This is a genomic window from Nocardia sp. alder85J (assembly GCF_020176955.2).
In the GTDB taxonomy this organism is placed as follows: domain Bacteria; phylum Actinomycetota; class Actinomycetes; order Mycobacteriales; family Mycobacteriaceae; genus Nocardia.
On the sequence record NZ_JAIUCZ020000003.1, the window covers coordinates 689740 to 747163 of the forward strand.

Annotated in this window: 52 protein-coding genes, 1 tRNA gene, 2 pseudogenes and 1 riboswitch (2 of these 56 running past the window's edge); of the genes and pseudogenes, 26 read left to right on the plus strand and 29 right to left on the minus strand. The window is 68.2% G+C overall.

Annotation, left to right across the window (positions count from 1 at the left end; all coding sequences use genetic code 11):
- Positions 1–200: the 5' end (the start) of an ATP-dependent zinc metalloprotease FtsH gene (ftsH, locus tag LBW94_RS14375; protein ID WP_225053885.1), read on the minus strand. 2179 nt of this gene lie to the left of the window's left edge; the window shows 200 of its 2379 coding nt (coding positions 1–200); the start codon lies at positions 198–200; its stop codon lies beyond the left edge, outside the window.
- A gap of 346 nt (positions 201–546) precedes the next feature.
- Here ftsH and LBW94_RS14380 point away from each other — a divergent pair, with 346 nt between their 5' ends.
- Positions 547–1479 (plus strand): hypothetical protein, encoded by a 933-nt coding sequence (locus LBW94_RS14380; protein WP_225053883.1) that lies wholly within the window; start codon positions 547–549, stop codon positions 1477–1479.
- A 28-nt stretch (positions 1480–1507) separates the two neighbouring features.
- Here LBW94_RS14380 and LBW94_RS14385 read toward each other — a convergent pair whose 3' ends face one another.
- Positions 1508–2350 carry a DUF1266 domain-containing protein gene (locus tag LBW94_RS14385; RefSeq protein WP_225053882.1) on the minus strand — a complete coding sequence of 281 codons (843 nt, stop codon included), beginning with the start codon at positions 2348–2350 and terminating at the stop codon, positions 1508–1510.
- A gap of 140 nt (positions 2351–2490) precedes the next feature.
- On the opposite strand from LBW94_RS14385, the gene LBW94_RS14390 reads away from it, so the two are divergent.
- Both LBW94_RS14390 and LBW94_RS14395 read left to right on the plus strand, forming a co-directional pair.
- Positions 2491–2742 carry a DUF2277 domain-containing protein gene (locus LBW94_RS14390; protein ID WP_225053881.1) on the plus strand — a complete coding sequence of 84 codons (252 nt, stop codon included), beginning with the start codon at positions 2491–2493 and terminating at the stop codon, positions 2740–2742.
- A 12-nt stretch (positions 2743–2754) separates the two neighbouring features.
- A complete protein-coding gene (locus LBW94_RS14395) occupies positions 2755–3639 on the plus strand; it encodes a PfkB family carbohydrate kinase (protein WP_225053879.1) in 885 nt (294 codons plus the stop codon).
- Here LBW94_RS14395 and LBW94_RS14400 read toward each other — a convergent pair.
- Complete coding sequence (locus tag LBW94_RS14400) at positions 3624–4322, minus strand: nucleoside/nucleotide kinase family protein (protein ID WP_225053878.1); 699 nt, start codon at positions 4320–4322, stop codon at positions 3624–3626. The genes LBW94_RS14395 and LBW94_RS14400 overlap by 16 nt on opposite strands.
- Positions 4323–4738: 416 nt before the next feature.
- Between LBW94_RS14400 and LBW94_RS14405 the strand changes: the two genes are divergently transcribed.
- A complete protein-coding gene (locus LBW94_RS14405) occupies positions 4739–7126 on the plus strand; it encodes a phosphoketolase (RefSeq protein ID WP_225054406.1) in 2388 nt (795 codons plus the stop codon).
- Here the strand turns inward: LBW94_RS14405 and LBW94_RS14410 are convergent.
- The gene (locus LBW94_RS14410) at positions 7104–7817 is read right to left on the minus strand and encodes a cyclase family protein (protein ID WP_225053876.1); all 714 of its coding nucleotides are present in this window, start codon (positions 7815–7817) and stop codon (positions 7104–7106) included. The genes LBW94_RS14405 and LBW94_RS14410 overlap by 23 nt on opposite strands.
- 56 nt (positions 7818–7873) lie before the next feature.
- Entirely contained in the window at positions 7874–10240 is a 2367-nt protein-coding gene (locus tag LBW94_RS14415) for a serine/threonine-protein kinase (protein WP_225054404.1), read from the minus strand.
- A 452-nt stretch (positions 10241–10692) separates the two neighbouring features.
- On the opposite strand from LBW94_RS14415, the gene LBW94_RS14420 reads away from it, so the two are divergent.
- On the plus strand, positions 10693–12039 hold the full coding sequence (locus tag LBW94_RS14420) for an amidase family protein (RefSeq protein WP_225062420.1): 1347 nt from the start codon (positions 10693–10695) through the stop codon (positions 12037–12039).
- A gap of 15 nt (positions 12040–12054) precedes the next feature.
- Here LBW94_RS14420 and LBW94_RS14425 read toward each other — a convergent pair whose 3' ends face one another.
- The 5 genes from LBW94_RS14425 to dacB all read right to left on the minus strand — a co-directional run bounded on the left by LBW94_RS14425 (position 12055) and on the right by dacB (position 17700).
- Positions 12055–12939, minus strand: a complete 885-nt coding sequence (locus LBW94_RS14425) for a LysR family transcriptional regulator (RefSeq protein ID WP_225062416.1) — start codon at positions 12937–12939, stop codon at positions 12055–12057.
- Between the two features lie 526 nt (positions 12940–13465).
- On the minus strand, positions 13466–14020 hold the full coding sequence (gene hpt, locus LBW94_RS14430) for a hypoxanthine phosphoribosyltransferase (RefSeq protein WP_225062415.1): 555 nt from the start codon (positions 14018–14020) through the stop codon (positions 13466–13468).
- Positions 14021–14071: 51 nt separating this feature from the next.
- Complete coding sequence (gene tilS / locus LBW94_RS14435) at positions 14072–15052, minus strand: tRNA lysidine(34) synthetase TilS (protein ID WP_225062414.1); 981 nt, start codon at positions 15050–15052, stop codon at positions 14072–14074.
- 1 nt (position 15053) lies between these two features.
- Positions 15054–16238, minus strand: a complete 1185-nt coding sequence (locus tag LBW94_RS14440) for a zinc-dependent metalloprotease (protein WP_225062413.1) — start codon at positions 16236–16238, stop codon at positions 15054–15056.
- Positions 16239–16251: 13 nt separating this feature from the next.
- Positions 16252–17700, minus strand: a complete 1449-nt coding sequence (dacB, locus tag LBW94_RS14445; protein ID WP_225062412.1) for a D-alanyl-D-alanine carboxypeptidase/D-alanyl-D-alanine-endopeptidase — start codon at positions 17698–17700, stop codon at positions 16252–16254.
- A 172-nt stretch (positions 17701–17872) separates the two neighbouring features.
- Here dacB and ppa point away from each other — a divergent pair, with 172 nt between their 5' ends.
- Complete coding sequence (gene ppa, locus LBW94_RS14450) at positions 17873–18364, plus strand: inorganic diphosphatase (RefSeq protein WP_225062411.1); 492 nt, start codon at positions 17873–17875, stop codon at positions 18362–18364.
- 82 nt (positions 18365–18446) lie between these two features.
- Here ppa and LBW94_RS14455 read toward each other — a convergent pair whose 3' ends face one another.
- Positions 18447–19268 carry a crotonase/enoyl-CoA hydratase family protein gene (locus tag LBW94_RS14455; protein ID WP_225062410.1) on the minus strand — a complete coding sequence of 274 codons (822 nt, stop codon included), beginning with the start codon at positions 19266–19268 and terminating at the stop codon, positions 18447–18449.
- 154 nt (positions 19269–19422) lie between these two features.
- Here LBW94_RS14455 and LBW94_RS14460 point away from each other — a divergent pair, with 154 nt between their 5' ends.
- On the plus strand, positions 19423–19743 hold the full coding sequence (locus LBW94_RS14460) for a 2-oxo-4-hydroxy-4-carboxy-5-ureidoimidazoline decarboxylase (RefSeq protein WP_225062409.1): 321 nt from the start codon (positions 19423–19425) through the stop codon (positions 19741–19743).
- Positions 19744–19766: 23 nt separating this feature from the next.
- On the opposite strand, the gene LBW94_RS14465 is transcribed toward LBW94_RS14460, so the two are convergent.
- Both LBW94_RS14465 and LBW94_RS14470 read right to left on the minus strand, forming a co-directional pair.
- Positions 19767–20849 carry a diacylglycerol kinase gene (locus LBW94_RS14465; protein ID WP_225062408.1) on the minus strand — a complete coding sequence of 361 codons (1083 nt, stop codon included), beginning with the start codon at positions 20847–20849 and terminating at the stop codon, positions 19767–19769.
- A 13-nt stretch (positions 20850–20862) separates the two neighbouring features.
- Positions 20863–21651 (minus strand): SDR family oxidoreductase, encoded by a 789-nt coding sequence (locus tag LBW94_RS14470; RefSeq protein ID WP_225062407.1) that lies wholly within the window; start codon positions 21649–21651, stop codon positions 20863–20865.
- A 210-nt stretch (positions 21652–21861) separates the two neighbouring features.
- On the opposite strand from LBW94_RS14470, the gene LBW94_RS14475 reads away from it, so the two are divergent.
- Together LBW94_RS14475 and LBW94_RS14480 are read left to right on the plus strand one after the other, a co-directional pair.
- On the plus strand, positions 21862–22302 hold the full coding sequence (locus tag LBW94_RS14475; RefSeq protein ID WP_225062406.1) for a DUF2752 domain-containing protein: 441 nt from the start codon (positions 21862–21864) through the stop codon (positions 22300–22302).
- 66 nt (positions 22303–22368) lie between these two features.
- Positions 22369–22557: a hypothetical protein gene (locus LBW94_RS14480; RefSeq protein WP_225062405.1), complete on the plus strand. Its 189-nt coding sequence runs from the start codon at positions 22369–22371 to the stop codon at positions 22555–22557.
- A 9-nt stretch (positions 22558–22566) separates the two neighbouring features.
- On the opposite strand, the gene LBW94_RS14485 is transcribed toward LBW94_RS14480, so the two are convergent.
- Positions 22567–23880: an aminotransferase class V-fold PLP-dependent enzyme gene (locus LBW94_RS14485; protein ID WP_225062404.1), complete on the minus strand. Its 1314-nt coding sequence runs from the start codon at positions 23878–23880 to the stop codon at positions 22567–22569.
- A gap of 48 nt (positions 23881–23928) precedes the next feature.
- A riboswitch (SAM riboswitch) is annotated at positions 23929–24042 on the minus strand.
- A gap of 122 nt (positions 24043–24164) precedes the next feature.
- Between LBW94_RS14485 and LBW94_RS14490 the strand changes: the two genes are divergently transcribed.
- Positions 24165–24794, plus strand: coding sequence for a LysE family translocator (locus LBW94_RS14490; protein WP_225062403.1), 630 nt, complete (start codon positions 24165–24167; stop codon positions 24792–24794).
- Here LBW94_RS14490 and LBW94_RS14495 read toward each other — a convergent pair whose 3' ends face one another.
- The 3 genes from LBW94_RS14495 to LBW94_RS14505 form a co-directional block, all read right to left on the minus strand.
- The gene (locus LBW94_RS14495) at positions 24795–25259 is read right to left on the minus strand and encodes a flavin reductase family protein (protein ID WP_225062419.1); all 465 of its coding nucleotides are present in this window, start codon (positions 25257–25259) and stop codon (positions 24795–24797) included.
- Between the two features lie 187 nt (positions 25260–25446).
- A complete protein-coding gene (locus LBW94_RS14500) occupies positions 25447–25920 on the minus strand; it encodes a YbaK/EbsC family protein (protein WP_225062402.1) in 474 nt (157 codons plus the stop codon).
- A gap of 95 nt (positions 25921–26015) precedes the next feature.
- On the minus strand, positions 26016–26678 hold the full coding sequence (locus tag LBW94_RS14505; RefSeq protein WP_225062401.1) for a TetR family transcriptional regulator: 663 nt from the start codon (positions 26676–26678) through the stop codon (positions 26016–26018).
- A gap of 101 nt (positions 26679–26779) precedes the next feature.
- Here LBW94_RS14505 and LBW94_RS14510 point away from each other — a divergent pair, with 101 nt between their 5' ends.
- Complete coding sequence (locus LBW94_RS14510) at positions 26780–27667, plus strand: SDR family NAD(P)-dependent oxidoreductase (RefSeq protein WP_225062400.1); 888 nt, start codon at positions 26780–26782, stop codon at positions 27665–27667.
- 246 nt (positions 27668–27913) lie between these two features.
- On the opposite strand, the gene LBW94_RS14515 is transcribed toward LBW94_RS14510, so the two are convergent.
- Both LBW94_RS14515 and LBW94_RS14520 read right to left on the minus strand, forming a co-directional pair.
- Positions 27914–30328: a phosphoketolase gene (locus tag LBW94_RS14515; protein WP_225062399.1), complete on the minus strand. Its 2415-nt coding sequence runs from the start codon at positions 30326–30328 to the stop codon at positions 27914–27916.
- A gap of 42 nt (positions 30329–30370) precedes the next feature.
- Positions 30371–30589 carry a hypothetical protein gene (locus LBW94_RS14520; RefSeq protein WP_225062398.1) on the minus strand — a complete coding sequence of 73 codons (219 nt, stop codon included), beginning with the start codon at positions 30587–30589 and terminating at the stop codon, positions 30371–30373.
- Positions 30590–31160: 571 nt separating this feature from the next.
- Here LBW94_RS14520 and mgtA point away from each other — a divergent pair.
- From mgtA to LBW94_RS14555, 7 genes are all read left to right on the plus strand, one after another.
- Positions 31161–33722 carry a magnesium-translocating P-type ATPase gene (gene mgtA / locus LBW94_RS14525; RefSeq protein ID WP_225062418.1) on the plus strand — a complete coding sequence of 854 codons (2562 nt, stop codon included), beginning with the start codon at positions 31161–31163 and terminating at the stop codon, positions 33720–33722.
- Positions 33723–34353: 631 nt separating this feature from the next.
- Entirely contained in the window at positions 34354–34917 is a 564-nt protein-coding gene (locus LBW94_RS14530; protein ID WP_225062397.1) for an RNA polymerase sigma factor, read from the plus strand.
- Positions 34918–35110: 193 nt separating this feature from the next.
- Positions 35111–35590, plus strand: a complete 480-nt coding sequence (locus LBW94_RS14535; protein ID WP_416276884.1) for an Asp23/Gls24 family envelope stress response protein — start codon at positions 35111–35113, stop codon at positions 35588–35590.
- A complete protein-coding gene (locus LBW94_RS14540; protein WP_225062396.1) occupies positions 35590–35778 on the plus strand; it encodes a hypothetical protein in 189 nt (62 codons plus the stop codon). The genes LBW94_RS14535 and LBW94_RS14540 overlap by 1 nt, the downstream gene beginning before the upstream one ends.
- The gene (locus tag LBW94_RS14545) at positions 35775–36101 is read left to right on the plus strand and encodes an Asp23/Gls24 family envelope stress response protein (protein WP_225062395.1); all 327 of its coding nucleotides are present in this window, start codon (positions 35775–35777) and stop codon (positions 36099–36101) included. The genes LBW94_RS14540 and LBW94_RS14545 overlap by 4 nt, the downstream gene beginning before the upstream one ends.
- A complete protein-coding gene (locus LBW94_RS14550; RefSeq protein WP_225062394.1) occupies positions 36098–36637 on the plus strand; it encodes a DUF6286 domain-containing protein in 540 nt (179 codons plus the stop codon). Before LBW94_RS14545 ends, LBW94_RS14550 begins: the two co-directional genes overlap by 4 nt.
- Entirely contained in the window at positions 36634–37209 is a 576-nt protein-coding gene (locus tag LBW94_RS14555; RefSeq protein WP_225062393.1) for an alkaline shock response membrane anchor protein AmaP, read from the plus strand. Before LBW94_RS14550 ends, LBW94_RS14555 begins: the two co-directional genes overlap by 4 nt.
- A 443-nt stretch (positions 37210–37652) precedes the next feature.
- On the opposite strand, the gene LBW94_RS14560 is transcribed toward LBW94_RS14555, so the two are convergent.
- Complete coding sequence (locus tag LBW94_RS14560; protein ID WP_266270987.1) at positions 37653–38018, minus strand: MerR family transcriptional regulator; 366 nt, start codon at positions 38016–38018, stop codon at positions 37653–37655.
- Between the two features lie 742 nt (positions 38019–38760).
- Here LBW94_RS14560 and LBW94_RS14565 point away from each other — a divergent pair.
- Positions 38761–39054 (plus strand): hypothetical protein, encoded by a 294-nt coding sequence (locus LBW94_RS14565; RefSeq protein ID WP_225062456.1) that lies wholly within the window; start codon positions 38761–38763, stop codon positions 39052–39054.
- Here the strand turns inward: LBW94_RS14565 and LBW94_RS14570 are convergent, their stop codons facing one another.
- Positions 39055–40242: a helix-turn-helix domain-containing protein gene (locus tag LBW94_RS14570; protein ID WP_225062455.1), complete on the minus strand. Its 1188-nt coding sequence runs from the start codon at positions 40240–40242 to the stop codon at positions 39055–39057. It lies immediately after the preceding gene.
- A gap of 211 nt (positions 40243–40453) precedes the next feature.
- Between LBW94_RS14570 and LBW94_RS14575 the strand changes: the two genes are divergently transcribed.
- The 4 genes from LBW94_RS14575 (at position 40454) to LBW94_RS14590 (ending at position 42527) form a co-directional block, all read left to right on the plus strand.
- On the plus strand, positions 40454–40843 hold the full coding sequence (locus tag LBW94_RS14575; protein WP_225062454.1) for a hypothetical protein: 390 nt from the start codon (positions 40454–40456) through the stop codon (positions 40841–40843).
- A gap of 142 nt (positions 40844–40985) precedes the next feature.
- Positions 40986–41147, plus strand: a complete 162-nt coding sequence (locus LBW94_RS14580; RefSeq protein WP_225062453.1) for a hypothetical protein — start codon at positions 40986–40988, stop codon at positions 41145–41147.
- A gap of 228 nt (positions 41148–41375) precedes the next feature.
- Positions 41376–41645, plus strand: coding sequence for a hypothetical protein (locus LBW94_RS14585; RefSeq protein ID WP_225062452.1), 270 nt, complete (start codon positions 41376–41378; stop codon positions 41643–41645).
- A gap of 303 nt (positions 41646–41948) precedes the next feature.
- Positions 41949–42527: a site-specific integrase gene (locus LBW94_RS14590; protein WP_225062451.1), complete on the plus strand. Its 579-nt coding sequence runs from the start codon at positions 41949–41951 to the stop codon at positions 42525–42527.
- A 43-nt stretch (positions 42528–42570) separates the two neighbouring features.
- On the opposite strand, the gene LBW94_RS14595 is transcribed toward LBW94_RS14590, so the two are convergent.
- The 5 genes and pseudogenes from LBW94_RS14595 to LBW94_RS44415 all read right to left on the minus strand — a co-directional run.
- A tRNA-Thr gene (locus tag LBW94_RS14595) sits at positions 42571–42646 on the minus strand.
- 620 nt (positions 42647–43266) lie between these two features.
- Positions 43267–43581, minus strand: a complete 315-nt coding sequence (locus LBW94_RS14600) for a hypothetical protein (protein WP_225062450.1) — start codon at positions 43579–43581, stop codon at positions 43267–43269.
- An 11-nt stretch (positions 43582–43592) separates the two neighbouring features.
- Positions 43593–43763: a hypothetical protein gene (locus LBW94_RS14605; RefSeq protein ID WP_225062449.1), complete on the minus strand. Its 171-nt coding sequence runs from the start codon at positions 43761–43763 to the stop codon at positions 43593–43595.
- A gap of 7 nt (positions 43764–43770) precedes the next feature.
- Positions 43771–44838: a hypothetical protein gene (locus LBW94_RS14610; protein WP_225062448.1), complete on the minus strand. Its 1068-nt coding sequence runs from the start codon at positions 44836–44838 to the stop codon at positions 43771–43773.
- Between the two features lie 154 nt (positions 44839–44992).
- Positions 44993–45169: pseudogene (locus LBW94_RS44415) on the minus strand (WXG100 family type VII secretion target); the annotation flags it as partial.
- Positions 45170–45247: 78 nt separating this feature from the next.
- Between LBW94_RS44415 and LBW94_RS14615 the strand changes: the two are divergent.
- Entirely contained in the window at positions 45248–45379 is a 132-nt protein-coding gene (locus LBW94_RS14615; RefSeq protein WP_255635289.1) for a hypothetical protein, read from the plus strand.
- Positions 45380–45488: 109 nt separating this feature from the next.
- Here LBW94_RS14615 and LBW94_RS14620 read toward each other — a convergent pair whose 3' ends face one another.
- The 3 genes and pseudogenes from LBW94_RS14620 to ltrA form a co-directional block, all read right to left on the minus strand.
- On the minus strand, positions 45489–45842 hold the full coding sequence (locus LBW94_RS14620; protein ID WP_225062447.1) for a tyrosine-type recombinase/integrase: 354 nt from the start codon (positions 45840–45842) through the stop codon (positions 45489–45491).
- Positions 45829–46973: pseudogene (locus tag LBW94_RS14625) on the minus strand (IS3 family transposase). Before LBW94_RS14625 ends, LBW94_RS14620 begins: the two are co-directional and overlap by 14 nt.
- Positions 46974–47652: 679 nt before the next feature.
- Positions 47653–49416, minus strand: coding sequence for a group II intron reverse transcriptase/maturase (ltrA, locus tag LBW94_RS14630; protein WP_225062446.1), 1764 nt, complete (start codon positions 49414–49416; stop codon positions 47653–47655).
- A gap of 975 nt (positions 49417–50391) precedes the next feature.
- Here ltrA and LBW94_RS14635 point away from each other — a divergent pair.
- Together LBW94_RS14635 and LBW94_RS14640 are read left to right on the plus strand one after the other, a co-directional pair.
- A complete protein-coding gene (locus LBW94_RS14635; RefSeq protein WP_225062445.1) occupies positions 50392–55536 on the plus strand; it encodes a DEAD/DEAH box helicase in 5145 nt (1714 codons plus the stop codon).
- On the plus strand, positions 55533–57424 hold the 5' portion of the coding sequence (locus LBW94_RS14640; RefSeq protein WP_225062444.1) for a helicase-related protein. Its footprint extends 970 nt past the window's final position; 1892 of the gene's 2862 nt are visible here — the first part of the coding sequence; its start codon is at positions 55533–55535; the stop codon falls past the right edge of the window. Before LBW94_RS14635 ends, LBW94_RS14640 begins: the two co-directional genes overlap by 4 nt.

A 57424-nucleotide genomic window follows, 5' to 3' on the forward strand; every position in this document is an offset into this window, starting at 1 on the left:
AGGGTGATGCGCAGCTGCTGTTCCTTGTCATCGATCTGCACCTGTTTGACGTTGGCTTTGTCCTGCAACTGGCTGAGCGCCACCGACGTATCGACGTTCTTCCAGCCGCGCGTGTCGTTGCTGAAATAGCTGACCAGATAGATCACGAGCAGGATGCCCGCGACTATGGCCAGGTTGCGAAACACTGTCTTGCGGTTCATAGAGCGTCGGCCGGCGGGCCAGTCCTTTCCGGTGTCTTCCGGGTGCTTGCCTACTATGCGTGCGATCAGGTCGGCGTGCGATCGGTTCGGTGCTCGTCCGCTCGATTCCCGCCGACTGCGGCGGAAAAGGATGCGGACAAGCCACGTTACCGCGTACGGTCTACTCGATACATCGCGCAGTTCGGCAGCTATCGCAGTTCAACAGGTAAACGGCCGGAGAATGCTTCTGGTTCCCGGCTCGTGCCGGGACCGACCCGGACAGACGCTGCCTCTGTCCATCCGCATGCCCCTCATCATGGCATGCGGGTCCTATTGTGAGTGACAACACAACAAGAGCGCAGGGGGTATGGACATAGTCGAGCTACGGACACCCACAGCGATTCTGCGACACGGCGACGGGCGGCTGACAGTGCTGCGACCGGGTACCGACGGCGAGCGGGTGCTCGACGTTCCGGTGTCCGAGCTGCTCAAGGTCCGGCTGAACCGCCGCGCGGACGACGCCGTCGTCATCGAGATCTACCTGCGATACCCGACACCCGTACTCACCGGGATCCCGGCCGACCGGACACCCCTGCCGGTACTCATCGCCGAGCACGACGTCCCGGCGGCGATGGTGATCGTGGAGCGTCTCAACGCCCAGATCCTGGAGACCCAGCGCATCGACATGTCCATGCCGGACCTCACCCCGCCGGCGCCGGAATGGGGCCGCAGCGGGCCGACCAGGGCCGATGTGGACCGTGCGGTGAAGCGGATGGCGCCGCAGCGCGACACCCGGCCGGCCGTCACCGCCCTGCACCGGCTGGTCGCCGCCGACGAGTTCGCCCTGGAGACCGCGGTGGTGGTCACCGATACCGACACCGTGCCGCCCCCGGCCGGGCGCGGGGTGCTGGCCGTCACCACCGAGCGCATGCTGTTCGTCCCGGTCGGCGCGGACACCCGGCACGCCTACGAGATGCCGATCGCGGCGCTGATCTCCGCCCAGCCCACCGACGACTCGGCGCCCGACAGCGGCGGCGACTTCGGCATCGACGTGTTCGACGGCAATCTGACCATGCACTTCACGGGCACCGACCGGGCCGACACCGATCGGGTGATCGGCGCGCTCAACTTCGCCGTGCAGCGCGCCTCCGCCGAGGGCGCGGTGGCCGTGCCCGATCCGGGCGTGTCACAGCTGTATTCCGAATGGGATCTGCTGGTGGAACGGCACTCCCTCGGCATGGTGGACGACGCCCAGTTCCAGCGTTACGGGCGCGGCATCCTGCGCTCACTGCCCGACTGACCGCACCACCGCGCCCGAACCGGACCGATCAAGAGGCCTGGACGTCGCCGTCGCCCCGCAGCCCGATGCGCCGCCACGGGCTGGTCGGCCGCATCCACAACCGCAGCAGTTCCAGCCGGCGATCCAGACCGCCGGACTTGAGTTCGGCCAGATCCTCACAGGCCTGCCAGTAGGTCCAGCCGGTCAGATAGGAGTCGCCGAACTGCCGCCAGTTGCGGTACCGGCGCTGGGCCGGCGGCAGGGCCCGCATGACGTACTCCCAGGCCACGTCGGCGTCCAGGTAGCCCGCGGTGAACGCCATCCGGGCCACCGCCACCACCCGGGCCAGATCCCACGCGGCGATGTCGGCCGGCAGCGGCTGGGTGAGATGGTCGGTCAGCCCCAGCTTGATCGCCTGCGACCAGATGTCGTAGTCGCGGACCAGCGCCTCCGGGTTGTCCATGCCCCGGAAGGAGCCGACCTGCCGCAGGAAGGCCCGGTGCCGGTCGGCCCGCTCGCCGAACCGGTCGCGTTCGGGCGAGTTCACCGAGGCCGTCACCAGCGGATGCACCAGTTCGTACAGCGGGGCGTGCATCCCCTCCAGCAGTTGTTCCATCGACGCCATCGCCTGGGCGCCGTCGGTGATGCCCCAGGCGCCGGTCAGGGTGTCGATGGCCAGTTCGCGCCGGTCACCCAGCGGGTGCTGGCGTTCGGGACCGAGCAGCAGCGCATCGTGGAACGCGTCCCAGCGCGCCGAATAGAAGGCGCCCAGCGACAGCGCCCGCAGTTCGTCGTCGGAGACCTGCGCGCCGGACCAGTGGTCGTCCTCCCGCCGATCCAGCTCCTCGTACGGAAACGTGGTCAGGGTCGGCATGTCACGGGCAGCAGCCATCCTCCGATTGTGTCGCATCGATCTTGATCGAGCACGGTTTTCGGTCTCTGGTTCGCGTCGGCGGGTTCGCAACCCAGTATTTTCACACCGAGTTCGATCAGAGCCGACGCGGGCGGCTGCCGAGCGCTACTCTCGGCCCCATGTGCAGAAGTATCACCGTCCTGCGCGGGCTCGAGCCCCCTGCCACGGAGCAGGAGATCTACGCGGCGGCCCAGCAGTACGTGCGGAAGGTCGGTGGCCTGTCCGGTTTGTCCTCCACCACCAAGCCCGCCTTCGACAAGGCGGTGGCGGCGATCGCGGCCGCGACCACCACGTTGCTGGCGGAGCTGCCCGATCGCCGGGTACCGCCGTCGACCGAGCCGCCGCTGCGCCGGCTGGCCGCGGCGGACTGACCGCAGGCAACCGTGGCGACAGCCGTGTTCGCCGGACTGGCGACGCTGGACATCGCCCATACCGTCCCCCGCTACCCCGCGGAGGACAGCAAGACCCAGGCCACCGGGCAATTCGTGGGCGCGGGTGGACCCGCCGCGAACGCCGCCGTGACCTACGCATTCCTGTCCGGGCAGACCCCGGCGCTGGTCACCGCGCTCGGCACCCATCCCCTGGCCCGGCTGATCCGGCACGATCTCGACGCCCTCGGCGTTGCCCCGATCGACGTGGCCCCCGGCGGCACGCATCGGCCCCCGGTGTCCTCGATCGTGGTGGCGACCGATTCGGCCAGCCGGACGATCGTCTCGATGGACGGCGCCGAGATCGCCGCGCCCTTCGATCCCGCCCATCTCGGTCCCCTGCACGACGCCGAGGTGCTGCTCGTCGACGGTCACCATCCCGAACTCGCGGTGGGCTTCGCCACCGCGGCGCGCCGGGCGGGCATACCGGTGGTCCTGGACGCCGGGCGCTGGCGGCCGGTGCACACCGATCTGGCGCCGCTGACCGATATCGCGATCTGCGCGGCCGACTTCGCACCGCCGGGGACCGGCGGCGATCCGGATCGGGTCTTCGATCATCTGCACGCCCGGGGTGTGCGGTACGCGGCGATCAGCCGGGGCGCGAAGCCGATGTCGTACAGCGGCCCGGACGGCCGCGGCGAACTCGGGGTACCGGCCACGGAGGCGGTGGACACCCTCGGCGCCGGTGACATCCTGCACGGCGCATTCTGTCATTATCATGTTGCGGGACAAGGGTTTACGGATGCGCTCCGCAGCGCGGCCGCGATCGCCTCGGCCTCCTGCGCCCACCTCGGTACTCGGGAGTGGATGCGGCACCCGATCGTTCAGCCGACGCGGTAACCGTCGCCGTCGGCGCGCAGGCGCAGATCCGCGCGCTGCCCGGTCCCGGCCACCAGAGCCGCATTCGGCAGATCGCTGCCGAACACCTTGTCCCGTGCGGATTCCGGGCTGCGGCCGCCGCGGCGGTGCCGGCGCAGCAGCCGTGCGGTGAGCACCGCCCGCGGGGCGTCGAGGTACCAGGCCTCGTCCAGGCAGGCCCGCACCGGCGCCCAGCCCAGCCGGTCGTACAGCAGGTAGTTGCCCTCGGTGAGCACGATCCGCCGATGGTCCAGCACCAGCCGATCGGGCGCCGGTTCGTGCAGCTCGCGGTCGTAACCCGGCCAGCGCAGCGGCTGCCCGAGCGGAATGTCCCGCAGCGCCCGCAACCGGTCGATGTAACCGGCCGCGTCGAAGGTGTCCGGTTCGCCCTTGCGGGCCCGCGCCCCGAGCGCCTCCAGTTCGGCATTGGTGAGATGGAAGCCGTCCATCGGCGCCACCTCGGCCACCTGCACGCCGGCCTGCGCATCGATCTCGTCCCGCAGCGCCGCGGCGAAAGTCGACTTGCCCGCACCCGGCGGACCGGCGATGCCGAGCACGAACCGGCCCGGTCGCCGCACCGCCCGCTCCCGCACCCCGCCGGCCAACTGCGCCAACGACATCCACGCCCCGGCCGCGGTACCCTCGCAGTGGTTCGGGCCGGTCACACCGTGTCCCCAGGACGCGGATACCGGCCGGATACGGACACACACGGCAATGTCGCCGCCCACCCACTCGCGCCGTCCCCAATCGACACGAGCGAGAGTGCGCACGGTGGCACCCCGCCTCCGGCCCTGCCGCTCATGCTGTCACCATCCGGCACGAGCGAGGGCCTGCGTGGTGACGCTCCGCTGCCGCCTCCGGCCCTGCCGCTCATGCCGGCGACCCTACTCATCGGCCGCGCAACAGTTGCGGATCGAGCTCTCGACAGCGTGCGGTTCGGCCAATAACGTCCGAGCCGATGTGATTCACCGCTCGCGCGCCCGATTCCGGCCCGGCTCGCCTCACCGAGCGAAAGGTACATGTCGTGACCACCACCAGCGACACCTCGGCGGACAACGTCACTTCCGGCCGCGGTGAGACCGTGGCGCCGCCGGGCTACCGGCTGTCGGATCTGCCCGGTCCCCTGGACCGCGAGGAACTCGAGACCCTGGACGCCTGGTGGCGGGCGGCCAACTATCTGTCGGTAGGCCAGATCTACCTGATGGCCAATCCGCTGCTCACCGAACCGCTGATCCCGGAGCACATCAAACCGCGCCTGCTGGGGCACTTCGGCACCGTGCCCGGCCTGAACATGGTGTGGGTGCATGCCAACCGGGCGATCCTGGAACGCGATCTGCACGCGGTGTTCGTCGCCGGGCCGGGACACGGCGGTCCTGGGCCGAACGCGTGCGCCTGGCTGGAGGGCACCTACTCCGAGCTGTACAGCCACATCCCCCGCGACGCGCGCGGGATGCGGGCGCTGTTCCACCAGTTCTCCTTCCCCGGTGGCGTGCCCAGTCACTGCGCTCCGGAGACGCCGGGATCGTTCCACGAGGGCGGGGAACTCGGCTACTCGCTGCTGCACGCCTACGGCGCCGCGCTGGACAATCCGGATCTGACGGTGTTCTGCGTGATCGGCGACGGCGAGGCCGAGACCGGGCCGCTGGCGGCGAGCTGGCACGCCAACAAATTCCTCAGCCCGGCCCGCGACGGCGCGGTGCTGCCGATCCTCGCGCTCAACCAGTACAAGATCGCCAATCCGACCATCCTGGCCCGCATTCCCGAGTCCGAACTGCTGGCGCTGCTGCGCGGGTACGGCTACGACCCGGTCGTGGTCGGCGGCGACGATCCCACCGCGGTCCACCAGGCCATGGCCACCGCGATGGACACCGCCCTGGATCGGATCGCGGAGATCCAGCACGCCGCCCGGTTGCGGCACGACGATCAGCGCCCGGCATGGCCGCTGATCGTGCTGCGCACGCCGAAGGGCTGGACCTGCCCGCCGATCGTCGACGACGAACCGGTGGAGGGCACCTTCCGCGCCCATCAGGTGCCGCTGCCCGCCGCGCGCACCGATGCCCGGCACCGGGCGGTCCTGGAACAGTGGTTGCAGTCGTACCGGCCGCAGGAGTTGTTCGACTCGATCGGGCATCCGCTCCCGCAGTTGCTGCGGCTGGTGCCCGAGGGCGACCGCCGGATGAGCGCCAACCCGATCACGAACGGCGGCACGCTGCTGCGCGATCTGCGGATGCCGGAATGGGCCGACTACGCCGTCGAGGTGCCGGCGCCGGGAGCGACCGCGCACGAGGCCACCCGGGTGCTGGGCGGCTTCCTGCGCGATGTGACCGCGGCCAACCCGAACAACTTCCTCACCTTCGCCCCCGACGAGCTGGCCAGTAACCGGTTGCAGGACATCCTGACGGTCACCGGCCGCGACTGGCAGGCCGACATCGGCGAGTACGACGAGAAACTGGACCGCCGCGGCCGGGTGATCGAGGTGCTGTCCGAGCACATGTGCCAGGGCCTGCTGGAGGGCTATCTGCTGACCGGCCGGCACGGGGTGTTCACCTGCTATGAGGCGTTCATCCACATCGTCGACGCGATGTTCAACCAGCATGCGAAGTGGCTGGACGCGAGCAGCCGGGTGCCGTGGCGGCGGCCGCTGGCCAGCCTCAACTACCTGCTCTCCTCCCACGTGTGGCGGCAGGACCACAACGGATTCACCCATCAGGACCCGGGCTTCCTCGATGTGGTGATGAACAAGAAACCCGAGATCGTCCGGGTGTACCTGCCGCCGGACGCGAATACGCTGCTGTCGGTCTACGACCACTGCCTGCGCTCGCGGCACTACGTCAACGTGGTGGTGGCAGGCAAACAGCCGCAGCCGAACTGGCTTTCGGCCGACGACGCCGCGACGCACTGCGCCCGCGGCATCGGGATCTGGCAGTGGGCCGGGCACAACGACGAGCTGGGCAGCACCCCGGACATCGTGCTGGCCTGCGCGGGCGACGTGCCCACCCTGGAAACGCTGGCGGCCGCCTCCATTCTGCGAGAACGCCTGCCGCAGTTGCGTATCCGAGTGGTGAACGTGGTCGACCTGATGCGGTTGCAGCCGCGCGACGAACATCCGCACGGCCTGCCCGACTCCGAATTCGACACGCTGTTCACCAAGGACCGGCCGATCCTGTTCGCCTTCCACGGTTATCCCTGGCTGATCCACCGGCTCACCTACCGGCGGGCCAACCACGTCGGCATGCATGTGCGTGGCTATCAGGAGAACGGCACCACCACAACGCCTTTCGACATGTGCATGCTCAACAACCTGGACCGGTACCACCTGGTGCGGGACGTGGTGGATCTGGTGCCGGAGCTGCGCGAGACGGCGGCCGGGCTGCGCCAGGACATGACCGACGCCCGACTGGCCGCGCGGGACTGGACCCGTCGCTACGGCGAGGACATCCCGGAGGTCACGCAGTGGCGCTGGAGCTGACCGGCAGCAGCGCGAAAATCGTTGCCGGACCGCCGGATCCGTCGCGGTAGAGCGGTCCGCCGACCAGGATCCGGGCGCCGGTGCTCGGCAGCGCGGCGAGATTCGCCAGGCATTCCAGGCTGATCCGGTGCTCGCGGTACAGCAGTTTCGACACCGCGTACCCGTCGTCGGCCCCGACGTCGGGTCCGAAGGTGTCGATGCCGAGGGCGCCGCGGCGGCCGAGCCGGCCGGTGCCGAGCAGCCATTCGACCGCCGCCACCGAGAAGCCGGGCTGCCGGCCCGCCGCCGCGCCGGCGCCGGCGAATTCCGGTGTGCCCCACTTGCCGTCCCAGCCGGTCCAGGCGACCACCGCCGCCCCGGCGGGGATGCGGCCGTGGTCGTGCTCCCAGCGCCGCAGGTCGGCGACGGTGATCGCGTAGTCGCGGTCGGCGCACCGGTCGCGCACGTCGATCTTCACCGCGGGCAGGAAGAGGTCGCCCGGATCGAGCCGATCGGCGGCGAGGCCCTGGGGATCGAAGTGGATCGGGGCGCCCCAATGGGTTCCGGTGTGCTCACCCTGCCGGATGTACCGCAGGTAGTAGCCGTCCGCCGCGACGGTCGCGACCGTCTCCAGCCGGAACTCCGGATCACCCGGATACAGCGGCGTCGTCGCCGGGTCGTGCACATGGGACAGATTCACCACGGTGTCCACGCTGCCTCGTTCCGCTGGTCCGGCCGGTTCGCCGGACGATCATCGCAGGCCGGCGGTCAGCGGCGGTCGGGCACCGCCGAGTGTGGTTGTGCGGTGGCGGGATCCACCACCCGCTCCAGCGCGCGCAGATCGGCCTCCAACGCCCGGAACATCAGGTAGGCCGCGACGAAGGCGGCGATGGCCCCCAGGCACAGCACCCGCACCGAGACGATCACATGTGGAATGTCCTGTGGGGGAAGCAGGGTCACCCCGGCGACGGCGAGCAGCGGCACCGAGGCCGCGACCGCGAGATAGGCGGTGCAGCGCCGGCTCAGGCCGCGCAACTGCGCTGCGTCGTCGGCGTCGAGTTCGCCGTGCCGCAGGAACAGCGGATAGATGCACCGCACCAGATAGAAGACTACCGGGAAGAACGGATAGGTCACCGCCATCGCGCCGCACACCAGCAGCGAGGCCAGGAAGTGCGCCACCATCGGGCCCTCGACCTCACCGGTGCTCAGTTGCAGGGCGATCGGGAAGGTCACCGCGGCCAGCGCCCAGAGCGCGAACACCACCAGCACCACCCGGTCGCCGAGCAGCAGCGCCTCCCAGCGGGCCCGGGTCAGCGTGCGCTGGTCGAAGGTGCGCCCGCGCCGCAGGCCGCGCTGCACGACCAGCAGATGCCGGGACAGATACACCAGCACCGCGATGCCGATCGGGAAGAACACCCCGTTCACGATGAAGGTGACGATCTCGAACGCGTGATGCGCGGGCTGGCTGAGCCGATCCACGATCAGCGATCGGTTGTGCTGGATGTTGAACAGCGAGGCGATCACGTTCGGCACCCCGATGGCCAGCACCATCAGCGGAATCATCCAGGCCCGCAACCGCATTCGCATACTGCCCGGTGGCGGGTCGACGAGTTCGCGCGCCCGCTGGTCCAGGCACAGCTGCAACTGCTGGGCCAGTTCCGCACCGCCGCTCCAGCGGCGCTCGCGCTCCGGTTCGAGGCAGGTCAGCAGCACCCGTTGCAGCGCCGCCGGACAATCGGCCGGCAACTGCCGCAGCGCGTCGGCGTCCACACCCGCCCGGCGGCGGTCCAGCAGCGCCCCCAGCACCGTGGCGTCGCCGCGGTCCTCGTCCTCGCCGACGGTCTCGTCCGCGAACGGCTTGGCGCCGGTGAGCAGTTCCCACAGCACCACCCCGAGCGAGTACAGGTCGGCGCGGGTGTCGAGATCCTCGGCCGTGCGCGCGTGCCCGGGATGGCAGGCCTCCAGCTGTTCCGGTGACATGTACGACAGCGAGCCGCCGAAGTACGCCACCGGATTCGAATCGGCCAGATGCTTGCTGAAACTGATGTTGAAATCGGCGAGCTTGGGCACCGCCTCGGCGGTCAGCAGCACGTTCGCCGGTTTCACGTCGCGGTGCAGCACCCCGTGCGCGTCGGCGTAGGCCAGCGCCTCCGCCAACCGGCAGCCCAGCCAGGCCACCGTGTCCGGCCAGGACATCGCGGCGATCTCGGCGCGCACGCTGGAATCGGTGGGCCGGATCTCGCCCTTCTCCTCCATGGCCGCGTCGACCGCGTCCAGCAGCAGTTGCCCGCTGCGCTGATCCACCGGGGTGGCGCGGACCCACCGCAGCACCCCGAGCAGCGTGCCGCCCGGCAGGAACTGCATGTAGAGCAGCCGCAACCGGCGCTCCCGTTCCCCGGCGCCGATTCCGGGCAGATCCAGCAGCCGCTGATCGAAGACCCGCACGATGTAGTCGTGGTCCAGTTGCGCCAGGGTCTGCGGCTCGGAACCGCGGTCGGCGGAGATCTTCACCGCGACCAGCCGTTGCAGCGTGCGCTGCCGCGCCAGGAACACCCGGGCGAAGGCACCGCTGCCGAGCGTGGTCAGCAGGTCGAAATCGTCTATGCGCTGGCCGATCTCGAGCTGGCCGAGCTCGTCCACCGGCTGCCGGCCCAGATCGGTGGTGGTGCGGGTGGCATCGCCGGACCAGGTACCGGCATGTGCGGCGGTCCGGGTGTCCGGAACCCGTTGCTGGGTGCTCTGGTCCGCGCCATCGGCATTGAGCAACTCCCGCAACTGGCGCGCCTGGGTGGGATATTCGCGCAACCAGTCACGCGGGTCGACCCGCTCACCGCTGTGCCGGAGGATGACGAACTCTTCGTAGACCAATCCGGCCGGAATCTCCTGCGGCGCCAATTCGGGGAATTCCGCACAGTATTCACGCAGCCGCTTGCGGGCCGGAGCGGTCGGCGCGGACACCGACCGCAACCACCGGTTCCGCAGATCGATCCGGATCAGATCCAGCAGCGCCCGCATCCGTAATGTCTGCGCGTCCGGGAGATAGTCGGCGATCTCCGGCGGACGAGCGTCCGCCTCCCATGCGGCGGCAAACGCCGCCACTGCCCCGAACTCGACCGATCCCGCCACACCCGCCATCATCCCCTGCGTTGTCAAGCCGAATGATAATTTTCGCGTCAGCAGTGAAATGCCCCATTTCGACCACGACGCGAGGGGTTGCAACGATGCACGAGGACACTGCGGCCGAGCCGGACATGGACACCGCGGCCGAGCCGGACATGGACACCGCGGCCGAGCCGGACATGGACACCGCGGCCGAGCCGGACATGGACACCGCGGCCGAGCCGGACATGGACACCGCGGCCGAGCCGGACATGGACACCGCGGCCGAGCCGGACATGGACACCGCGGCCGAGCGCGCGGGCATCTCGATCCGAACCCGCACGGATGCCACGACGGGGATGCACACCGAAAGTGCTGCGGCACAGACTCGAACCGAAGGCGCCACCCGGACGTACATGGAAGACGCGGCGGCGGCAGAGCACGGCAAGCAGACCGGTCCACCCGTCGCTCAGGAGGATTCGATGAGTATGAACATCCCGGCCACGGCGAGCGAGATCGCGGCGGCAGTCCGGGACGGCATACTGCGGCCCGAGGCGGTGGTCGCGGACACGCTCGATCGCATCCAGGCCGGGGATCTGGCGCTGGGCGCCTTCGCCGTCGTGCGGGCCGAGCGCGCGCTCGCCGAGGCGCAGGCGCTGGCCGACCGGCCGGATCTGGACGAACTGCCGCTGGCCGGGGTGCCGATCGCGATCAAGAACAACATCGATGTCTCCGGCGAGGTGACCCGCGGGGGCTCGCGCGCCGGTGGCGACGATCCCGCGACCACCGATCATCCGGTGGTGGCGAGGCTGCGCGCGGCGGGCGCGGTGATCGTCGGGCTGACCGAACTGCCGGAACTGGGGCTGTGGGGCGTCACCGACACCGGCGATCGAATCACCCGATGCCCGTGGAACGTCCGGTACAGCGCGGGCGGCTCGTCCGGGGGTTCCGGGGCTGCCGTGGGTGCGGGCCTGGTGCCGGTGGCGCACGGCAACGACGGGCTCGGCTCGGTGCGGATACCGGCGGCCTGCTGCGGCGTGGTGGGCGTCAAACCCGGCCGCGATGTGGTGCCGTCGGAGGTCGGGGCGGATTCCTGGGGCGGCATGGTGGAGAACGGCGTGCTCGCCACCACCGTCGCCGACGCCGCGCTGGTGTTGTCGGTCCTCGCGGGCCGCCCGGCGCTGGCCGATCCGGAACCACCGCCGCCGCTGCGCATCGCGCTGGCCGTCGGCTCGCCGACCCCGCTGGCACGGGTGGACCGGGAGTGGGCGGATGCGGCCCGCACGGCCGCGGCGACCGCCGCGGCGGCCGGTCACACCGTCGCCGACGCACCGCTGCCCTATGCCGGCGGCACCGACGCGGTGATCCTGCGCTGGCTGGCCGGGGCCGCGCGGGATGCCGGGGAGCTGTCGCATCCGGACCGACTACAGAGACGCAGCCGGGTACACGTCGCACTGGGCCGGGCGGTGCTGCGCGCCGGCCTGATCCGCCCGCGGCAGGTCGATGTGGTGGAGACCCGGCTGCTGGACTATTTCGAACATCACGATGTCGTCGTCACACCGGCCCTCGCCGGGCCCGCGCCGCTCGCGCGCGACTGGCACCGCCGGGGCTGGGTGGCGAACATGGCCGCCGGCATCCGATTCGCGCCCTTCACCGCGCTGTGGAATCTGGTCGGCTGGCCCGCGTTGAGTATCCCGATGGGTTTCCACCCACGCACCGGGACACCCCTGGCCGCCCAACTCGCCGGTCCCCCGGGCAGCGAATCGACGCTGCTCCGCCTGGCCGCTCAGTTGGAGGCGGCCCGGCCCTGGCAGCGGGTGGCGCCGACCACGTGATCGGCGCGGTGCGGCTCAGTCCTGTGGCTGCGCCGGAGTTCCGAAACCGCCGGACAGGACGCGGTTGGCGAAGTCCAGAATGGTCGGCCGATCGTCGTCGGCCCGCCAGGCCACGGCCAGCTCGCACGGGGGCAGTCCGCCCACCGGTCGCGCGGTCAGTCCGGGCCAGCGGTACATCGGCACATTGCTCTCCGCCAGCAGGCAGACGCCCAGTCCGAGGCTGACCGCCTCCAGCCGCTCCTCCGCGGTCGCGGCCTCGCCGCCGATCTTCGGCTGGCGACCGCCGCGGCCGTCGTTGCCGAGCCAGAAATCGCGGCTCGCACCGGCTTCCGGCGGCATGGCGACGAAGGGCTCCCCGGCCAGGTCGGCGAATTCGATGACCTCCCGGTCGGCCAGCGCGTGATTCTCCGGTAACAACACCCAGCGGGTCTCCGACCGCAGCACCTGCCAGCGGTACCGGCTGGTGTCGGGCACGGGTAGCCACATCAGAGCGAGATCCGCCTGGCGGCCGGACAATCCGCTGGACGGATCGGTCCAGGACGCGGAGTGCAACGCCAGCCGGTGGCCGCTGGCACTCTCCAGGTCGGAGATCAGGCCGCGGCCGATGGAACTCTGGATGCCGACCCGCAGCACCTCGCCCGCCTCCTGGAGGGCCACATTGGTGACCTCCCAGAGTTCCAGGATCTTGCGAGCGCCCTCGAGCAGCTCCTTCCCGGCGACGGTCAGCGCGACGCTGCGCTGGTTCCGGTCGAACAGGACGACGTCGAGCTGCCGCTCGAGCTGGCGGATCTGTCGCGACAGCGTTGGCTGAGCGATGTGCAGCCGCTGAGCGGCATTGGTGAAGTGAAGTTCCTCAGCGACGGCGACGAAATACCGCAAGTCGCGCAAGTGCGGATCCATAGCCCCTTGCTATCAGAATTGGTCTTGAAAATCCAGCCATATCAGACCCAATACTGAGCGATTGGGCACTGAAACAGCCGTCAGGTTTGTTAATGACAGCATATTGCCTAGACAAACCTGCTGCACAACCACCTCCGCAAACCTCCGGAAAACCCGCCCCGCGCAAGCCCATCCCCGACGTAAACCCGCTCGACCAGGAAGAATCACCCCCGAAAAGACCATCCGGACCCCACCTCGACAGCCCGTCGACACCCGATCGATCCCCCAGCAACAACCACTCGAACCGGACATCCAGGCCGTGGGCCAAAACGGTGATCTTCATCACATTCCGGCGAGTCTCCCACGACACACCCGGAATCCGTTCTAGGCCACCGCGCATCGGACGCCCCGAGTACGGCGATGCACCACCGGCCGACGCCACGAGCCCCAGCCGATCCGCACCAGCCTCACAAACCGGGCATGGCCCCGCACATCGGAGCGACGACGATGCGCGCCCGGAATCCCCCGGGCGTACGGACGCGGCCGATCAGACCGAATAGACCTTGGGGTCGAGGGTGCCGATGTACGGCAGATCCCGGTAGCGCTCCGCGTAGTCCAGGCCGTAGCCGACCACGAACTCGTCCGGGATGTCGAAGCCGACGTGCGCGACCTCCACCGCGGTGCGCAGCGCGTCGGGCTTGCGCAGCAACGTCACCACCTCGAGCGAGGCCGGGTTGCGGGTGGACAGGTTGCGCTTGAGCCAGGACAGGGTCAGCCCGGAGTCGATGATGTCCTCGACGATCAACACATTGCGTCCGGCGATGTCCTTGTCGAGATCCTTGAGGATCCGCACCACGCCGGAGGAGGAGGTGGAGGAGCCGTACGAGGACACCGCCATGAACTCCAGCTGAGTGGGGATCGGCAGCGCCTGGGCCAAGTCCGTCATGAAGAAGATCGCGCCCTTGAGGACGCCGACCAACAGCAGATCACCCTCGGGAGCATCGGGCGAATATCGTTTCGCGATGAGTTCGGCCAGCTCGTCGACCTTCGCCTTGATCTGCTCCTCGGTGATGAGCACCGACGCGATGTCGTCCCCGTACACGTGCGCTGGGTTCCCTTCAGTGATGTCGGCCTCCGGTGAGCGCGACCTCGATCACCGGAGATCATTATCCTGCATCAGCGTCAGCCTGCCATGTTCGCGCGCGGCAACCAACCTCGTCCCGGCCGCACCACCGCCGACCGCGACCCCGCCTTGCCCGTGCCAATCCGTGATCAACGCGTCGACCGCTCGTAAGTGCTTGTCCGTCAACGCTTTCGCGCCACCGCCCAGTAGCCACGCCCGCACCGCCCGGCGGCGGACGGCCATCGGGGCAGTGGCGAGCATCTCGATTTTCAGTGTCGCACCATCACCGGCCGTCCGAAGCAACTTTCCGGCAAGTTCGTCCAGGACCACGCCGTCGGCGCGCAACTGTTCGGCGGTCCGGGCCAGCGCGGCCGCGACCCCGCCGCCGAGCACCTCCTCCAGCAACGGCAGCACCTCGGTGCGCAGCCGCACCCGGGTGAATTCCGGCGAGCTGTTGTGCGGGTCGTCGTAGGGCCGCAGCCCGAGATCGGCGCACAACAGCCGGGTGGTCTCCCGCCGCACCCCGAGCAGCGGCCTGCCCCAGGGCGCGGCGAAGGGGGCCATGCCCTGCACCGATCGCGGACCCGACCCGCGAGCCAGCCCCAGCAGCACCGTTTCGGCCTGATCGTCGAGGGTGTGGCCGAGCAGCACCGGCAGTCCGGCGCGGGCCTCGTCCAGCGCCGTGTAGCGGGCCCGCCGGGCGGCGGCCTCGAGCCCGCCGGCGCCGGTCACGGTCACCGTGAGCACGCGAGCGGAACGGCAGCCCAGCGCCCGCGCGGCGGCGGCGGCCGCCGCGGCCACGGCGGCGGATCCGTCCTGTAACCCGTGGTCGACGATCAACGCGTCGACCACGGCGGCCTCGGTCACGGCAGCGGCGGTCAGCGCCAGCGAATCCGCACCGCCGGACAGCGCGACCGCGACCACGCCGGTGGGGGCGTACCGGGACAGCCAGTCCCTGACCGCGTGCCGCAATTCCAGCGCCGCCGCGGTCTCCGGCAGTCGCGCCGCCACGTCAGCCGAGCACGCGCGCGACCCAGCGCCCCGGCTCGGTGATCTCGTCGGTGCGCGGCAGGGTGTCGGCATCGGTCCACACCGTGTTGAACCGCTGCATGCCGACCGTCTCCACCACCTCGTCGACGAACGCCTTGCCGCGCACGTACTGCGCCACCTTGGCGTCCACGCCGAGCAGTGCGCGCAGCAGCCGCTGCACCGGATTCGCCGGGCGGCGCCGGCGCTCGTCGAAGGCCCGCCGGATCTGCGCGACCGACGGCACCACCGCCGGGCCGACGGCATCCATGACGTGGTCGGCGTGCCCCTCGAGCAGGGTGCCGAGCATCAGCAGCCGATCCAGCGCCTCCCGCTGGGCGGGCGCCTGGGTGGCGCGCAGCAGGCCCAGCACGCCACGATCGGCCGGATCGTCGGAGGGCTCGGCGCCGCGCTGCCGCCGTTCGCGCACCACGGCCGCCAGCCGCGACAGCATCTCGTCGAACGATTCGTCGCCGACATCGCCGAGCACGGTCACGTTGTCGCGCATGTACTCACCGAGCCAGGGGGCGGAGGAGAACTGCACCCGATGGGTCACCTCGTGCAGGCACACCCAGAGCCGGAAGTCACCGGCGTGGACGCCGAGCACCCGCTCGACCGCCACGATGTTGGGAGCGACCAGCAGCAGCATCCCGTCGTCGCCGCTGAACGGGTCGTACTGGCCGAGGATCGCCGTGGACAGGAAGGCCAGCATCGCGCCGACCTGCACACCGGCGGGTTTACCGGCCAACCGGCCGCGCACCGACGCGCGGTCCGCCGGCGTCCCGGACTCGCCGGTGAGCTGTGCCATGGAGGCGGCCGCCGCATCGATCCAGCCGGGCCGGTCCACGATCCGGGCGGCCGGAACCGGCCGATCGTCGATCAGCCCGGTCACCTCCCGCACCGGGCCCTCGGCCCGCACCGAGGATTCGGCCAGCTGGGCCACCACCTGTTCGGCCGAGAAACGGGTGACCCGCGGTCCGGCCGGGACCAGCGCGGCGCCGGTACGGGCGGCCAGTTGCCAGTCCACCGCCCCGGCCAGCGGCGACTTGCGCCGGTGCCGGATCAGTTCGCCGGACTCGACGTCGACCAGCACCTGCTCGGAGGGCTTGGGGAGCGCCTGCTCCGCGTACCCGGGCCGGCTGCCTCGGGCATCGTCTTCAGGTCCGGTCATCGGTCACCACCTGTCAGGAGCATCCGCAGTTACGCAGCGTGGCAGCGATGGCGTCCAGGGCCGGCCGGCTCGCTTCCGGTGGCCGGTCGTTCGACATCAGCGCGAAGGTCAGCACCCGGCCATCACTGTCGAGGACATACCCTGCCAACGCACTCGATACCGACAGAGTTCCGGTCTTCGCCCGCACCCAGCCCGCGCCCACGTGGTCGCGGGTGGTGAACCGGTCGGCCAGCGATCCGGTCGCCCCCGCCACGGGCAGGTAATCCAGCATCGGGGCCAGCGGCGACACCGTGCCGCCGGTATCCGACGCGCTCGTGGTCGACACGCCGGACTGCGGTCCGGCCGCCTCGGCCAGGATCCGGTCCAGCAGCCGCGGCGGCACCCGGTCGTCGGTGGACAGGCCGCTGGCGTCCAGCAGGGTGAGTCCGGTGGTGTCGAATCCGGCCGCGGTCAGCGCCGTGCCGGTGGCGGCCGCCGCCCCGGCGAAGGACGCCTCACCGCCGCCGGTCGCCGCGATCTCCCGGGCGATCGCCTCGGCGAGCACGTCGTCGGAGTGGATCATCATGTCGCGCAACCGGTCCCGTAGCGGGGCCGACTGCACGTGCGCGATCTCTCGCGCCTGCGCCGGGGCCTTGTCGATGCGGACCTTGCCCGGATCGAGTCCCAGCTCGGCGGCGAGCCGCCGTCCGGTGTCCAGCGCCGGGGTCGCCGAGCGCGGCGAGTACTCGACCAGCGGGTCCAACCGGCCGCCGTCGATCATCACGGATTCGATCGGCGCCCAGGAACCACCGGCGATATCGGCCGGATCCCAGCCCGCCGGCGCCGTCGGCCCGGGGTAGGCGGAGGTGTCCACCGCGACGCTGTCGAAGGGGCGCCCCGCGGCGCGGATCTGCGTCACCAGATCGGCCAGTCGCGGGCCACCGGGATAATAGCCCTTACCGTCGGCCTGGGCGGTCAGTGTCGGATCGCCGCCGCCGACGAGCACCAGCTCGCTGGGATCGGCGCCGGTGACCACCCTGGTGGTGACCCGATGGTCGGGCGGCAGCATGAGCAGCGCGGCCGCCGTCGTCAGCACCTTGGCGGTGGACGCGGGCACCATCGGCTTGTCCGGATCGGTACTCCACACCACGGTCCGGGTGTCGGCATCGGTGACCGACGCGCTGAAGGCGCCGAGATCCGGCGCGGTGGCCACCTTGGCCAGCGCCGCCGACAACCCCGGCGAACTCGGTGCGGTGGCCCCGGGTGGCGCGGGCGCTACCTGCGGGAACGGTTTCACGGGGGCGGGCGGGGCGGAGATGGTCAAGCCGCCGTGACGGAATTCCTCGGTCCAGGGCCGCAGGATCACCAGCACGGCGCCGACGGCGACCACCACGACGAACGCTCCGGCGAGGGACGCGATCCAGATCGTGCGGCGCCGCCGAGCAGCCAGGTTGCCGATGTTCTTCCTGCTCCGACCTACCACGTGACCGCCGTCTCCCTACTCGCCCGTAACAGCGCGCGCTGTGCCGGTGCCCTGCCGCACCCACCAGCCCAGCGACCACACTATCCTCACCTGGCCGACGTACCTGACGCACAGGCAGGCGAGTCGGCAGCCTCGCCGTCGTTGATGACAAGCACCAGACGAAGGAGATGACGTGGAGTTCGACGTCACCATCGAGATCCCCAAGGGTCAGCGCAACAAGTACGAGGTCGACCACAAGACCGGTCGGGTGCGGCTGGACCGCTACCTCTACACCCCGATGGTCTACCCGGCCGACTACGGCTACATCGAGGACACCCTCGGTTCCGACGGCGATCCGCTGGACTGCCTGGTGCTGCTGCCCGAGTCGGTGTTCCCGGGGGTCATCGTCGAGGCCCGGCCGGTCGGCGTGCTGCTGATGAGCGACGAGGCCGGTGGCGACGAGAAGATCGTCGCGGTGCCCGCGGGCGACAAGCGCTGGAACCACATCCAGGATGTCTCGGACATCGGCGAGTTCGACCGGAAGGCCATCGAGCACTTCTTCGAGCACTACAAGGACCTGGAGCCGGGCAAGTGGGTCAAGGTCGAGGGCTGGGGCGACCGCGCCAAGGCCGAGGTGCTGGTGGACGAGGCGTATGCCCGGCTGAAGGAGCAGGGCGGGCACTGATCCCGTCGAGCGCACGCCGGTCCGCCCGCACCGCCGCGGCCGATCCGGCGTGCGCGGGCCGGGCCGGGGCCCGGCCGGTGATTCAGCGGCCCCGGAACTCCGGCGGCCGCTTCTCGAACACCGCCGCCACCGCCTCGGTGAGGTCCTCCGCGGGCAGGAAGGCCGCATTCCAGGCCGACACGTAACGCAGGCCCTCGGCCACCTGCCGGGCCCGGGGCTGATCGAGCACATCCTTGACGCCCTGGACGACCAGCGGCGGATTGGCGGCGATCTCCTCGGCCAGCGCGTGCGCGGCGGCCAGCGTCGCCTCCTGATCCGGGTACACGTCGTTGACCAGGCCGATCTTCTCGGCGCGGGCGGCGTCGATGTCCTTGCCGGTGAAGGCCAGTTCGCGCACGTGCCCCTCACCGATGACAGCGGGCAGCCGCTGCAGCGACCCGATGTCGGCGACGATGGCGACCTTGGCCTCGCGCAGACTGAATTTCGCGTCGGCGGACGCCAGCCGGATGTCGGCCGCGGCGATCAGGTCCAGCCCGCCGCCGATGCACCAGCCGGACACGGCCGCGACGACCGGCTTGCGGCAGTCCGCGACGGCCGTCACCGCGGCCTGCATCCGGCGGATCTCGTTCAGGAACGCGGTGCGCGGGCCGGCCAGTCCGCGCTCGGCGACCAGCGGGCCGAAGGTGCCGCCCATCGCCACCAGATCCAGACCGTAGGAGAAGTTCCGGCCCGATCCGGTGAGCACCACCGCGCGCACCTCCGGATCGGCGTCGAGTTCACCGAAGATCAGCGGCAGCTCCCGCCAGAAGTCCGGTCCCATCGCATTGCCCTTGGCGGGACCGGTCAGCGTGACCCGGGCGACCCGGTCCTTGCTCTCGACTGTGAAAGCCTTCCATTCAGTCATTTGCCCAGCTTAGCGGGCCGGTCCCGGCTCACCGCGGGCGTGTAAAACCTGTGAAAACTCACGGCCGGGTCCGGGCGTGCCGGGTCGCCGGCGACGGATCATGTAACCGGCGAGTCGCTTCTACTCCACCGCCACCAGGCAATCGGAGGTCATCATGTTGATGCACAAGGGCATCGGCCTGGATCGTTTCAACGAACTGCCGCATACGCGTGCCGTCTACGCGCTCTACGAATGCTGTTGCAGCGTCACGTGGGCCGAGAAGCTGGCCAGCGGCCGGCCCTATCCCGACTATCAGCGGCTGCTGGACGCCGCCGATGTCGAATTGCCCGCACTCTCCGCGGCGGATCTCGACCGGATCGCCGATTCGGTTGCGCGCGAGGCGATTTCGAATCCCACCATCGAGGATCTGGCCCGGGTCACCCGGGACCGCCTGACCCGGATGCTCGGCCCGGAAGAGGGCTACCCCGAATACTGAGCCCGGGGCGGCCCCGATCCCGGTCACCGCAGCAATCCACGTCCCGTGGTGAGCGGCAGGTCGATCGCCGTGAGCAGGCCGGGGTGCGCCCGCACCACCGCGGGCACCGCACTCACCAGGCGAGCGGCGGTGCCGACCACTCCACCCAGCGCATGGTCTCCGTTGCTGGACAATTGCAGGTCCAGGACATAGTCGGGGTCGCCGAGGATCTCCACCCGATAGCCACCCTGCCCGGCGGGCTGCGGCCAGTCGGGGGCCAGGTCGGGATGCAACCGGGTCACATGTTCCAGCACCAGCACCTCGCGCCCGTCCCGCACGCCGCTGACCCGGAACCGCAGCGCCGCGGCGGTGCCGGGTTCGACGGTGTGCGCGCCGATCCGGATCGGCTCCGTCGCGGGCAGCCGCTGGAAATCCTGTGTGACCGTATCGAGTTCGACGTCCAGCGCGGCCGCCAGTTGCCGGACGACGCTACCCCACGCCAGCGTCAGCACGCCGGGTTGCAGCAGCAGCGGCAGTTCCGCGCCGTCGCTCACATCGCGGCCGAAACCCATGATGTCGAACAGCACCTTCGGCTGGTCGTAGGTGGAGTAGTCCAGGATCTCCGAGCACACGATGGAGTCGATGCGCTCGCTGCCGCTGGACAGCAGCAACGGCAGCCAGTCGTTGGCCCAGCCCGGATCGATGCCGTTCACCCACAACGACGCCCCGCCCGCCTGCGCCGCCTCGACCACCGGATCGATCAGCTCGGGAGGCACGGTGCCGTAGGGGAATTGCAGGAACACCGGACTCGACGACACCACGTTGATCCCGGCGCGCAGGAAGGTCTTCAGATCCTCCACCGCCTCGAGCAGCCGATCGTCGGCCATCGCGGTGTGCACGATGCAGTCGGGTTTCAGGTCGAGCAGGGCCTGCGCGTCGGTGGTGGCGGCCACGCCGATCTCACGGTCGAGGCCGGCGAGTTCACCGGCGTCCCGGCCGGCCTTCTCGTCGGAGGACACCCAGACGCCGACGAGTTCGAGTTCCGGCCGGGCGATGATGGATCGCAGGGCCCGGCGGCCGACATTGCCGGTGCTCCACTGCACTACCCGGTAGGCCGGTGCTGACATGGGAAAACTCCTGTCACAGATCGGGAAGGCCGAGGTCCAGGTTGGGTTGTTCGATGCCGCCGTCGATCTCGAGCACCTTACCGGTGATGTATCCACCCGCCGGTGACGACAGATAGACGATGCCGGCCGCGATCTCCCACGGTTCGCCGAGCCGGTGCAGCGGTGTCGCCGACTCCATCGTCGCCTTGATGGCCGGTTGCCCCGCCACAATGTCCAGGGCCGAGGTGAGCACCGAGCCGACCGCGATCGCGTTCACCCGGATGCGGGGAGCCAGGTCGGTGGCGGCCAGCCGGGTCCAGTGCGCCAGCGCGGCCTTGGCGGTGCCGTAGGCGAGATATCCGCGGCCCGGCGTGCGGCCCATCATCGAGGAGATGTTGACCACCGATCCGCCGCCGCCGGTCAACATGTGCGGTACCGCCGCCCGGGTCAGGGCGTGCGCGGTGGCGACGTTGAAATGGAAGGCCTGCTCCAGATATCTCGGGGACGTCGTGAGGAAGGTGTTGGGCGCGGTGCCGCCGACGTTGTTGACGACGATGTCGATGCGCCCGAGTTCGGCGGCCGCGGTCTCCGCCAGCCCCGCGACCGCGTCCAGATCGGACAGGTCGGCGGCGACGGTGACCACCCGGCGGCCCAGTGCCCGGATCTTCCCCGCGACCTCCTCGAGCTGTTCGGCCGTGCGGGCCGCGATCGCCACGTCCGCCCCGGCCTCGGCCAGCGCCAGCGCCGTCGCGGCGCCGATCCCGCGCCCGGCGCCGGTGACGACGGCGACCCGGCCGTCCACCCGGAAGTTGTCCAGAATCATGGCGAACTCCTCCTCCGACCGGCCGCGCGCACCCGGGTCGTGCTCGAAAAGCGTTGGCGTATCGACGAACTCACCCACGCCCCGGCGGCGGGGTGACGACCGTCACAGAGCAGTCTTTAGAACAAGTTCTAGTCTGTCAAGGGTCGATACCGGAGGCCGGGACGGGAACACCTGGCGGGTCGCGGTCATTTCTCGCTACCGTGGACCACTGTGGACATCGCAGCCGCACAGCCGGCCGGAACCCGCACCGGCTGGGGCACTCTCGGGCAGCCGGCGCTCGTCGCGGGCGGGATCGCGGCCGCCGTCGCGGTCCTGCACTTCCGCGATCCGCACGTCTCCGGCTCCTACGGGTACTGCCCGTTCTACGCGCTGACCGGATACTGGTGCCCGGGATGCGGCGGGCTGCGGGCGGTGCACAACCTCAGTGAGGGGCACGTACTCGCCGCCGTCCACAGCAATCTGCTGCTGCTCCCGCTGGCGGTGCTGGTCGCGGCGTGGTGGGTGCACTGGGTGGTGAACCGATGGTCCGGGCGCCGGCGACCGTTCCCGTTCCGCGCCGGTCCGGTCACGCTGTGGGTATCACTGGCCCTGCTGACGGTCTTCGCCGTCGTGCGCAACACCCCGTGGGGCAGTTGGCTGGCCCCGGTATGACGCCGGCCCACTGTGATTGCGGCGTGGTGACCGTGGCATTCCGCCCGAACTGGGCATGCTGACGACATGATCGATTCTCTGAAGAACCGGGTACGCGACAAACTGATGCGGCAGCTCCAGGAAGACGGCCCCTACGACCCCGACCTGGACGATCCCCGGCAGGTCGCTGTCGCCACCGATCTCGATGCGCTGGAGTCGGTGGCCGACGACGACCCGCTCGTGGAACAGCTCGCCGAGCGCTACCTGGTGTTCTGACCGCTCGTCTCAGAAACTACAGGGCGACGCACCCGCACCGTCACCTCCCGGCGCCAGGCGCGGGCGAGTCTCCGGCTGCGGATTCCAGAGGCCGTCGACACAGGCGTACTCCCAGGCAGGCCCCTGCTGCACCAGCGCGGCGACCGCATCGACGAGCCGATCGACGTCGGCGGCCGAGGTGCCCAGGCCGATGCTGGCACGAATCGCGCCGTCGACGCCCAGCCGGGCCAGCAACGGATGTGCGCAGAACCGGCCGTCCCGCACCCCGATTCCGTGTTCGGCCGACAGGTACGCCGCCACCCGGCCCGGCTCGAATCCGTCGAGGGTGAAGGTCACGATGCCGACGCTGTCGGCGCTGTCCGCCCAGATGCGCAGGAACCGCACGCCCGCAATGCCGTTCAGCCCCTCCCGCAGGCGGGTGGCGAGCCGCTGCTCGTGCTCCACGGCCGCGGTGTCCAGGGCAGCCAGCGCATCACAGGCCGCGGCCAGCGCCGCGACACCCAGCACATTCGGCGATCCGGCCTCGTGCCGCTGCGGTGCGGACGCCCAATCGACACCGGTGGTCCGGACCTCCCGGACCGCTCCGCCGCCGGCGAGATACGGCGGGGCGGCGTCCAGCCAGTCCCGGCGGCCGACCAGCACACCCGCCCCGAACGGCGCGTACAGCTTGTGCCCCGAAAAGGCCACATAGTCGATTCCGGTGGCGCGCAGGTCGATTCGCCGGTGCGGGGCCAATTGCGCGGCGTCCACCAGGATCCGGGCGCCGCATTCGTGCGCGACGGCGGCCAGCCGCGCCAGCGGCAGTACCTCACCGGTGACATTCGAGGCGCCCGTGACCGCCAGCAGTGCGGCCGGCCGGCTACACAGTTCGGCCACCACCCGGCGAATCGTCTCGGCGACGGTGTCGGCGGCCTGGACCACGCGGCGACCGTGCCGGGTCCAGGGCAGGAAGTTGGCGTGATGTTCGATGTCGAGCACCACCGTGTCGCCCGGCACGCAGGCGGCCAGCAGATTCAGCGAGTCGGTGGTGTTGCGGGTGAACACCACCACCTGGTCGTCGGCGCAGCCGAGGAATCGGGACACCGAGGTCCGGGCAGCCTCGTAGCAATCGGTGGAGATCCGCGAGGCGTAGCCGGCGCCGCGGTGCACGCTCGCGTAGTACGGCAGTAGTTCGGCCACCCGATCGGTGACCTGTTCCAGCGCCGGGGCACTGGCGGCGTAGTCGAAATTCGCATATCGCACGGTGCCACCGGACACCAGCGGAACCTGCAGATCGGCGCCGGAAACCCGGGCGGCACAGGACGGGTCGAGAACAGCAGTCATCACGCAATCCCTTCGGGTCGGGACTCCAGGGAACGACGAGAAAATCGGAGTCCGCGCTTGCCGCGCCCGGTCGGGCATCGGCCCGGTCGTCACCCGGAGCACCCCGCCGCGGAGGAGGGTTGCCGACCAGCAAGCCGGGGCTTGACGCTGGTACTCATGACCTGGTGCCAAGATATTCACCCGCCCGAACCGTTGTCAAGGCGCCGCCGCCGACACGCAGGCGCCACACCGGCACGACCGAAATCGCCTTGCCGTCACGATTCGACCTGCGGTTTCATCGTGGGATGACTGCCTCCCTGCTGCTCGGATTCACCGGACTGTGCGTGCTGCTGGCCATCACCCCCGGCCCGGACACCTTCCTGGTGCTGCGCTTCTCGATCGCGGGCCGCCGGCACGGCGTCGCGGCCGCGCTCGGCTCGGCGGTCGGTGGCATCGTCTGGGCGACCGTGGTCGCGGCGGGAGTGGCCGCGCTGCTGGAGCAATCCGCCACGGCGTACCGGGCGGTGAAGGTGATCGGCGGGGTCTATCTGATCCATCTCGGCATCCGCACTCTGCTCGAACATCGCCGCGCTCGGGCGGGCGGCGCGGAACCCGAAGCCGCGGAACGGATCACGACGGCCACGGTGCCGTCCGCGTTCGCCGCCGGACTGTTCTCGTGCCTGCTGAATCCGAAGGTGGGATTGTTCTATCTGGCGGTGCTGCCGCAGTTCCTCACCGCGGTCACGTTCGGGAACGCGCTGGCACTCGGCGCGATCGAATCGACCGTCGCCGCAATCGAAATGGTGCTGCTGGCGATGCTGGCCGCCCGCGCGATCGATATGCTGCGGCAGCCGCGCACCCGGGCCCGCCTGGAGCAGATCAGCGCGGGGGTGCTGACGGCGCTCGGCATCGGTACCGCCGCCTCGGCCGCCTGATCAGTCCAGCGCGGTGGCCCGATGGTACGCGCCGTTGTAGTACAGCAACGGCGCGGCGATCGGCACGCCACCGGACTCGTCGTGTACCCGGGTCACCAGTCCCACCACCAGGGTGTGGTCACCGACGGCGAATCGTTCCTGCACGGTGGCCCGCACCCAGATCGGGGTGCCGTGCAGCACCGGTTCCCCGGTGTCGAGCGTGGTCCACAGCGCGGGCTCGCTGAACCGCTGTCCGGCCTCACGGGAGAATCGTCGCGCCAGCTCCTGTTGATGTTCCCCGAGGAAGTGCACGACCAGCGACTCCGCACCGAGCATCGCGGCGATGCTGGAGGAGGTGTGCGCGATGTTGAAGGAGATCAGCGGCGGCTCCAGCGACAGGGAGGCGAACGAGGTGGCGGTGAACCCCACCGGCCCGTCCGCGCCGGACAGCGTGACGATGGTCACACCGGCTGGATAGTGCCGCATGGCCGACCGGTATCGCTCGGCCGGAATACCATCCGAGCCCACGGACGCCTGGAGTTCCGCGTCGGGAGATCTGCTCACCGTTCCAAACTACGTCGCGAACATGACGACGCCACCGCGGCTCCCACCAACCGGCATTCCGGGCATGACGACCATGGTCGCGACCGGCCGGGGAGCATTCACGAGCCCATCAGTCGACGTCGATCGACAATCCCGCGGTGATCCGCACCAGTTCCGGGAACGACGTGCGGAAGACCGTGTTCGGATGTCCCCCGGCGGCCCACAGCTCGCGATGTTCCGACAGGGCGTTGTCCACGTAGGTGGGCAGATTGGTCGGATGCCCGACCGGGGCGATCCCGCCGATCGGCTGCCCGGTCACCTCCCGCACCATCGCCACCGAGGCCGGCTCCAGCGTGCCCTCCAGCCGGTGCCCGGTTCGTTCCAGGTCCACCCGATGCGACCCGGAAACCAGCAGCAACACCGGTTCGTCGTCGAGCAGGAACACCATCGACTCCGTGATCGCCCCCACATCCACGCCGAGCGCCCGCGCCGCCTGCTCGGCGGAATGCGTGGGCTCGGTTTGCGTGATGATCACCCCGTGGTGCCCACGCGCAATCAGCGTGTCCGACACCCGGGATGCGACCGGAGGCAACGACCTGCGCATGGCACCAGAGTAGAGGGGTAACCTGTGCGCCGCCCTGCGTGCGATCGAATTCGACACCCCGGCAACGGCATTCCCCCGGCAACCGGAAGGCCGTCTCAACCGGCCGAATTCGGCCGCGCGCCGAGTGCGAGGGCGGTGAGCAGCGTGGTCAACTGCTCGCGGAATCGCAGCGCGGTATGGGCCCAGCGCGGTTCCTGCTCGTACAAGCGGCGCAGCGTATCGGTCGGCTGGGACAGCTGGTAGAGGTAGGCGCCGCAGGTCATGGCCCCGGTCAGCAGGGTCTGCGCGCCCGCCTCGTCGAGATCGGCGGCGGCGGTGACCACGGCCGCGACCATCACGTCGTAGGCGGCGCCGGCGGCGGTCTTGTACTGCCGCGCCCGCTCCAACCGCACCGCCCCCTCCAGGCTCAGCGCGACGTGGGTGAGCAGATCACAGAACAGCGGCAGCCGCACCATCGACTCGGCGACGATCGCACCGATCCGCTCGCCACCCAGCCCGCGCGCCTCCCCGAGCCCCGCGAGCAGGCTGTCCCGCCAGTCGGCCCAGCCGTCCTGGGCCAGTTCGAGCAGCAGTTCCTCGCGGGATTCGAAATAGCGCCGCAGCGCCGAGGGATGCAGCCCGACCCGGGCGGTCACGGCCGTCAGCGTGACCTCGCGCACCCCCTGTTCGGCCGCCAGTTCGCGGGCGGCATCCAGCAGGGCGACCTTGCGCTGCTCCTTGTCCTGCACCGATCGGGCTCGTTGCCTGGTCGAACTCACTCCCCCACGATAACGCAATGCCATTGACTTAAGTGCGGAGTCGGCCTATCGTGTCTAACGCAAATACATTGCGTTATCTGAACGAGAGAGGACTCACCACCGTGAGCTCGGTATTCTTCGTCACCGGTTCGTCCCGCGGGCTCGGCCGCCGCATCGTCGAGCAGGCCTTGGACGCCGGTCACCGCGTGGTCGCCACCGCCCGCGATCCCCGCACCCTCGACGACCTGGTCCGGAAGTACGGCGACCGCGTCCATGTCGAAGCGCTGGACGTCACCGATCCGGAGGCCGCCGCAACCGCCGTCGCCAACGGCGTCGCCGCCTTCGGCCGGCTGGATGTGGTGGTCAACAACGCCGGTCAGGGCGACCGGGCCGCCCTCGAGGACACCTCGCTGGAGGTCTTCCGCCGGCAGATCGAGACGAATTTCCTCGGCACCGTCTACGTCACCAAGGCGGTGGTACCCATCCTGCGCAAGCAGGGCGGCGGCCGCATCATCCAGATCTCGTCGGTCGGCGGCCGGGTCGGCGGCCCGGGAATGACCGCCTACCAGTCCGCGAAGTGGGCGGTCGGCGGCTTCAGCGAGGCGCTCGCCGCCGAGGTGGGCCCGCTGGGCATCACGATCACCGTGGTCGAGCCGGGCGGCATGCGCACCGACTGGGCCGGCTCATCGATGACGATCCCGCCGATCAGCGAGCCCTATCAGGCCACCCTCGGCGCCTCGGTCGCGGCCATGGCCGATTTCGAGCACACCGCCACCAGCGACCCCGCCAAGGTCGCCCGGCTGGTGCTGACCGTCGCCGCCTTGGACGAACCCCCGCTGCGCATCCTCGCCGGCAGCGACGCCTACGAGATCGGCCGCGACGCCTGGCAGCACCGGCTCGAGGTCGACGCCCAGTGGGCGGACCTCAGCCGCTCCACCGACCACGACGATGCCGCCGAGGGCAGCTGGCACCGCCAGCGCGGCGTCAGCTTCCCGGACGTCCGCGCGTAGCGATCGGCCCGATCACTTGCCACTGCAACAACTCTCGTCGCCCCGACGTGATGAGCGGGTCCCGCGTCATCGGACCCGCTCCCACCCCGGGCGGCAGGATGCCCACCACCCGCACGGCTGCGACCCCGACGCGATCGCCTCGCACCGAAGCCTCGATACCGTCGGAGCGCGGACGCGGTGACGACAGGGACAGGGTTTCGCCCGGACCGGCCCGCTGGTCGCCGGCGTCGATGTGGGTGGTCGTCGTCATGGCGTGGGTCGTTCGTTGTGGTCGGGTAGGGGGTTCCAGGTCCAGTTGCGGATTTCGGGGAGGTCCCGGCCGTGGGTGTCGATGTGGCGGGTGTGTTCGATGAGTTTGTCGGCCATGGCCTGTTTGAGGTAGTCGCCGGTCGCGCCGAGTTGGGGGAGCCGGTCGATGACGTCTGTGACGAGGTGGAAGCGGTCGAGTTTGTTCTGTACGCGCATGTCGAACGGGGTGGTGATGGTGCCTTCTTCGTCGTAGCCGTGGACGTGCAGGTTGCGGTTGGTGCGCCGGTAGGTGAGCCGGTGGATCAGGGCCGGATAGCCGTGGAAGGCGAAGATGATGTGCTTGTCGGTGGTGAACAGGGCGTCGTAGTCGCGGTCATCGAGTCCGTGGGGGTGCTCGCCGGCCGATTGCAGGCGCATCAGGTCCACGACGTTGACCACACGGACCCTGAGGTGGGGAAGGTGGTGCGCGAGTATCGAGGTCGCGGCCAGCACTTCGAGGGTGGGGGTGTCGCCGCAGCAGGCCAGGACCACATCGGGTTCGGTGCCGCGGTCGTTGCCCGCCCATTGCCAGATGCCGATTCCCTCGGTGCAGTGCACGACGGCGTCTTCGATGTTCAGCCATTGCGGCATCTCGTGTTTGCCGGCGACGATCACGTTGACGTAGTGGCGGCTGCGTAGGCAGTGATCGGTCACGGAGAGAAGGCAGTTGGCGTCCGGTGGTAGGTAGACGCGGACGATCTCGGCTTTCTTGTTGACGACGTGGTCGAGGAAGCCGGGGTCCTGGTGGGTGAAGCCGTTGTGGTCCTGCTGCCAGACGTGGGAGGTGAGCAGGTAGTTCAGCGAGGCGATGTTGCGGCGCCACGGTAGCGCGGCGGTGACCTTGAGCCATTTGGCGTGCTGGTTGAACATCGAGTCGATGATGTGGATGAACGCCTCGTAGCAGTTGAACAGCCCGTGCCGCCCGGTCAGCAGGTAGCCTTCCAGCCAGCCTTCGTTCTGGTGTTCGCTGAGCATCGAATCCACGACTCGGCCTGCGGGAGCCAGCGATTCGTCGCCCTCGATGATGCGGGCGTCCCATTGCCGGTCGGTGACCTCGAAGACTGCGTCGAGCATGTTCGACAGAGTTTCGTCGGGGCCGAATATCCGGAAGTTGCGAAGCTCGTCGTTGAGCGTGACGACGTCGCGGAGGAAACCGCCCAGCACGCGGGTGTCCTCCGCGTGCCGCGAGCCGGGCGAAGTAACCGGCAGAGCATGTGCGCGGAAGTCGGGCATCCGCAGGTCGCGGAGCAATATCCCGCCGTTGGTGTGGGGATTGGCGCCCATCCGCCGTGTGCCCCGTGGCGCGAGTGCGGCCAGCTCGGGCCGCAGGCGCCCGGTGTCGTCGAAGAGCTCGTCTGGTTTGTAGCTACGCATCCAGGCGTCGAGTTCGCCGACGTGGTGAGGGTGCTCGGCGTCGACGAGCAGAGGTACCTGGTGGGATCGGAACGTGCCCTCGATGCGGCGGCCGTCGACCGTTTTCGGTCCGGTCCACCCTTTCGGGGAACTCAGCACGATCATCGGCCAGGGCCGGCGGGCGGAGTCGCCGGCGGTGCGGGCCCGGTGCTGGAGCTGCCGGATCCCTTCGACCGCGTGGTTCACGGTGGTGGCCATCAACTCGTGCATCTGCTGGGGATCGTCGCCGGCGACATAGTGTGGTTCCCAGCCGCAGCCGCGCAGGAACTGGTCGAGTTCCTGATGCTCGATGCGGGCGAGCACGGTCGGGTTGCTGATCTTGTAGCCGTTGAGGTGCAGGATCGGCAGGACCGCCCCATCGCCGACCGGGTCGAGGAATTTGGTGGAGTGCCACGCCGTGGCCAGCGGGCCGGTTTCCGCTTCGCCGTCGCCGATGACGCAGGCCACGATCAGATCCGGATTGTCGAATGCCGCCCCGAACGCATGGCTCAGGGAGTAGCCGAGCTCACCGCCTTCGTGGATGGACCCGGGGGTGGTCGGGGCTACATGGCTGGAAATGCCACCGGGAAAAGAGAATTGGGTGAACAGTCGCTTCAGCCCGGCCTCGTCACGGCTCACATCCGGGTAGATCTCGGAGTAGGTGCCCTCGAGGTAGGTGTTCGCGACCAGCGCGGGCCCGCCGTGGCCGGGGCCCGCGATGTAGAACATGTCCAGGTCGTAGCGGTTGATGACGCGATTCAAGTGCACATAGATGAAATTCTGGCCCGGTGTGGTGCCCCAGTGGCCGACCACCAGCGGTTTCACGTCGGCCAATGTCAGCGGCCGTCTCAGCAGCGGGTTGTCGTACAGGTAGATCTGACCGACCGACAGATAGTTCGCCGCCCGCCAGTAGGCGTCGATCAACCGCAGCTCATCCGGGCTCAGCGCCGGTCGTTCGACGACGGTGGTGGTGGATTGCATTGCCAACTCCTGAGCTGCGGGTACGGGTGATCGGCCGATGGGTTATTCGAGCCGGTCTCGCCAGCTCGGATGGGTGCGAATGTGGCGTGAGCCGCCGGCATGTTCGTTGAGGTCGCGGCTTGCCGGAGTGTCTTCGGGCTGGGATCGGGCCGGGTGGCGCGCCGCGTCGGCTCGGCGTCGGCTGCCGGTCGTACGGTTCAAGACGGACACCGTGAGGGCGCCGAGGGCGATGCCTGCGATCAGGACGATGACGATGACCATGAGAAGGCTCCTGAACGACGGCGACGCAGCCTGCATCGGTGCCGCCTGATTACGGATCAGATTGGGGCGCAAGGCTATCGGCCGGTAACAGCGGCGTCGGCCACCGGTGGCGCGCCCGGTTGGCCCTGCCACCGGTTGCCCCGGTCGCTGCCGGGGTAGGCGAGGTGGTCTGTGGGGCAACGAGGGGCCGTCGCGGATCTCAGCGGCGGCCGACCGTCGCTCGAATTGGTTGACCCTCCAAGTACATGCCTGCAACCCACAAATGTCAACATCGTAGTTCTACATTGAATCGCTACAGTGCCTCGGCGCGCATGGCGGCGCGGCCGCACCGGACCGGATTCCTCGCCATGGATGGCGTCATCATTGTATGTCTACATCGTGGACATACGGGGTTTGTTGCCACTACGCTGCTCCTACGCGGATCAAAGGGAGCTGCCATGATCGTTGTCGTCGGGCCGATCGCCTCGGTCGGCGAGCTGGTCGCGTCACAGCCTGGTAGTGCACAGTGACGTCGGCGCCGTTGCGGACGGATACCGCCGCCGACCCGATCGATATCGTGTCGGCGGCGGTGATGGGGTCCGCGGCACTGCTGGACCGGCTGGATACCAGTGCTACGGCGGGCCTGTCGGAGACTGAGGCCCGGCGCCGCCGAGTTCGGTGGGGTCCGAACGCGGTGTCCTCGCATCGCGCCCGCCTGTTGCCGGTGCTGTGGCATCAGTTGCGTTCGCCGTTATTGGTGTTGTTGCTGGTCGCGGCGATCGCGTCCTATTTCGTGGGTGAGCGCAGCGACGCGCTCATCATCGGCGTGATCCTGGTCCTGTCGGTCGGGCTCGGATTCGTCAACGAGTACCGCGCCGAGAAGGCCGCCGAAGCCCTGCACGACCAGATCCGCCACGAGACCGTTGCGATCCGTGACGGGCGGGCGGGCATGGTCGACGTCACGGCCCTGGTTCCCGGCGACCTCGTGGACGTGCGGCTCGGCGATGTCGTCGCCGCCGATCTGCGGTTGCTCGACGCCACGGGATTGAGTTGCGACGAATCGGTACTGACCGGCGAATCGATGCCGGTCGAGAAGAACACCGCCACCGTCCCCGCGGGCACAGGACTGGCCGCCCTGTCGGATTGCGCTCTGATGGGAACGGTGGTGAACGCGGGCAGCGGCCGCGGTGTCGTGGTGGCCACCGGCGCACACACGCAGTTCGGCGCGATCGCCGCGGGCCTGAGTGGGCATCAGCTGGAGACGGAGTTCCAACTCGGGCTGCGCAGGTTCTCGATGCTGCTGGTCTATGTGGCGGGCGCATTGACCTCGTCGATCTTCGTGCTCAACGTGGTGCTGCACAAGCCGATCATGGACGCTCTGCTGTTCTCCTTGGCGATCGCGGTCGGCATCACGCCACAGTTGCTGCCCGCGGTCGTATCCAGCAGCCTCGCCGCCGGATCCCGGCGGATGAGTCGCCGCAAGGTACTGGTCAAACGGCTGGTGTGCATCGAGGATCTCGGGAACGTCGCGGTGTTGTTCACCGACAAGACCGGCACCCTGACCGAGGGTCGGATCGACTACGCGCGGGCGGTACCCGTCGACGGCACCGACCCCGACACGCTGCTGCGATACGGACTGCTGTGCACCGAGAACAGCATGGACGAAGGCAGAGCCGTCGGCGGCAATCCACTCGATCAGGCGCTGTGGACCGGCGCGGGCCCGGCGCAGCGCGAGATGGTTGCCGGATATACCCGGCTCGGGGTACTGCCGTTCGACCACGAACGCAATATGGTCTCGGTCCTGGTCCGTGACCCCGCGAACCAGGTCGTCCTGATCACCAAGGGCGCCCCCGAGACCGTGCTCCAACGCTGCCTCGACGTGCCCGCCGCCACGCGAGCCGCGCTCGACACCGAGTTCGCCGCAGGAAACCGGGTCGTGGCGGTCGCCACCCGCCCGGCCGGCGGCCGTGCCCCGGCCGCCGCCGACGAGCGTGATCTGCGCTTGAGGGGACTGCTGGTCTTCCTGGACCCGCCCAAGCACGACGCCGCCGCCGCGTTGCAGCGGCTGGCGGCACTGGGAATCTCGGTGAAGGTCGTCACCGGCGACAATCCCGCGGTGGCCGCCAAGGTTTGCCGCGACCTGGGACTCGGCGCCGGTTCGATGACCGGCGCCGACATCGCCGCACTGGACGACAGCGCGCTCGCCGCGGCGATCACCCAGACCACCGTGTTCGCCCGGGTCGGCCCGGAGGACAAAGCCCGCATCGTCCGGGTGCAGCGCCAGAGTGGGGAAGCGGTCGCCTTCCTCGGCGACGGCGTCAACGACGCCCTCGCGCTGCACGCCGCCGACGTCGGCATCTCGGTCGACTCGGCCACCGACGTCGCCAAGGACGCCGCCGACGTCATCCTGCTGGAGAAGGACCTCGCCGTGCTCGCCGACGGGGTCGGTGAGGGCCGCCGCATCTTCGCCAACACCATCAAATACGTCCTCATGGGCACCTCCAGCAACTTCGGCAACATGTTCTCCGCCGCCGGCGCCTCGCTGTTCCTGTCGTTCCTGCCGATGCTGCCCTCACAAATACTGCTCAACAACCTGCTCTACGACACCAGCCAGCTCGCCATCCCCACCGACAACGTCGACGAGGAGCAACTACGCCGGCCCTCACACTGGGACATCGCGTTCATCCGCCGGTTCATGATCTTCTTCGGGCCCCTCAGCTCGGTATTCGACTTCGTGACCTTCGCGGTCATGCTTGCCGTCTTCCACGCCACAGCACCGGAATTCCGCTCCGGCTGGTTCGTCGAATCATTGGCAACCCAAACCCTGGTGATCTTCGCGATCCGCACCCGCCGCGTCCCGTTCTTCCGCAGTCACCCCAGCATCCCCCTGACCCTGGCCGCCCTCGCGGTCGTAGTCCTCGGCGCCGCACTGCCGGCCACCGCACTGGCCCACACCCTCGGCTTCAGCCCGCTGCCCGCCGGATTCTTCGCCGCGCTGACCGCCATGGTCGTCGGCTATCTGATCCTGGTGGAGATCGGCAAACGAATCTTCTACCGCACCACCACAACCACCCCGCCACCACACCGGCCCGGCAACCTGAACCGTTTCCGGCGCCGCCGCGCCGCACGGTTCAGCACCGCCGCCCGCACCTGAGTGCCCCGGTGCACATTCACCGCTGACGCCCGCACACCCGACGAACAGCATGTCCGGCGCACGCCGGTGACGGCGGAAGGCGCCACCGGCCCCGTAGTTCCGTGACGCACCCGATGACGCCTCAGTCGTGGCCCGCTCAGGCGACGGCCGGCCCGGGGTCGGGGCAGGCGCCGGGTCGGCGAGATACTTGCCAGGCCCCGGGGCGAAGGATGCCCGACACGCGTCCTGAAGTCGGGTCCCCGAGAGGCGGCCGGCGGTGCCGGCATTCCGGTTGCCCGGTCTCCGGAACATATCCGTGGTGTACGGCGCTGCCGCGGCGGGTATGGGGTGTCGCGCCGGTGGATTTCACCGGACGGCAGCGCCCGGCACGCCCGGGTGTTCGATGTCGACTCGGCGCAGTTCGTCTGCGCGAGCGCAGGTTTCGTACGTCTCCTCCCCAGAGTCGTTCGCCGCCCGTGAGCACCCGGTTCGGGCCTCCCAGCGAAATGTCTGCGGTGAGGTGGATCCGACCGGGTATACCGCCCGCGCGGCGGCCGACCGGCCGGGCAGTACCAGGGGTCGTCGACGCGCCCGACCGGCGTGACGGTCACCCGATCCACAGGTCCAGGTAAAGAGCGGTGGAAGAGATGTCGTGACCACCACAGAGATGGTTGTCGAGACCATGCACGATGATGCGACCCTGGTGAGCAGGGCGCGCGAAGGCGATATGCGAGCCTACGAGCAGCTGGTAGTGCGCCATCGAAGGCAGATGTTCCGCCTCGCGGACAGGATGCTCGCCGACCACCCGGACGCCGAGGACATCGTCCAGGAAGTCTTTCTCGGCGCGTGGCACCGGCTACCGCAGCTCCACGAGGACGCCGCCTTCGTCGGCTGGCTCTACCGCATGACGACCAACCGCTGCCTGAACATGATTCGGGCCCGCAGGCCCACGGTCGAGGTGAACCCGGAGACCACCGAATCCCCGCACTCGAACCAGCCCGAGAACGCGGTACAGCTGAGCAGCGCGCTGACCGCGCTCAATGCCGCGTTGGGACTGCTCACCCCCGAACAGCGCACCTGTTGGCTACTACGCGAGGTGCATGAGCTGACCTACGAAGAAATCGGCGACATCGTCGAAGCGAGTACGACGGCAGTGCGTGGCCGGTTGGCCCGCGCACGAGCCCATGTGTGCGAGGTGATGCAGCCGTGGCGGTGAACGGACCCCGATCAGGACTACCGGCCGAATTCGCCGCGGCCCGGCTGTGCCCGGTGGCAACGGCTCGACGCCGCAGCGTTCGGGAGTGACAAATCTATCGGAATCCGCTCTCGACCGTGACGATGCGCAGTCGGCGGGTGTCGTTGGAGATGAGCCCGAAATCAGCGAGGCTCCAGCAGAAATCAGGAGACCAGTGACGAGCACGATCACTTCCGACAACAGCAACGACACCAAGACCCAGACACCCCCGGCCACCGCCACGCAGCAGAAGATCAGCGCTCTCGCCAGCGAGCAGGGCACCACCACGGTCGCCGACCTCGTCGTGCAGAAGGTGGCCGGTCTGGCCGCACGCCAGGTGCGCGGCGTGCACGACCTCGGCGGCGGCGCCGCACGCGCGTTCGGCGCCATCCGCGACCACATCCCCGGGGCATCGGCCGGCATCGGCCAAGGCGTCTCGGTCGAGGTCGGCGAGACCCAGGCCGCGGTCGATTTGGACTTGGTCGTCGAATACGGCGTCACCATCGCCGAGTTGGCGCGCACGGTACGCCGTAACGTGATCACCGCGATCGAGCAGATGATCGGACTGTCCGTGGTCGAGGTCAACATCAACGTCAACGACGTCTTCATCCCCGGCGCCGACGACGAGACCACCCAAAGCAGCCGGGTGCACTGATGAGTGCCACCGCGATCTGCCTCGCGGTCGGACTCGCACTCGGCTTCGCCGCCGCGTTCGGCGGATTCGGAGCTTTCACCATCGTGATGCTGTTCGCAGTGCTCGGCCTGCTGGCCGGGCGCTGGCTCGATGGTGAGCTCGACCTGACCAAGTGGCTTCAATCGACACAACGCAAGGCCAGACGATGACCACCGCCGTAGTCGCGGGCGAAGACCCCGGCATCACCACGGTCGCACCGCGGGCGGTCCGCCGCATCGTCGCCCAACTCGCCCGCGAAGTGCCCGGTGTCGGCGCCGCGGTGCGGGTGGCCGCCGAGATAGTGGGCGACCGGACCACGCTCGATGTCGAATTGCCGATCCGCTATCCCGCCCCGGTCAACCGGGTGAGCGAGGCCTGCCGCGAGCAACTGGTCCGTCGGACGCGGGAGCTGACCGGTTTGGCGGTGACCGGGATCGACATCGTGGTCACCGAACTGAGCGCCGACACCACGACAGCAAGGCGGGTGCGGTGACTCGCTGGCCACGCCGGGTGATCCCGGCGATCGCTGTCGCGGTGCTGGTACTCGCCGCCTGCGTAGCGACGACGGTGTCGTTGATCCAGCGCCTGGTCGGAGCGCACGAATTCCTCTCCTATGACACCGTCGCCGATCACCTGCACGCCACGACCTGGCACGATCTGCCGGTGCTTCTCGCCGGTGTGGTGGCGGCGGTGCTGGGGATCGTGCTGCTCGCCGCGGCGCTGTGGCCGGGCCGGGCAGTGGTGGTGCCGCTCGCCGACGAGGACGCGATGTCGGCCGGGGTGCGGCGCCGCGGGCTACGTTCGGCACTGCGCGGTACCGCCGGGGCGGTGGACGGCATCGGTACGGAGCGAATCCGATTGCGCCGCAACGCCATCACAGTGTCCGCCCACAGCGACCGGATCGGCACCGACGGGCTCCCCGACGCCCTCCGCGAGACACTCACCCACCGGATCGGGCAGATCGGCCCGCCGCCGGTACACCGCGTCCGGGCTACGCTGCGCGGCCCGAGGACAGGACATCCGTCATGAGCCGAACCAACCGTCCGGCCGCGTTGAACCGGGCCGTACTCGGGTTCACCGGAGCGCTGCTACTCGCCGCGGGCGCGCTGGCGGTGGCCGCGCACGACGGGCGAGTTCGCTGGATCCACGCCGACGACACCCTGGTCCCCGGCACCGCGGCACCGCCGACCTGGGTGCTGTGGGCCGTGGGCGTCGCCGCGGTGTTACTCGCCCTGTTGTGCCTGCGCTGGCTGTCGGCGCAGCTGTTCCGGATGCCGAAATCGGTCACCTGGCGCACCGGCAGCATCGAAGGGGCGGGGACCACCGTGCTGGAATCGTCGACCGCCGCGGCACCGGTCGCCACCGATATCGAAAGTTATCGAGGGGTACGCGCGGCCTCGGCCTGGCTGGCCGGTGAGCGCACCGCACCCGAGTTGCATCTGCTCGTCACCGCGGAACCTACCGCCGACATCACCGAACTACGCCGCACAATCCTCGGCCACGCGGTGACCCGCCTGTGTACGGCGCTGGAGGTCGAAACCATGCCGGTATCGCTGGAACTCGACTTCGCCGAGGACCGCAAGCCCGCTCGCGTGCGCTGACCCCGATAAGAGCACCACGACAATTCCCTGCCAGGGTCCGAGAACATCGGCGGCCTGGGTACCGGGTTTCACGGAAGCTTCGCGCTGCGGCGGTGTGCCAGGCGATCCGCACGCGCCGGTGACAGAGCAGCGCGTCGCGGACCCGCTACGGCCGGTAGCCGGTGAGACCGAGCCGAGCAAGCTCAGCGTTGATGTCGACCTCGATCGCGCCGAAGAAATCGATGTTCTCGCGGGGCGCCGGCAGCCGCACTCGGTATGCAGCTCGAGGTCGAGATCATCGAACTGGACCGCAGCCGCAACACCGTCGTCCTGTCCTGCTGCGCCTGGCTCGAGCAGGCACGATCCGCGGTCCGCAGCGAGTTGCTGCGCCCACTGCGCCGGCTGGAGCGGATACGTGGTGGCCGTGTCGTCGCGTGCCTGCACCGACATGGCCGGAGTGTCGTTCAGTGGGGGTCGGTGTGCTGGTCGAGGGTGTGTTGCAGGTCGGTGTTGAGGCGGTGTGCTTCGGCGAGTTGGTCTTCGAGGATGACGATGCGGCAGGCGGCGTCGAGGGGATTGCCGGCGTCGACGAGTTCACGCACGCGTGCGGCGAGGCGGAGCTGGTAGCGGGAGTAGCGGCGGTGCCCGCCGGCGGAGCGTTGCGGGGTGAGTAGTTCGGCGGCATCGAGTCCGCGCAGGAACGCGGGAGTGACACCGAGGATTTCCGCGGCGCGTCCCATGCTGTAGGCGGGATAGGTGTCGTCGTCGAGTTTGTCCGCGGCGCTACGCTCACCGGCGGGGTCGGTGGGGTCGGTGTTCGGTTGCTGCACAGCACCTCTCGGTGTTCAACGCCCGCAGGCCCCGGCGCGTGTGCGCCGGGGCCCGGGATTTACGGAAGAGGGGGGATCAACTGTCAATTCTGTTCACCGGCCGTGCGGGCCGGTCTCCTACACCGCACCCGGCACTTCCCGGGAATGCGGAACCGTTGCCTGACTACTCAGTGAGCACCACCTCCTGGATTGCCGGGTTCTGCCTGTTGTTCTCTCGGTCGAACTGTTCCCGCCCCGCCTCCAGCGGGCCGGCCGATTGCGCCGGGTTCCCGTCTCCGCCGGAGGGGGCGGTCGAACTGTGCTTCCGGGCAGTTCACCTGCCCGGCCTCTGGACTCTTCTCTTCGAACGACAGTGACTGTATCCCAGCGACCACGGAATGTCTACACCCGACATGACAGATTTTCGCTTGCCAGGGCAGATACCTATGTGACGTCGCCGGCGTGGCTTCGGATCGCTGCGGCGCGAGGCCAGATGTCGGGGTTATCCGGGCAGCTGCACAGGAGGCGAGGGTGATGGTCGTGACGGTCCCGGTGGCCGATGTCCCGAACGATGACAAGGACAGCGTCGCGGTACACCTCGCTCCGGAGCTGATCGCGCCGACGCCGCGGATGCGGTCCAGGTATTCGACGAGCTGGTCAGTACCGCTCGCGGCCACGGGCGAGCGCCGTAGCGGTGCCGCGGCGGGAATTGCGGGTGGTCGGCGTGCCTGGCGCTGGGTATCGAGTGTCCGGCGATCGCCTGATGGCTGTCGACGAAGCCGGCGCACCGCTGCGACCGGAGCGCTACACCGATGAATTCCAGCGGATCGCGAAGGCGGCCGGACTGCGGCGTATCCAGTTGAAGCACCTGCGGAATTCGTCGGTGCCGCTCATACTCGCGCTCGGGATTCCGCCGCACATCGTATCGGCGTGGCACGGGGACCTGCGGATACGCGGTGCGCTCGGCAGGCTGGCCGAGCAGGCGGACCCGCCGACAATAGCCGATCCACGTCGCGCACGCGCCGCGCCACCTGGACTGATCTCGTACCAATCGTGATCAGCGAGCCGGAGCGGTTCGGAGTTCCTCTCCCAGCGCCACGACAGCATCGTTGCTCGGCCATCTGGTCACCATCTGGCGGTGCAGGCCGCGAATGAAGCCGGTCAGCCGAGTACCCGGCACGGCCGCAGCGACGCGCAGCACTTCCGATGCTCGTTGACTTGCCACCTCGGGCTCGCCGGCACCGGCGAGCGCGCACGCCAGTTCTGCGATGTACCAGGTTGCCCACTCCGAGGCCAGGGTATCCGGATCGAATCCGGCCATGCCTCCGTTAAGCGACGTGACGGCCTTGTCCCACTGCCTCGCGAGGCGGTATGCAAGGCCACGCTGCATTTCGATGAACGCGTCCGAGTAGAAGTACTGCGCGTCCGGCCGGTCCGGATCCCCGCCCGCAATCAATTCGGCAGCCTGATCGAGCTTGGCTCCCATAGCGTTCAAGTCCCCTTCGAGAGCGAGCCCGCGACCCTCCTGCTGCACGGCCAGGGCAAGCACGGTCGGGCTGATCTCCGCTGCGTCGCGTTGCGCCGCGCGTGACAAACCGATCATCAGGCCGACCTCGCCGGCCATCCACGCGACATGGCCCCGCATGGACAGCGCTGTCGAGATCATGTCTCGGTTCCCCGTCTCGGTCGCCAGTTCGAGGGCAGCGCGATAGTGCGTCACAGCGGCGCCGTGGTTACCGATGCTCGCATTCAGCCATCCCGCGAACTGCTGCCAGCCTGCGGCGACGTCGACCATGTCGGGACGGGCCGACCGCCGGGCTTCCACCGCCAGCGTCGACACCAGTTTTGCCTGTCGGATACCCACCGGCAGAACAAGTTTCGACCCGACTTGGTCTTCGAGGCGACGGGTTTCCGACAACAGGCCCGCAAGATCGGAAGCCAACGCACGGTCGATGTAGCGGCGGTCCGATAGCGCGGCAGTCTCCCGCAGATCGAGCCGAGTCGACGGGTCATCATCGGCACGGCTGGTCACCAGAGTCTCGTAAAGGGTCACCAGCGAGCCAGCGGAGTCCAGAATCCGATCCAGCTTTTCGACGACGTCGGACGGGGGTTTGCGGCGGCCGTTCTCGAATCGGGACAGCGCACCGGCATCGTACGGGACTAGGCGCGCCAGTGCCCGAACCGACAATCCCGCTCGTGTACGGAGCCGCCGCAGTTCGGTCCCGAACGCTTCCCAATCTTCCATCCGCCCCCGCTCCGGCAGCTCCGACCAGCGTTGCAGCGTTGCCGACCAACTTCGGCAACACCATGGCCACAGTGCAACGCTATCGCGAATCCCCCGGCCGCAGGACGCTACTGGTAGCCCCGCCGCCGGGTCGAATCGGCTCACCTCGTCAGGTTCCCCGGCGGCGGGTGCCTTCCAGATATCGGAGACAGGCAGGGGTCACAACGTGATCGTGTCCAGGAATACGGATCGGCTTCTCTTCCGGACGGTGAAGGATGTCGTCTCGGCCATGTGGGAGATCCCCGCCGGCGGTGCCGCCCGGATCATGCACCTCAACGATCCGCAATCCCGGTTCCCGGCTCGGCGGTGGCCGAACGAGCCGATGGAGGCGCTGCCGGACGGCCACATTGCTTTCGGCCCCGAACCACACCAGCGTCCGACGCTGGCCCAGGTCCGGGAGATGCTGCCGCAGTACGCGGGCCTCTGGGACGAGATCCGGGAAGAGTCACTGATCAATCACACAGTGCTGGTCGTCAACAACCGGCCCTCGGGATGCAACATCGGCCGGATGTTCACCTCCGCCGACGGCTTGACCGACTGGACCGAGCGGGTACGACGATGATCACGGAAAGTTCCCTACCACAACGGATTCCGCCTCGATCGGACGATGCGCAGCCGTGGGAGGTTCCGGAACCGTATCGGCCGATCGAGTTCGCCGGACCCGAGGAGATCGAAGCGACGCTCGAGGCCATCCGGGACGCGCGATGGTGACCCTCGTCGGTGTGGTGGCGATCGTGGCGGTATGCGCCGGTGTGGTGTTCGTGTCGTTCACCTGGCCGAACCGCACACAGACCACACTGCAACCATCCGGCAAGCTGAAAAAGCTCGTAGAGCAAGGGATCAGGGGAAACCGTGGCGCCGACTGAGCCGTATGTCACCGTGACCGCTTCGGGCAACGGAGCGGTCTGGCAGGCGGACGGACCCGTGATCCGGGTCGCGTCGTTCTGGGTCGAAGACCACACAGTCACCTACTTCCCCCCGCGTCCGTTGTCCGACTGCATAGACCACATGCCCCTCACGCTCACGCTGGCGGTGTGGGGACACTACGACGAATTCGCTGGCAGAGAAGGTGTCGACCCATTTGGAGAGTGGGCATGGGGTATGACGGTCCGGACGCCGACCCGGAAGACGATGGCCCGGCCACGTTCCAACAGGCGTACCTCGAAGCCCCGGCGAAATACGAGCGGTGGGGGTGGACGGAGAAGGCCGAGGAACTGCGGCGGCAAGGCCCGCCACCGCCGATGGTGTCGGACGGATACGGCGGCAAGCTCGCCTACTACCGGCACCACGCCGACGCAGGCAATCCGGAAGCGATCGAGATCTACCAACGGCTGATCGCCGAAGGCCCGGCAGGCTGCACCTGAGCGATCTCCGACAGGATGCGGTATCCGGTCTCGCTCGCGAGTCCGGCGGCCACCGCACGGCGCGGACCGACCAGGCACCGCGTCACGGCAGTGAGTCAATCCAGGGGACACCCGCCCCCGAACGCGCCGCTGTCCGCCCTGGTATGCACCGGCCGGGTGCAGCGGACCGGACGCGGGGTCTACGCCGCTACCGTGGTGGCGGAGGTCCAGCGCGGCGTGAAGCCTGTGACCGTGCGGTCCACTCTCACCGCCTTGTCCATGATAGTCCAGTCCTACGTGGACCAGGGACGCCTACCCCGGAACATGATCGCCCTGGTTGAGCGCCCGCACGATGAGTTGCCCGAGGACGACGAAGCGGCCGACGCGGCGAAGTCCTGGACGGTCGCCGAGGTCGAGCAGTTCCGCGTGACGGCGCAGGCTCACCGCCTCTATGCGTGCCGGCTCATGTCCACGTACGGAATGCGCCGCTCCGAAGTGCTGAGGATGCGGTGGACCCGCTTCTCCGATACCGCGCTGAAGGTCCGCCGGGGCCGCGTGGCGATGGGAGGCACAGAGACCGAGGAGAACGCGCCGAAGTCCCTGCGCTCTCGCCGTGATCTCCCGCCGCCCGCCGAACTGGTTGACGCGCTGCGCGCCCTGAAGAAGGCTCAACGGGCGGAGTGCCTGGCGCTGGCGATCGCGTGGTCCGATGATTGCCTGATCGCGGCGCACACGGATGGGACTCCGATTCGGCCGGAGTGGTACACCGACGAGTTCCAGCAAATCGCGAAGGCGGCGGGCCCGCGGCGTATCCAGCTGAAGGGCCTGCGGAATACTGTTCGGCTGAGCCGGACGCCGGACCACTGCCCTTGCCCGCAGCTAGGCAAGTTCTTGGCAAGTTGAACGGTCCGAACTCCCCTGGTGGGGAGCAAATTTGACTCTGACCTGGAGCCGCCTGGGGGAATCGAACCCCCGACCTTTTCATTACGAGTGAAGCGCTCTACCGACTGAGCTAAGGCGGCGTGCCTTCCGGCGCTGCGAGTCTATCGTCTCCCGGCCGGTTTGGGAAAACCGCAGTTCAGCGCCGTGCTATCGACAGACTGGACGGCCGGGCCGACTGGTCTTGGTCGTCCGTAGACTGGCGAAATCAGGGATCGAGGCGCTCGAACAACAACCTTTTCCGCTGGAGTAAAGCGCCTTACAAACTGAGTCCAGGCGGGCTGGCACGCCTGTCACCCCAGCATTCGAACTGCGAAAACAGCTGTTCAGCGTGATGTTTTCCGCTGACGTACAGGGTTGACGAGTGCCATATCCACAGCCACCGAAACAGCTGTCTCACCACATCTAGCGACAGCTTCGGTAAAAGTCTGTAACAGACGATAGTCCACCAGCCACTCCCAGCGAGTTAGCAGATTGTTTGCCATAGCGGTCTGGTGGTGCCGAAGTCGGCCAAGAGCGCGGCCACCATCATGGTGCTGGGTGCGCGCACTGGGGACCTGGCTCACCAGGCGGTCAGTTCCGATCCCGAGCGCACTCCCCGCGCTGTCTCGGCGCTGTGCCGCAAGATCGACCATCCGCTGATACTGCGCCGCATTCGCACAGCCGGTGGCTGTATCCGCCCTGCCAGCGGTATCGGCGAGGGTCAGGGTTCTGTGCTGCCATCGGGGATGCGGTGCCCTTCGTCGTACCGGACCGGGTACCCGTGCTGGTCGAACCACTGGTTGGTGGCTGGGTCCCGAGTCCAGCCCTCGAACTCCGTGCCTTCCAGGTCGTCGGAGAACCGTCCGCCGAATCCGGGTGTCGAGCCCTCCGGTGCCGGTGCGGCGGTGCTGCGGCGGGTGTTGAACTCTTCGAATGCCTGGTCGGCGCGGGCGATCTCCTCCGGCGAGGGCACCGACCCCCGCTCTGCGGCTTCCTGGGAAGTGTAAAAGGTCTTGCCACCGAACTTTTCCGGCATCGGGTCTCCTCCTAGTGTTCGATCATCTGGATGATGGTCCGGCCGGTCGCCGGATCGGGCAGCACTCTGCGGACGAAGAAGTCGGTTCCCGAGCGGAACAGCACTTCGTCGGGGGTGCCGAACCGGCTGTAGTCGGCGCCGGTCTTGCTCAGGATCTGGAACTCCACGTTCGAGGTGTTCACCGTGAGTTCATTGACCCCGGCCAGGTTGGTGCTCGCGGAGGTGAATCCGGCCTCGGTGACGGACCGGCCCTCCACGTACCGGCCCAGTTGCTCGGGAGTCAGGTTGGTGAACCGCGACACCGGTCCCTCGTGGACGGGGAGTTTGCCCAGTACGTTGTCGAGCGCGTCGATCTGGGCTTGCTGCGCGGGTGCGACTTCCCCTTCGCGCAGGACCGCGGTCAGGCTGCGTCCGCCGGACCGGATTCGGTGGGGCCCTGTATCGGGGGACCCGCCAGTCCTGATCGGTCAGCGCACCGTCGGCAGCAGCCGGGGAAGTGGCGGCCTTCTCGGTCTTCGCGAGGTCCTGGCCGAGTTTCTCGATGTCCTGCAATGATTTCGTTTCCGTGGCCAGGTCCTGCTCCAGCTTCACTCCGGCTTTCAGGTTCCTGGCGGACTTCCATGCCTCCACGATCTCGCGGATCGGTTTCGCCCAGCGGGCGGCGATAGCGACCGCGCGCGCCGAGGCGACCGCGGCCCCGATGCCGAAGGTGATGAACGAGGTGGCGATGCCGATGGCCGCGGTGATCGCCAGTTCCTTCAACAGTTCCTTGCCGAGGTCCTCCAGCTGTGTCTTCAGTTTCGCGCGCAGATCGTCCAGGGCTGCGCGGTGATCGTGGCAGGCGTTCGCCAGGCCACCGAGGCCGGCGCCGTGTTTCTGTGCCGAGGATTGCAGTTGTTGCAGGTCGGTGACCACGAACTCGATCTCGGGGGACTGCTGGACCTGCAGCAGGCCTACGACACGGCCCAGTTCGCCAGACAAGCCCGCGACCGGCTGCGCGGCCGCCAATGCGGCCCAGGTGTCGCCGACGCTGCCGAGTTTCCCGGTGTCCCCATCGGGGAGCGGGATGCCGATCTTCTGTGCCAGCCGCACCGCGTCATCGAGACCACCGCCCGGCCCGCCGGCCGCCGGCGGCGGGATCTGGCACACGCCCACGGCCGGTGCGGGTGTTGCGGGCTGTTCTGGTGGTGCGCCCTTGTCGCCGAGGATTGCGTTGTAGTCGGCCTGGGCGTGGTTGTAGCCCTGCTGCCGCAGCACGTTCGCGTACGAGTCCATCGCCGACGCCAGCGTGGTGGCCGCGGTGTGCAGGGCAGCCGCGGCCACGTAATAGACCTGCGGGGACACCTTGATCGATGTCGGCGCTATGTGAGCACCCGGTGAGTTTCACGTTCGCCGCCACCGCGGCGGTGTAGTGGCCGTGCGCGGCGACCGCGGCCGCGTGCATCGTCGCGATCCTATCCCGCACCTCCGCTGCGGCGGCCATCCATTCCCGATGCGCCACAGCATGTTCGTCGGCGGACTCGCCGATCCAACTCTGGTGCGTGGCGGCGATCCGGCTGTCCAGACCGGTCAGTGAATCCTCCAGGGAACCCCTGTAGTCCCGCTATGCGGGCAGTCACCGCGTCCAGATGATCCAGATCGACCTCGATGACAGCGGTTCCAAGTCGTGACCGAACTGAGCGGAGGCGTGTTCGGAAAACGACCGGGAAACAGCCTCGGCGAAATCACGAGCAAGACCAGCATCCCGAAGGCATCACTGCACCGCTACCTCACGCCGGCGACCGAACAAGAACAGTGATCCTGGCGGCTACCTGGAACAAGTTCGGTTCCAGCGGAACCATTCTGGGAACGGCGCCAGCCCGGAAACCGTTGCCGGAATACAGGATTCGACTCGTGACATGCGACCACTAGGTACGGTCGTGCGCGGCCCGCTTGAGTCGTTCGGCGAGGTCAGTGGCGGCAGGTGTCCAGTGTCCGCGTCGGGCGTCGATGTCGTCGAGGCGGCGGTGGGCGCCGGCGTGGGTGGGGTGCAGGTAGCGCTGGAGGGTGCGGCGGTCCTCGTGCCCGGACAGCAGCATCAGGTCGGCCTCGGTGGCGCCGTCCTCGCCGGCGTGGGTGAGCCGGGAATGCCTGAGGTCGTGCGGATCCCAGCCCTCGGTCGCGGTACCGAGGTGGCGTTCGGCGGTCCTGACCGGTCCCCGATGACGAGACCACCCGGGAATAGAGCCAGGTGATGTCGTTCCGTGTTCAGTTGATCCCACAGCCCACCGGATGGTGAGCGTGGGTACAGGCCGCAGCGTACTCGGCCGGCGTCAGGTAGCCCAGCGCCGAATGCCGATGCCGATGGTTGTGGTCGTCTTTGAAATCGCCGATCACGACCCGAGCTTCGAGCAGGCTGGTCCAGTGGTTCCGGTTCAAGCACTCGGTCCGCAACCGGCGGTTGAACGATTCGACGAACCCGTTGTTCCACCGCGCGCCCGGCGGAATGTAGGAGATCCCGACCCGGTCGGCGCAGAACCGTTGCAGCGCATGGGAAATCATCTCCGGTCCGTTGTCCATCCGCAGCACCCGCGGCGGGCCGCCCGCCGTAGTGAACACCTTCTCCAGCCCCGCGACCAGCCGTTCGGCGGTGATCGAGCGTTCCACCACGTGCAGCAGCGATTCGCGGGTGTGTTCGTCGATCATCGAGGCGATCTTCACCGCCCGCCCGTCGACGGTGGAATCGAATTGGAAATCTCACGCCCACACTACTTTCGGGGCATCGGCCTCGATCGGCGGTGCCGAGGAGGTGCCCGCTCGCTTCCGGGGGTGGTGTTCGCGGATCTGCAGGCCCTCTTCACGCCAGAGCCGGTGTACTTTCTCGATGTTCACATCGCTGCCCTCGTCGAACCGCAGCGCCGACCTGGCGCGGCGGAAGCCGTGACCCTGATGTTTCACCGGGTAGGCACGCAGCCAGGCCCGCAGAACGACGTCCGGATCGGCCGGGGTCTGCGCGGCCGGCAGCCGCCGATACGTCGACCGATGGAGCCCGACGACCTTGCACGCGAACCGCTGCGACATGCCCTCGACCTACTGGAGCATGTCCACGGCGCGGCGCTTGGCCGACGGGCTCAGAACTTTCCCCGGGCGATCTCCCGCAGAGCGTCCTTCTCCAGCTCCGCGTCCGCCAACAGCCGCTTCAACCTGGCGTTCTGCTCGCGGAGTTCTTTGAGTTCCTTGGCGGCGCCGGTGTCCACCCCACCGTACTGACGGCGCCAGTTGTAGAGCGTCGCAGGCGATATCCCGATCTCGGCCGCGATCTCCTCGCTGGTCTTGCCGGCCGCGGTCAGCTCGTCGGCGCGCCGCAGCTTCCACACGATGTCCTCCGCGGAGTGCCGCTTGCCTCCTGCCATGTCGATCAGTGTCCCTTCGCGGCCTTCACCAAGCCAAACAGGACTCTAATACCGATCGGTCTCATTCATTGGGGACGGCCCAGTGGCGCGTCTTTCGGCATTGCAGCATCCTTCCGTTCTCGAAAACCGCTGCCGCCCTTCGCCATGTGACCGGCTCTCCCGGCCTCGGACTACTACGGCGGCTCCGCCCCACCCGGCCGGTTCGACAGTCGGTGCATCTATCCCCAAGCACCGCAACCGGTTTGCGCGCCGTTCGGGGAGTCCGACCGGGTGGTTCCCGTGTTCACTGTGATTCGCTCGATGAAGTAGGAGCCCGACTGTGTCCCTGCGGCATCGCCACGAGTACGCCGTAGACCTTCCTCGTGGCCTCCCGACCGGCTTCGATAAACCGATCCAGGAGTTTCCAGCCACGGAATCGGCTGGTGCGCACCGCTTCCTGCCCAGATCCGCCAGATTCGAGCAGGTGTCCCATGGAGGGACGTAACAACGCCGGTTCCTCGCGTGCTCCTCTTCATCCCGCTTGCCGGACCCGCACCATCTGGCAGTACTGGCCACGCCCCGGCGTTGTCGGGGCTGCTCCCACCCTCCCCGGCACCACCCGGAGCAGTCGGGTAAGGACGGCGCATTGCTGCGCCGTCCTCCCCTCAGAACTGCCCGTGCGGCTTTCACCGCAGGCAGCTCAAGCAAGCCGCTGGCGCGAATCGGGTTGAAGCGCAGTGCTTCTGCGTTTCCGAGCGGGTCGCTCGTTGCGGCAGGAGCGGTGGACCAGGCGAGTTCGTTCACCGTCCGCCGGAGCGGGTCGTCCGTCATGGACGAGGTAGTCCGCGGCAATTGCCTGACGGATGACCAGCAGCCACCATCGCTCCCATTCCTGCGGAGATTCCGGTGGCTGATCCGGTGACAACAGTTCGTTCCGGCAGAGCGGGCAGCGACCGTGCTGCTCGATCAGCAGCCGCCGCGTGTAACCGTCGACCGGAGGCTTGATTCTGCGTCGCCGTTGTTCCCAGTACTCGGCAAGTGCTGGATCATCGGATGATGCCCGGCCCTTGACCAGAGTGTGTCGGACGATGTCGGTCCAGGAGAATCGCACCAGGTGAGCGCCGGTGGCTGCGTCGCCGAATACCCAGCGGTTGTTCCTGAACTTGTTGAATTTGCCGAAGTAGCGGGCCGAGACCCACCATCTCGACTTCGTAGGGTGGCTGTAGGTCGCCCACTTGTAGGTCAGCACCCACAGATAATCGTCGAGGACGTTGAACGTCCGCTTCGACACCACGCCCCGGTAATAGGCCGCCCAGCCCTTGATGATCGGGCTGAGCCTGGCGACAACCGCCCGCGCATTGGAGCCACGCAATGCGCGGATCTCCGTTCGCAGCCGTTCCCGTATTCGCCGGACCGCAGCTTTGGATGGTTTGATCAGCAGCTTGCCGTGATAGCGGCGGACATTGAACCCGAGAAAGTCGAATCCGGTCTCACCGAGGTGGACGATGCGCGTCTTATCCTCGTTGAAGACCAAACCCCTCGGTGCCAGCCACTCGGCCAGCCGCGCCTTGACCTGCTCGGCCTGCCGCTGGGTGCGGCAGAGCGCGACGAGATCGTCGGCATATCTGATAACCACCGGAGAGTCCGTGCGCGTCGACTCGGCATTACTGCCGGACTCCGCATATCGAACTCCCGCCGCGTATTCCAGCCCGTGCAAGGCAATATTCAGTAGCAACGGACTGATGACGCCGCCCTGGGGCGTGCCCTCATCGGTCGGAGCAAATCCCTTGCCTGCCTCGAAGACTCCCGCTTTCAACCAATCCCGGATCATGTCCCTGGCGGGGAAGGATCCGATGGCCTCGAGTAGCCGGGAATGATCGATTCTGTCGAACGCCGCCGCCAGATCGGCGTCCAGCGCCCACACCCGCTTGGCCCGTTGGCCTCGACAGACGGTGTAGATCGCCTGAATCGCATCGTGGCAGCTGCGACCCGGCCGGAACCCATAGGATTTGGGCTCGAACCGGGCCTCCCACTCAGGTTCCAGCGCGTTACGCACCCTGCCTTGATGGCAACGATCCGCGATCACCGGAATCCCGAGCGGCCGCAACTTCGCACGGTTACCCGCCTTGGGTATATACACCCGCTTGACCGGCCGGGGCCGCCAGGATGCCGCGTCATGGTGCACCTGGACCGCCAGCTGCATCCGGTCGTACGAGGTCAACGCGACATCACCGTCGATCCCAGCGGTCTTGCGCCCCGCATTGCGCTGCGTCGCCTGCCGCACGCTGATCAGCGTGTTGCTCCAACTACGCAGCATCATCTTCTGCAGGTTCCTGACCGTCGCCAGGTTCCCGCTCCGAGTCGCTGTGAAGATCCGCTGCCGCAGCCGCCGTACGTTGTCCTCGTGGTGCCGCCAGTCGACGGCATCCCACGAAAGGGTAACGCCCTCAGGTCCGTTCACCATTCGGTGTCCAACTTGTCCTTCGGTTCCGGCGGTTCGAGACCGCATTGCTTCACCAGCTCACCTGTCCACGTCAGCGCCTCTTTCGAGACCCGAGCACACGGCCCGGTATCCGGCCAGTTATCCAGCGACGACGGCATGGAGGTGCCGTCACGATGCGCTGGTTTCCTGCTGGCTTTCGCCCGCCGGCCTTCGCTTCTCGGACATCCTGTTCCCGCCAGAGGATTCCGCTCTCCTCGCGGTCGGCCTACCAGAACATCGCCACGATGTTCTGGACTCTGTCGGGGTTTCCGTGTTCCGCACGCATGAGATACGGCCGGGTTGGGTGCCTTCTTTACCCCGGGGCGGCGGTGTCCTCCCGACCAGCACAGCCTCTCTGATCGGCGCCTGCCGCTTCTCAACGGCCAGCCCTATACCCCGCTGGAACAACCCACCGGCGGAGCTGCTGATAACGAGGCAACGAAGATTCACTTCCGTTCACCCGTCCGGCCTTCCCCTCGCCCGTCGCCCCTGGGTGGAACAGGGACGCTTCGGCTTTCACCCCAGGCTTCGCACCCCGCGGTCACCCACGACGCACGCCAGGGCGAGGACGGTCCCACAGACACTGGACCGGATCACGCTCTCGTCAAACGACCTCCAATCAAACGCGACCACTCACAACGTGCGACATCACGTCGCACAGCTGCCCCCAGCTCCACCGACCTGCTACGACAAGCCGGAGACGGGGGTCTTTCACCTCCGCTCGAATCACAGCGCCTCACGGCGCAAACCGAAAGTGGGACAGAGCCGTTAACCTTTACAGACCCCAACTCAGCAGAGTGGGGCGGCGCGGTGTGGTGGTGTCTGATCGGCCGATCCCCGGATGTCGGTACCCCCGCGTACGGTCTTTCTTCTCACCGCCCCGTGGCTGGGCAGGTGCAGCATTAGAGTGATCGAGACGTCTCCGGGGGAGAACGTGCCGTCAGCGAGGGAGTGGATGTGGACGCGTTCGGTGTGCTCGGTGAGGTCCTCGACGATTACCAATCCTTTGTCGCCGGCTTCTTGAACATCAAAGATCCTGCCGTCCGGCAGAAGGTCGAAACAGAGATCGAAAACGGTTTGCTGTGGCCCGAGCCGTGGCTGGCGCTGAACCCCGCCTTCGAACCCGGCGGGACGGTTTCCGAACTCGTCGACCGGAAGGTGCTGTACCCCGCTGCACGGGAGATCTTCCGGGAACGCACCAATGAGGATCCCTTCGGCCGGGAGATTTCCTTCCACCGTCATCAGAGCGACGCGTTCGACGTGGCCCGCCGCGGCGAGTCGTACGTGCTCACCACCGGCACCGGATCGGGCAAGTCGATGTCCTACATCGTGCCGATCGTGGACCGCGTGCTGCGGGAGGGCTCCGGCCTTGGGGTCCGGGCGCTCGTGGTGTACCCGATGAACGCATTGGCCAACAGCCAGCTCGGGGAACTCGAGAAGTTCCTCGGCCGTGACAATCCCCAGGTCACGTTCGCGCGCTACACCGGGCAGGAATCCCCCGCACAGCGAGAGACGATCCTGCAGAACCCCCCGGACATTCTTCTGACGAACTACGTAATGCTCGAGCTGATGCTCACCCGCCCGCGGGAGCGGTCGGCGCTGATTACCAGCGCTGCCAACCTGTCGTTCCTGGTGCTCGACGAGTTGCACACCTACCGCGGCCGGCAAGGCGCCGACGTCGCAATGCTCATCCGGCGTCTACGCGGCGCAGTCGGCGCCGACGCGCTGCAATGCGTCGGCACCAGCGCAACCCTGGCCGGCCCCGGAACCAGGGCCGAGCAACGCTGGCAGGTCGCCGAGCTGGCGACCCGGATCTTCGGGACCGGCATTCCGCCGGAGAACATCATCGGCGAAACCTTGCGTCGTGCCACCGTGGGCCGGACCGATGCGGCCGCGTTGGCGGCCCGGCTGGCCTCACCAACGCCGTCGACGTGGGAGGTGCTGCACACCGACCCGCTGGCAATCTGGACCGAGCAGACCTTCGGGCTGCGCGAGGACGAAGGCCGACTGGCACGACAGCTGCCGACTCGGTTGCGTGAGGCAGCCGATACTCTCGCTCAACAAACCGGCATCGACCAAGCGGTCTGCGAGGACCAGCTGCGTGAGCTGCTGATGGCCGGTTCGCGCGTGCGCGATAATCGGGGCCGTCCGCTGTTCGCGTTCAAGCTGCACCAGTTCATCGGCAAGGGTGACACCGCATACGCCACTTTGGAACGGCCTGAGCACCGCTACCTGACCACCCAGTACCAGCGCAGCGCGCCGGTCGGAGAGACCGGGAAGCCACTGTTCCCGCTGGCATTCTGCCGCGAATGCGGGCAGGACTTTCTGGTGGTCAACCTGGACAAAGGGGGCGAGAACTTCAGTCCCCGCATGCTCAGCGGTGGTCGGGGAGAGCAAGCGGAGGCAACCGGCCTGTTGCTGGTTACGGAGAAGCCGTGGCCGGCACCGAGCGATCCGACGCTGCTGGAGCTGGTACCCGAAGACTGGGTGATCGAGACCGGTACCAGTCGTGTCCTGGACAAGGGTCGCCGTGGTCGGCTGCCAGAGACGTATCGAGTCGACGCGTTCGGCACGGTCACAGACGACGGGCTGCCGGTCGCATTTTTCGAGCGGCTCGACTTCTGCCCGTCGTGCAAGACCAGCTACGAGAGCACCCAGCAGTCGGAGTTCTCCCGGGTGGCGAGCCTGGGCACCGAAGGCCGGGCCAGCGCGGTCACGGTGCTTTCGCAGGCGGTGGTTCGCGCCCTGCGGCAAGAGACCGATCTCGACGAGGTGGCGCGCAAGTTCCTGGCGTTCTCGGACAACCGTCAGGACGCGAGCCTGCAAGCCGGTCACTTCAACGACTTCGTCCTGGTCGGGTTGGTGCGTTCGGCCCTGTATCGGGCTGCCCGAGACCAGGAACTGCGCAACCCGAGAGAACCGCTAGGGGACGAGGAGCTGGGCTCGCGGGTGGTCGCGGCCCTCGGTGGTGACCTCGCCGATTTCGCCAAGGACCCTGATACTGCGCATGAGGCTGTGCCGCGCCGCAAGATCACCCGAGCGCTACGGGATGCGGTTACCTATCGACTCTGGGCCGATCTGAAGCGAGGTTGGCGGATCACCATGCCCAACCTCGAGCAGACCGGGCAACTGCGGCTGAGCTACATGGGCATCGACGAGCTGGCCGATGACGAGGCGGAGTGGGCTGCATTCGGTCAGCCGTTGGCGGAAGCCGAGCCCGAGACCCGACGGCAATTGATGCATGTCCTGCTCGACGAACTGCGCCGCTATCTGTGCATCGAATCGGAGTTCCTCACCGAGGAGAAGTACGACAGCATCAAGCGTGCGAGCCAGGACTGGTTGAAGGCGCCGTGGTCGCTGGCGGAGGAGACCGGGGTGTATTCGGGCACCGCCTACCCCGGCAGTCGACCAAAATTCGAACCGGGCTCCGGTGGGGATCTCTACGTATCGGGGCTGGGCGCGTACGGACGCTGGCTGCGTCGCCCCGACCGGTTCCCGCTGCACGACCATCCTCTCAAACCTGCCGACGCGGATACTGTGATCCAGGCGCTTCTGGCGGTGATGGCCAAGGCCGGGATCCTGGTGAAGATCCAGGAGAAGAACCGTCGCACCGGATATCGGATCCAGGCGAGCCTTGTCGAGTGGCGGGCCGGCACGGGCGAGTACCGTGCCCCCGACCCGATCCGCGGCAATCAGACGCGGGGCCGGGTCAATCCGTTCTTTCGCGACTTCTACGCCGAAACAGCGAGCAGCCTGGTCGGCCTCGAGGCCCGCGAGCACACCGCGCAAGTCGAACCGTCGCTGCGTCAGGATCGGGAGGCCAGGTTCGGCAACGCGAACCTTCCGGTGCTCTACTGCTCGCCGACGATGGAACTCGGGGTCGACATCAAGAGTCTGAATGTGGTGGGAATGCGCAACGTGCCACCGACTCCGGCGAACTACGCTCAGCGGTCGGGCCGGGCCGGGCGATCCGGGCAGCCGGCCGTGGTTTTGACCTACTGCGCGACCGGAAACGCCCACGACGCTTACTATTTCGGCCGCAGCAAGGACATGGTCGCGGGTGCGGTCGCACCACCGCGTTTGGAGCTGGGCAATCAGGATCTCGTACGCGCGCATGCTCATTCGATCTGGCTGGTGGTGTGCGGCCTCGATCTCAAGGCGAGCATGGTCGATCTGCTTGACGTCGACGAACCTGGCCAACCGCTGCGTGCTGAGGTGCGTGCTGCCATGGACCACCCGGCCAATCGAGGCACGGCGATCCGGGCAATCACCGCCGTGCTGGAGGCCACTGGTGAGGTGACCTCGGCGCCGTGGTGGACCGACACCTGGATCGCCGACACCGTCGACAAGGCGGTCAGGCGGTTCGACCAGGCCACCGAACGCTGGCGCACCCTCTATCGGGAAGCGCTGGTCGAACTCGACGCCGCCAACTCGACCCTCAAGGACATCGGCGCATCCGAGGCGTCCAAACGTCAGGCCCGCAGCCGCATCTCGGAGGCCCGCGCTGCACTGGATCTGCTGCGGGGACAGATCGATGACATCAATCAGAGCGACTTCTACCCCTACCGATACTTCGCCTCCGAGGGGTTCCTGCCCGGCTATTCGTTCCCACGGCTGCCGCTGGCCGCGTTCATCCCGGCAGAGCGCCGCACCCGCAACGGCCAGGGCGACTACGTCCAGCGCCCACGGTTCCTGGCGATCAGCGAATTCGGGCCTGGCGCCTTCATTTATCACGAGGGCGCCCGCTACGAGGTCAACCGGGTAAGCCTGCCGGCGCGTGAGGACGGCACCGGTGTGAACATCACCGAACTGCAGCGCTGCAACCATTGCGGCTACCTGCACGAGGGCAACGGTCCGACGCGAAACGCGATGTGCGAGCACTGCGGTGGAGGATCACTCGAGACGATGGACCGGATGATGCGGCTGGTCTCGGTCAAGACCCGCCGTCGCGACCGGATCAGCGCCGACGAGGAAGAACGTCAACGCGCGGGCCACGAGATCGTCACCACCCTCCGATTCGTCCCGCACGGTCAGCGTGCCGGTGAACTGACCAGCACTATCACCGTGGACGATGCGGAGCTGGGCACTATGACCTACGGCGACACCGCACTGATCCGTCGCATGAATGTCGGGCTGCGCCGCCGCAAGGACAAGAACACCAAAGGCCATCTGCTCGACACCCTCGAAGGCCGGTGGGCACGGGAAGCGGATCTCACCAAGAACACCGGCAACGACGTGCCGCGGATCCAGCGTGTCGTGCCATACGTGGAAGATCACCGCAACGCGCTACTGCTGCACCTGGATCCGTTCATCCCCACGGAAGTGCGGATGGCCGCGATGTACGCCCTGAAACGCGCCATCGAGGCGGTGTTCCAGCTCGAAAGCAACGAACTGGCCGTGGAACCCCTCCCTGGCGGCACCGGTGATCAGGCATGGTCACGGCTGCTGTTCTTCGAGGCCGCCGAGGGCGGAGCCGGGGTCTTGCGCCGCCTGGCCACCGAGGACATGCAGATCCGCGTTGTCGCGCGGAAAGCCCTCGAGATCCTGCACTTCGACCCCGACACCGGTGAGGATCGGCATCGGGCCGAACACGCACGAGAAGACTGCGCCCAGGCCTGCTATGACTGCCTGCTCTCCTACAGCAACCAATGGGACCACCAGGATCTCGATCGGCATGTCGTCACCGACTTGCTCCGCCGATTGACCCACGCCACCGTGGCTGTCGGTGCCGGTGGAGAAGAACGTTCGCAGCAGCTGAACCGGCTTGCAGCGCAGAGCAACAGCCTCGAACAACGGTTGCTCGATCTGCTCGAGGAGCACGGCTACCGGCTCCCCGACGAAGCCCAACAACCGGTCGATGGCTACTACGTGCGCCCCGACTTCGCCTACCACGGCGCCGACATGGATATTGCCGTCTTTCTCGACGGCCCGATCCACGACACCGCCCACCAAGCCGACAAGGACGAGCGGGCCCGGCGCAAGCTCGAGGACGAAGCCGGGTGGCTGGTCCTGCGGTTCCACCACACCGAAACCGACGACCACTGGTTGCAGAAGATCAAGGAGAACACCGAGGTGTTCGGTTCCGGACGGTGCAGCGCATGAGCACCATCGACTACCCCGCCGGCACCCTTGTTCACGCCCGCGGACGAGACTGGCTGGTTTTACCCGGCGCCCCCGGCGAGATGCTGCTGGTGCGCCCCCTCGGCGGCCGCGAGGACGAAACCACCGTCCTGCTCCCCGAACTCGACGCCCCGCGTCCGGCGGTGTTCACGCCACCGACCGTCGATGACCGCGGCGACGCCGCGCGCGCCCGCCTGCTCCGCGACGCTCTCCGACTGTCGTTCCGCGCCACCGGTGGGCCGTTCCGCTCGTTCGGCAAGCTCACGGTGACCCCCCGCAATTATCAACTCGTGCCGTTGATGATGTCCGCCGCGCAGGACACCACACGACTGCTCATCGCCGACGGTGTCGGCGTCGGCAAAACTATCGAAGCGGGCCTGATCGCCGCCGAGCTGCTGGCCACCGGAGAAGCCCGGCGCATGGCTGTGCTGTGCTCCCCCCAGCTGGCACCGCAGTGGCAGGCCGAGCTGCGCGCCAAGTTCGGCATCGAAGCTCAGCTGGTGCTGCCCTCCACGGTGAACCGGCTCAAGGTGCCGTGGGGATCGAGTATCTACGAGCACTATCCGCATCTGGTGATCTCCACCGACTTCATCAAACAACGCAGCCGGCGTGACGAGTTCGCCCTCAACTGCCCCGAGCTGGTGATCGTCGACGAGGCCCACACCTGCGTCGCCGCGACCACCGTGGGACACACTCAGGCGCACCAGCGATACACGTTGCTGCGCAAGCTCGCCGACGACCCGACCCGACACCTGCTGCTGCTGACCGCCACCCCCCACAGCGGCGACGACAGCGCCTGGCAGTCATTGATCGGGCTGCTCGATAACCGGCTCGGTGACCTGCCGGCGGATCTTTCCGGTCGCGAGCGAGAAGACGACCGCAAACTGTTGGCGAAGTTCATGATTCAACGCCAGCGCGCCGATATCCGCGAATACCTCCACGAAGACACGCCTTTCCCCACCCGGGAATCGACCGAGACCAGCTACACACTCACTGCCGGCTACCGGGCCCTGTTCGACGACGTGCTCGCTTTCGCCCGCGAACAGGTCAGCGACCCGACGCTGAACAGCGTGCATCAACGGGTGCGCTGGTGGTCGGCGATCGCGCTGCTGCGCTGCCTGGCCTCGAGCCCCGCAGCTGCGGAGCAAACCCTGCTCAATCGCTCCGCCCTGCATACCGCTGACGCAACCGACGAGGTCGACGCGATTGCCACACCCCGGGTCCTCGACACCGACCTCGACGAAGCGCTCGAAGGCGACGACACCACCCTCGGCTCGGACAGCTCGGATCCCGAGACCTCTACCAGCCTCACCCGCCGGCGGCTGCGGGAACTCGCCGCCGCCGCGGCAGCCTTGAAAGGCCCGAAGACCGACGCCAAGCTCAAGCGACTGATCCCGCTGCTGCAGGACCTGATCACCGAGGGCTATCACCCGATCGTGTTCTGCCGCTACATTCCCACCGCCGACTACCTTGCCGACAACCTCACCGCAGCCCTGGCCAAGAAGCACCCCGACCTGCGCATCGAGGCGGTCACCGGCACCCTGCCTCCAGAGGAACGTGAAACCCGGGTCACCGAGCTCACCGAACACGCCGGGTCGCGGTTGCTGATCGCCACCGACTGCCTGTCCGAGGGCATCAACCTCCAGGACGGGTTCACCGCGGTGGTGCACTACGACCTGGCCTGGAACCCGACCCGCCACGAGCAACGGGAGGGACGTGTCGACCGGTTCGGTCAGCGCGCCGCCACCGTCCGCACCGTCACCTATTACGGCCAAGACAACGGCATCGACGGGATCGTCCTGGACGTGCTGATCAAACGACACGAACGAATCCGCCGTAGCACCGGCGTTTCCGTGCCGGTGCCGGTCGA

Excerpts from the sequence above, each read along its gene's own strand:
- LBW94_RS14455 (WP_225062410.1), bottom strand. The coding sequence starts at position 19,268 with ATGACTGAATGGAAGGCTTTCACAGTCGAGAGCAAGGACCGGGTCGCC.
- LBW94_RS14420 (WP_225062420.1), top strand. The coding sequence starts at position 10,693 with ATGAACATCCCGGCCACGGCGAGCGAGATCGCGGCGGCAGTCCGGGAC.
- LBW94_RS14555 (WP_225062393.1), top strand. The coding sequence starts at position 36,634 with ATGAGCCGAACCAACCGTCCGGCCGCGTTGAACCGGGCCGTACTCGGG.
- LBW94_RS14545 (WP_225062395.1), top strand. The coding sequence starts at position 35,775 with ATGACCACCGCCGTAGTCGCGGGCGAAGACCCCGGCATCACCACGGTC.
- LBW94_RS14385 (WP_225053882.1), bottom strand. The coding sequence starts at position 2,350 with ATGGCTGCTGCCCGTGACATGCCGACCCTGACCACGTTTCCGTACGAG.
- LBW94_RS14590 (WP_225062451.1), top strand. The coding sequence starts at position 41,949 with ATGATCGCCCTGGTTGAGCGCCCGCACGATGAGTTGCCCGAGGACGAC.
- LBW94_RS14585 (WP_225062452.1), top strand. The coding sequence starts at position 41,376 with ATGGGGTATGACGGTCCGGACGCCGACCCGGAAGACGATGGCCCGGCC.
- LBW94_RS14460 (WP_225062409.1), top strand. The coding sequence starts at position 19,423 with ATGTTGATGCACAAGGGCATCGGCCTGGATCGTTTCAACGAACTGCCG.
- LBW94_RS14600 (WP_225062450.1), bottom strand. The coding sequence starts at position 43,581 with ATGCCGGAAAAGTTCGGTGGCAAGACCTTTTACACTTCCCAGGAAGCC.
- mgtA (WP_225062418.1), top strand. The coding sequence starts at position 31,161 with ATGGGGTCCGCGGCACTGCTGGACCGGCTGGATACCAGTGCTACGGCG.
- LBW94_RS14485 (WP_225062404.1), bottom strand. The coding sequence starts at position 23,880 with ATGACTGCTGTTCTCGACCCGTCCTGTGCCGCCCGGGTTTCCGGCGCC.
- LBW94_RS14390 (WP_225053881.1), top strand. The coding sequence starts at position 2,491 with ATGTGCAGAAGTATCACCGTCCTGCGCGGGCTCGAGCCCCCTGCCACG.
- LBW94_RS14500 (WP_225062402.1), bottom strand. The coding sequence starts at position 25,920 with ATGCGCAGGTCGTTGCCTCCGGTCGCATCCCGGGTGTCGGACACGCTG.
- LBW94_RS14540 (WP_225062396.1), top strand. The coding sequence starts at position 35,590 with ATGAGTGCCACCGCGATCTGCCTCGCGGTCGGACTCGCACTCGGCTTC.
- LBW94_RS14490 (WP_225062403.1), top strand. The coding sequence starts at position 24,165 with ATGACTGCCTCCCTGCTGCTCGGATTCACCGGACTGTGCGTGCTGCTG.
- LBW94_RS14380 (WP_225053883.1), top strand. The coding sequence starts at position 547 with ATGGACATAGTCGAGCTACGGACACCCACAGCGATTCTGCGACACGGC.
- LBW94_RS14415 (WP_225054404.1), bottom strand. The coding sequence starts at position 10,240 with ATGGCGGGTGTGGCGGGATCGGTCGAGTTCGGGGCAGTGGCGGCGTTT.
- ltrA (WP_225062446.1), bottom strand. The coding sequence starts at position 49,416 with ATGGTGAACGGACCTGAGGGCGTTACCCTTTCGTGGGATGCCGTCGAC.
- LBW94_RS14470 (WP_225062407.1), bottom strand. The coding sequence starts at position 21,651 with ATGATTCTGGACAACTTCCGGGTGGACGGCCGGGTCGCCGTCGTCACC.
- LBW94_RS14520 (WP_225062398.1), bottom strand. The coding sequence starts at position 30,589 with ATGGTCATCGTCATCGTCCTGATCGCAGGCATCGCCCTCGGCGCCCTC.
- LBW94_RS14440 (WP_225062413.1), bottom strand. The coding sequence starts at position 16,238 with ATGACCGGACCTGAAGACGATGCCCGAGGCAGCCGGCCCGGGTACGCG.
- LBW94_RS14515 (WP_225062399.1), bottom strand. The coding sequence starts at position 30,328 with ATGCAATCCACCACCACCGTCGTCGAACGACCGGCGCTGAGCCCGGAT.
- LBW94_RS14565 (WP_225062456.1), top strand. The coding sequence starts at position 38,761 with ATGGCTGTCGACGAAGCCGGCGCACCGCTGCGACCGGAGCGCTACACC.
- LBW94_RS14465 (WP_225062408.1), bottom strand. The coding sequence starts at position 20,849 with ATGTCAGCACCGGCCTACCGGGTAGTGCAGTGGAGCACCGGCAATGTC.
- LBW94_RS14425 (WP_225062416.1), bottom strand. The coding sequence starts at position 12,939 with ATGGATCCGCACTTGCGCGACTTGCGGTATTTCGTCGCCGTCGCTGAG.
- LBW94_RS14495 (WP_225062419.1), bottom strand. The coding sequence starts at position 25,259 with ATGCGGCACTATCCAGCCGGTGTGACCATCGTCACGCTGTCCGGCGCG.
- LBW94_RS14570 (WP_225062455.1), bottom strand. The coding sequence starts at position 40,242 with ATGGAAGATTGGGAAGCGTTCGGGACCGAACTGCGGCGGCTCCGTACA.
- LBW94_RS14580 (WP_225062453.1), top strand. The coding sequence starts at position 40,986 with ATGGTGACCCTCGTCGGTGTGGTGGCGATCGTGGCGGTATGCGCCGGT.
- LBW94_RS14480 (WP_225062405.1), top strand. The coding sequence starts at position 22,369 with ATGATCGATTCTCTGAAGAACCGGGTACGCGACAAACTGATGCGGCAG.